Annotated in this window: 50 protein-coding genes and 1 rRNA gene; 39 read left to right on the top strand and 12 right to left on the bottom strand. The window is 56.9% G+C overall.

From position 1 onward, the window contains the following. Window positions 1-41: 41 nt before the first annotated feature. Complete coding sequence (locus C7H09_RS12780) at window positions 42-410, top strand: PilZ domain-containing protein (protein ID WP_165794825.1); 369 nt, start codon at window positions 42-44, stop codon at window positions 408-410. 176 nt (window positions 411-586) lie between these two features. On the opposite strand, the gene radA is transcribed toward C7H09_RS12780, so the two are convergent. Both radA and ettA read right to left on the bottom strand, forming a co-directional pair. After that, window positions 587-1,963: a DNA repair protein RadA gene (gene radA / locus C7H09_RS12785; protein ID WP_106763266.1), complete on the bottom strand. Its 1,377-nt coding sequence runs from the start codon at window positions 1,961-1,963 to the stop codon at window positions 587-589. Window positions 1,964-2,175: 212 nt separating this feature from the next. Then, window positions 2,176-3,837 (bottom strand): energy-dependent translational throttle protein EttA, encoded by a 1,662-nt coding sequence (gene ettA / locus C7H09_RS12790; RefSeq protein ID WP_106763357.1) that lies wholly within the window; start codon window positions 3,835-3,837, stop codon window positions 2,176-2,178. Between the two features lie 375 nt (window positions 3,838-4,212). Between ettA and glyA the strand changes: the two genes are divergently transcribed. From glyA to C7H09_RS12830, 8 genes are all read left to right on the top strand, one after another. After that, window positions 4,213-5,466, top strand: coding sequence for a serine hydroxymethyltransferase (glyA, locus tag C7H09_RS12795; RefSeq protein WP_106763268.1), 1,254 nt, complete (start codon window positions 4,213-4,215; stop codon window positions 5,464-5,466). Window positions 5,467-5,536: 70 nt separating this feature from the next. Then, a complete protein-coding gene (nrdR, locus tag C7H09_RS12800) occupies window positions 5,537-6,055 on the top strand; it encodes a transcriptional regulator NrdR (protein ID WP_106763269.1) in 519 nt (172 codons plus the stop codon). Then, window positions 6,052-7,167: a bifunctional diaminohydroxyphosphoribosylaminopyrimidine deaminase/5-amino-6-(5-phosphoribosylamino)uracil reductase RibD gene (ribD, locus tag C7H09_RS12805; RefSeq protein WP_106763271.1), complete on the top strand. Its 1,116-nt coding sequence runs from the start codon at window positions 6,052-6,054 to the stop codon at window positions 7,165-7,167. Before nrdR ends, ribD begins: the two co-directional genes overlap by 4 nt. A 61-nt stretch (window positions 7,168-7,228) precedes the next feature. Beyond that, window positions 7,229-8,344, top strand: a complete 1,116-nt coding sequence (gene ribBA / locus C7H09_RS12810) for a bifunctional 3,4-dihydroxy-2-butanone-4-phosphate synthase/GTP cyclohydrolase II (protein WP_106763273.1) — start codon at window positions 7,229-7,231, stop codon at window positions 8,342-8,344. Window positions 8,345-8,392: 48 nt separating this feature from the next. Beyond that, window positions 8,393-8,869: a 6,7-dimethyl-8-ribityllumazine synthase gene (ribH, locus tag C7H09_RS12815; protein WP_106763275.1), complete on the top strand. Its 477-nt coding sequence runs from the start codon at window positions 8,393-8,395 to the stop codon at window positions 8,867-8,869. Continuing rightward, a complete protein-coding gene (gene nusB, locus C7H09_RS12820; protein WP_106763277.1) occupies window positions 8,869-9,345 on the top strand; it encodes a transcription antitermination factor NusB in 477 nt (158 codons plus the stop codon). The genes ribH and nusB overlap by 1 nt, the downstream gene beginning before the upstream one ends. A 3-nt stretch (window positions 9,346-9,348) precedes the next feature. Beyond that, a complete protein-coding gene (thiL, locus tag C7H09_RS12825) occupies window positions 9,349-10,296 on the top strand; it encodes a thiamine-phosphate kinase (RefSeq protein WP_106763278.1) in 948 nt (315 codons plus the stop codon). Next, on the top strand, window positions 10,293-10,820 hold the full coding sequence (locus tag C7H09_RS12830) for a phosphatidylglycerophosphatase A family protein (protein WP_106763280.1): 528 nt from the start codon (window positions 10,293-10,295) through the stop codon (window positions 10,818-10,820). The genes thiL and C7H09_RS12830 overlap by 4 nt, the downstream gene beginning before the upstream one ends. A 20-nt stretch (window positions 10,821-10,840) precedes the next feature. On the opposite strand, the gene C7H09_RS12835 is transcribed toward C7H09_RS12830, so the two are convergent. Beyond that, window positions 10,841-11,044, bottom strand: coding sequence for a DUF6316 family protein (locus C7H09_RS12835; protein WP_106763282.1), 204 nt, complete (start codon window positions 11,042-11,044; stop codon window positions 10,841-10,843). A gap of 262 nt (window positions 11,045-11,306) precedes the next feature. On the opposite strand from C7H09_RS12835, the gene C7H09_RS12840 reads away from it, so the two are divergent. After that, entirely contained in the window at window positions 11,307-11,957 is a 651-nt protein-coding gene (locus C7H09_RS12840) for a DUF2057 family protein (RefSeq protein ID WP_106763284.1), read from the top strand. On the opposite strand, the gene C7H09_RS12845 is transcribed toward C7H09_RS12840, so the two are convergent. Beyond that, window positions 11,937-13,463 carry a wax ester/triacylglycerol synthase family O-acyltransferase gene (locus C7H09_RS12845; protein ID WP_106763286.1) on the bottom strand — a complete coding sequence of 509 codons (1,527 nt, stop codon included), beginning with the start codon at window positions 13,461-13,463 and terminating at the stop codon, window positions 11,937-11,939. The genes C7H09_RS12840 and C7H09_RS12845 overlap by 21 nt on opposite strands. Before the next feature lie 84 nt (window positions 13,464-13,547). Next, complete coding sequence (locus C7H09_RS12850; protein WP_106763288.1) at window positions 13,548-14,468, bottom strand: LysR substrate-binding domain-containing protein; 921 nt, start codon at window positions 14,466-14,468, stop codon at window positions 13,548-13,550. Window positions 14,469-14,581: 113 nt separating this feature from the next. Between C7H09_RS12850 and C7H09_RS12855 the strand changes: the two genes are divergently transcribed. Then, window positions 14,582-15,568 carry a glutathione S-transferase family protein gene (locus C7H09_RS12855; protein WP_106763290.1) on the top strand — a complete coding sequence of 329 codons (987 nt, stop codon included), beginning with the start codon at window positions 14,582-14,584 and terminating at the stop codon, window positions 15,566-15,568. Here the strand turns inward: C7H09_RS12855 and ispB are convergent. Continuing rightward, window positions 15,561-16,529 (bottom strand): octaprenyl diphosphate synthase, encoded by a 969-nt coding sequence (gene ispB / locus C7H09_RS12860; RefSeq protein WP_106763292.1) that lies wholly within the window; start codon window positions 16,527-16,529, stop codon window positions 15,561-15,563. The two genes, C7H09_RS12855 and ispB, sit on opposite strands and share 8 nt — an antisense overlap. Window positions 16,530-16,770: 241 nt before the next feature. On the opposite strand from ispB, the gene rplU reads away from it, so the two are divergent. From rplU to proB, 4 genes are all read left to right on the top strand, one after another. Continuing rightward, window positions 16,771-17,082: a 50S ribosomal protein L21 gene (gene rplU / locus C7H09_RS12865; protein ID WP_106763295.1), complete on the top strand. Its 312-nt coding sequence runs from the start codon at window positions 16,771-16,773 to the stop codon at window positions 17,080-17,082. Between the two features lie 35 nt (window positions 17,083-17,117). After that, window positions 17,118-17,378 carry a 50S ribosomal protein L27 gene (gene rpmA / locus C7H09_RS12870; protein WP_011784374.1) on the top strand — a complete coding sequence of 87 codons (261 nt, stop codon included), beginning with the start codon at window positions 17,118-17,120 and terminating at the stop codon, window positions 17,376-17,378. A gap of 137 nt (window positions 17,379-17,515) precedes the next feature. Further along, window positions 17,516-18,706 (top strand): Obg family GTPase CgtA, encoded by a 1,191-nt coding sequence (cgtA, locus tag C7H09_RS12875; RefSeq protein ID WP_106763297.1) that lies wholly within the window; start codon window positions 17,516-17,518, stop codon window positions 18,704-18,706. Window positions 18,707-18,735: 29 nt separating this feature from the next. Next, window positions 18,736-19,860 carry a glutamate 5-kinase gene (gene proB / locus C7H09_RS12880; protein ID WP_106763299.1) on the top strand — a complete coding sequence of 375 codons (1,125 nt, stop codon included), beginning with the start codon at window positions 18,736-18,738 and terminating at the stop codon, window positions 19,858-19,860. Window positions 19,861-19,927: 67 nt separating this feature from the next. Here proB and rpsT read toward each other — a convergent pair whose 3' ends face one another. After that, the gene (rpsT, locus tag C7H09_RS12885) at window positions 19,928-20,197 is read right to left on the bottom strand and encodes a 30S ribosomal protein S20 (protein ID WP_106763300.1); all 270 of its coding nucleotides are present in this window, start codon (window positions 20,195-20,197) and stop codon (window positions 19,928-19,930) included. Window positions 20,198-20,459: 262 nt separating this feature from the next. Between rpsT and murJ the strand changes: the two genes are divergently transcribed. From murJ to C7H09_RS12950, 13 genes are all read left to right on the top strand, one after another. Further along, complete coding sequence (gene murJ / locus C7H09_RS12890; RefSeq protein ID WP_106763302.1) at window positions 20,460-22,049, top strand: murein biosynthesis integral membrane protein MurJ; 1,590 nt, start codon at window positions 20,460-20,462, stop codon at window positions 22,047-22,049. Window positions 22,050-22,163: 114 nt separating this feature from the next. Further along, window positions 22,164-23,132, top strand: coding sequence for a bifunctional riboflavin kinase/FAD synthetase (ribF, locus tag C7H09_RS12895; protein WP_106763304.1), 969 nt, complete (start codon window positions 22,164-22,166; stop codon window positions 23,130-23,132). 33 nt (window positions 23,133-23,165) lie between these two features. Beyond that, window positions 23,166-25,985, top strand: coding sequence for an isoleucine--tRNA ligase (gene ileS / locus C7H09_RS12900; protein WP_106763305.1), 2,820 nt, complete (start codon window positions 23,166-23,168; stop codon window positions 25,983-25,985). Continuing rightward, window positions 25,985-26,509, top strand: coding sequence for a signal peptidase II (lspA, locus tag C7H09_RS12905; RefSeq protein WP_106763307.1), 525 nt, complete (start codon window positions 25,985-25,987; stop codon window positions 26,507-26,509). Before ileS ends, lspA begins: the two co-directional genes overlap by 1 nt. A gap of 5 nt (window positions 26,510-26,514) precedes the next feature. Further along, a complete protein-coding gene (gene fkpB / locus C7H09_RS12910; protein WP_106763309.1) occupies window positions 26,515-26,967 on the top strand; it encodes an FKBP-type peptidyl-prolyl cis-trans isomerase in 453 nt (150 codons plus the stop codon). Window positions 26,968-27,198: 231 nt separating this feature from the next. Further along, window positions 27,199-28,149 (top strand): 4-hydroxy-3-methylbut-2-enyl diphosphate reductase, encoded by a 951-nt coding sequence (ispH, locus tag C7H09_RS12915; protein ID WP_106763311.1) that lies wholly within the window; start codon window positions 27,199-27,201, stop codon window positions 28,147-28,149. Window positions 28,150-28,277: 128 nt separating this feature from the next. Next, complete coding sequence (locus tag C7H09_RS12920; RefSeq protein WP_165794826.1) at window positions 28,278-28,862, top strand: GspH/FimT family pseudopilin; 585 nt, start codon at window positions 28,278-28,280, stop codon at window positions 28,860-28,862. Then, a complete protein-coding gene (pilV, locus tag C7H09_RS12925; RefSeq protein ID WP_206074329.1) occupies window positions 28,819-29,418 on the top strand; it encodes a type IV pilus modification protein PilV in 600 nt (199 codons plus the stop codon). Before C7H09_RS12920 ends, pilV begins: the two co-directional genes overlap by 44 nt. Next, window positions 29,415-30,704: a PilW family protein gene (locus C7H09_RS12930; protein WP_106763316.1), complete on the top strand. Its 1,290-nt coding sequence runs from the start codon at window positions 29,415-29,417 to the stop codon at window positions 30,702-30,704. Before pilV ends, C7H09_RS12930 begins: the two co-directional genes overlap by 4 nt. After that, on the top strand, window positions 30,695-31,228 hold the full coding sequence (locus C7H09_RS12935) for a pilus assembly PilX family protein (protein WP_011784387.1): 534 nt from the start codon (window positions 30,695-30,697) through the stop codon (window positions 31,226-31,228). The genes C7H09_RS12930 and C7H09_RS12935 overlap by 10 nt, the downstream gene beginning before the upstream one ends. A gap of 28 nt (window positions 31,229-31,256) precedes the next feature. Then, window positions 31,257-31,631, top strand: coding sequence for a hypothetical protein (locus tag C7H09_RS12940; protein WP_106763318.1), 375 nt, complete (start codon window positions 31,257-31,259; stop codon window positions 31,629-31,631). Then, window positions 31,628-34,789: a pilus assembly protein gene (locus C7H09_RS12945; protein WP_106763320.1), complete on the top strand. Its 3,162-nt coding sequence runs from the start codon at window positions 31,628-31,630 to the stop codon at window positions 34,787-34,789. Before C7H09_RS12940 ends, C7H09_RS12945 begins: the two co-directional genes overlap by 4 nt. Beyond that, on the top strand, window positions 34,786-35,244 hold the full coding sequence (locus C7H09_RS12950) for a type IV pilin protein (RefSeq protein WP_011784390.1): 459 nt from the start codon (window positions 34,786-34,788) through the stop codon (window positions 35,242-35,244). Before C7H09_RS12945 ends, C7H09_RS12950 begins: the two co-directional genes overlap by 4 nt. 12 nt (window positions 35,245-35,256) lie before the next feature. Here C7H09_RS12950 and C7H09_RS12955 read toward each other — a convergent pair whose 3' ends face one another. Genes C7H09_RS12955 through C7H09_RS12965 form a run of 3 tightly spaced genes read right to left on the bottom strand, consistent with a single transcriptional unit; the run spans window position 35,257 to window position 38,959 of the window. Next, complete coding sequence (locus C7H09_RS12955) at window positions 35,257-35,811, bottom strand: GspH/FimT family pseudopilin (protein WP_106763323.1); 555 nt, start codon at window positions 35,809-35,811, stop codon at window positions 35,257-35,259. A gap of 54 nt (window positions 35,812-35,865) precedes the next feature. Further along, window positions 35,866-37,260, bottom strand: coding sequence for a sigma-54-dependent transcriptional regulator (locus tag C7H09_RS12960; protein WP_106763325.1), 1,395 nt, complete (start codon window positions 37,258-37,260; stop codon window positions 35,866-35,868). Between the two features lie 52 nt (window positions 37,261-37,312). Beyond that, complete coding sequence (locus C7H09_RS12965; protein WP_106763327.1) at window positions 37,313-38,959, bottom strand: two-component system sensor histidine kinase NtrB; 1,647 nt, start codon at window positions 38,957-38,959, stop codon at window positions 37,313-37,315. A gap of 90 nt (window positions 38,960-39,049) precedes the next feature. Between C7H09_RS12965 and C7H09_RS12970 the strand changes: the two genes are divergently transcribed. Beyond that, window positions 39,050-40,714, top strand: a complete 1,665-nt coding sequence (locus C7H09_RS12970) for an NAD+ synthase (protein ID WP_106763329.1) — start codon at window positions 39,050-39,052, stop codon at window positions 40,712-40,714. Window positions 40,715-40,723: 9 nt separating this feature from the next. Here C7H09_RS12970 and C7H09_RS12975 read toward each other — a convergent pair whose 3' ends face one another. Beyond that, window positions 40,724-41,557 (bottom strand): outer membrane protein assembly factor BamD, encoded by an 834-nt coding sequence (locus C7H09_RS12975; RefSeq protein WP_106763332.1) that lies wholly within the window; start codon window positions 41,555-41,557, stop codon window positions 40,724-40,726. Window positions 41,558-41,727: 170 nt separating this feature from the next. Here C7H09_RS12975 and rluD point away from each other — a divergent pair, with 170 nt between their 5' ends. The 3 genes from rluD to clpB all read left to right on the top strand — a co-directional run bounded on the left by rluD (window position 41,728) and on the right by clpB (window position 46,218). Next, complete coding sequence (gene rluD, locus C7H09_RS12980) at window positions 41,728-42,705, top strand: 23S rRNA pseudouridine(1911/1915/1917) synthase RluD (protein WP_106763334.1); 978 nt, start codon at window positions 41,728-41,730, stop codon at window positions 42,703-42,705. After that, entirely contained in the window at window positions 42,695-43,453 is a 759-nt protein-coding gene (pgeF, locus tag C7H09_RS12985; protein ID WP_106763362.1) for a peptidoglycan editing factor PgeF, read from the top strand. The genes rluD and pgeF overlap by 11 nt, the downstream gene beginning before the upstream one ends. A 188-nt stretch (window positions 43,454-43,641) precedes the next feature. Beyond that, the gene (gene clpB / locus C7H09_RS12990; protein ID WP_106763336.1) at window positions 43,642-46,218 is read left to right on the top strand and encodes an ATP-dependent chaperone ClpB; all 2,577 of its coding nucleotides are present in this window, start codon (window positions 43,642-43,644) and stop codon (window positions 46,216-46,218) included. Window positions 46,219-46,309: 91 nt separating this feature from the next. On the opposite strand, the gene C7H09_RS12995 is transcribed toward clpB, so the two are convergent. Next, window positions 46,310-46,768 carry a DUF4124 domain-containing protein gene (locus tag C7H09_RS12995; RefSeq protein ID WP_106763339.1) on the bottom strand — a complete coding sequence of 153 codons (459 nt, stop codon included), beginning with the start codon at window positions 46,766-46,768 and terminating at the stop codon, window positions 46,310-46,312. A 470-nt stretch (window positions 46,769-47,238) separates the two neighbouring features. Between C7H09_RS12995 and C7H09_RS13000 the strand changes: the two genes are divergently transcribed. The 7 genes from C7H09_RS13000 (at window position 47,239) to C7H09_RS13030 (ending at window position 55,096) form a co-directional block, all read left to right on the top strand. After that, window positions 47,239-48,957 (top strand): acetolactate synthase 3 large subunit, encoded by a 1,719-nt coding sequence (locus C7H09_RS13000; RefSeq protein WP_106763341.1) that lies wholly within the window; start codon window positions 47,239-47,241, stop codon window positions 48,955-48,957. A gap of 2 nt (window positions 48,958-48,959) precedes the next feature. Continuing rightward, complete coding sequence (gene ilvN / locus C7H09_RS13005; protein WP_008170692.1) at window positions 48,960-49,451, top strand: acetolactate synthase small subunit; 492 nt, start codon at window positions 48,960-48,962, stop codon at window positions 49,449-49,451. Window positions 49,452-49,515: 64 nt separating this feature from the next. Beyond that, window positions 49,516-50,532, top strand: a complete 1,017-nt coding sequence (gene ilvC, locus C7H09_RS13010) for a ketol-acid reductoisomerase (RefSeq protein ID WP_106763343.1) — start codon at window positions 49,516-49,518, stop codon at window positions 50,530-50,532. Window positions 50,533-50,622: 90 nt separating this feature from the next. Next, a complete protein-coding gene (pssA, locus tag C7H09_RS13015; protein ID WP_106763345.1) occupies window positions 50,623-51,438 on the top strand; it encodes a CDP-diacylglycerol--serine O-phosphatidyltransferase in 816 nt (271 codons plus the stop codon). A gap of 85 nt (window positions 51,439-51,523) precedes the next feature. Next, the gene (gene msrP, locus C7H09_RS13020; RefSeq protein ID WP_106763347.1) at window positions 51,524-52,498 is read left to right on the top strand and encodes a protein-methionine-sulfoxide reductase catalytic subunit MsrP; all 975 of its coding nucleotides are present in this window, start codon (window positions 51,524-51,526) and stop codon (window positions 52,496-52,498) included. Further along, window positions 52,498-53,121: a protein-methionine-sulfoxide reductase heme-binding subunit MsrQ gene (locus C7H09_RS13025; RefSeq protein ID WP_240616587.1), complete on the top strand. Its 624-nt coding sequence runs from the start codon at window positions 52,498-52,500 to the stop codon at window positions 53,119-53,121. The genes msrP and C7H09_RS13025 overlap by 1 nt, the downstream gene beginning before the upstream one ends. 434 nt (window positions 53,122-53,555) lie before the next feature. Continuing rightward, window positions 53,556-55,096: ribosomal RNA gene (locus C7H09_RS13030) — 16S ribosomal RNA — on the top strand. Window positions 55,097-55,168: the final 72 nt, after the last annotated feature.

Below are 55,168 nucleotides of genomic sequence, written 5' to 3' on the forward strand. Positions count from 1 at the left end.
TATATTGATGGAAAGCGATGTCTTCGCCTTGGAGTGGCCCCGTGACGATAAAAAAAGCCGATAAACGCCGTTTCCACAGAATCGACTTCGATGCACCTTGCGAGTTGCATTGTCAGGATCAGGTGTGGCCCACGGAGGTGCTGGATATTTCGCTGAAAGGCGTTCTGGTTCAAAAGCCCGAGGGATGGAAAGCGTCACTCAACGAGCCCTGCGAGGTGGTTGTCCACCTGAATGAGCGTGAAGCCGGGATTGTGATGGCGGTGGAGTTGAAGCACGTTGAAGATCATCGGCTGGGCTTTCGTTGTCAGTACATCGATCTGGAAAGCGCGACGCACCTGAAGCGGTTGGTTGAGCTGAATTTGGGCGATCAGGCGTTGTTGGAGCGGGAGTTTGCTCACCTGATTGAATAGAGAGCTGTTTTGGCGGATTGCTCCCAGCGTTTACGGCTCGTGGCAGGGTTCACCCTCAAAAAATGTCGGAGGCCATGGATGGCCGGAGAGAAGCGCACATGGATGTGCTCGTAGCGGTTTTTTGAGGGTGAACCCTGCCATGTGCCCCGCACCAACCAGAGCAGGCCAGGGCTCGGTTAAAGCTCCTCCAGCGCCGAAAGCGCATCAGAAAGCTTGGTCACCGGAATCACCTTCATCCCGTCTAACGATTTACGTGGCACATTGGCCTTGGGCACCAGTGCCCGGGTAAAGCCGTGCTTTGCCGCCTCGTAAATCCGCTCCTGACCATTGGGCACCGGCCGAATTTCCCCCGACAACCCCACCTCTCCAAAGATCACCAGATCCTGAGGTAACGCCCGATTCCGGAACGACGAAACCACCGCCGCCAGCAACGCCAGGTCGGCACTGGTCTCATTCACCTTGACCCCCGCCACCACGTTCACAAACACATCCTGATCCGCCACATGCATACCACCGTGGCGATGCAACACCGCCAACAGCATCGCCAGACGGTTCTGGTCAGCCCCCACCGCCACCCGCCTCGGGTAGCTGCCCTGGGCCATATCCACCAGTGCCTGAATTTCCACCAGCATAGGCCGGGTGCCTTCCCAGACCACCATCACCACACTGCCCGGAGCGGCTTCTTCGCCCCGGTTCAGAAAAATCGCACTGGGATTCTTTACTTCCTTCAAGCCCTGTTCCAGCATCGCGAACACGCCCAGTTCATTGACCGCACCAAAACGGTTCTTGATACCGCGCAGAGTTCGGTAGCGGCTGTCGCTGGAGCCTTCCAGCAAAATCGAACAGTCGATCATGTGCTCCAGCACCTTCGGGCCCGCCAGACTGCCATCTTTGGTCACGTGACCCACCAGCAACAGAATGGTACCGGTTTGCTTGGCAAAACGGGTCAGGAACGCGGCGCTCTCGCGGACTTGCGACACCGAACCCGGGGCAGATTCAATGTCCGCCACATGCATCACCTGAATACTGTCGATCACCAGAATGCGCGGCTTTTCGATTTCCGCCACCTGAATCAACCGCTCCACGGAGGTTTCCGACAGCATTTTCAGGTCTTTCGTGGGCAAGCCAAGACGCTTGGCGCGCATAGCCACCTGTTGCAGGGACTCCTCGCCGGTGACGTAGAGCGCGGAATGCTGGGCGGCCAACTGACAGACGGCCTGCAGCAGCAAGGTACTTTTGCCCGCGCCGGGGTGCCCCCCCATCAGAACCGCAGAGCCTTCCACCAGGCCGCCGCCCAGCACCCGGTCGAATTCCTGCATGCCCGTGCTGATCCGGGCCTGTTCGGCGAGACTGACTTCATCCAGGCTTTTCACTTCCGACAAACTGCCCGCGTAACCCTCAAAACGGGCGCTGCGGGCGCCTTTGCCCGGGCCAGATACGCCGCGGACTTCGCTGACCGTATTCCATGCCTGGCAGGCAGTACACTGGCCCTGCCATTTGGAGTAGTCGGCGCCACATTCAGTGCAAACAAACGCTGTTTTGAGTTTGGCCATGGGTGATCTGTGATCCGTGATGGTGAGAGTGTGGTGCCAGCCCCCCCTCTCCCCAACCCCTCTCCCGCGAGGGGAGAGGGGCTAGGTTGGCGCCAGCCTGGAGGCTATACCCCACGCCTCCTGTGAGGGAGAGGGCTGGCTGGATCTGACCCCGACGGGTTAGCTCCCCTCTCCCTTTACGGGAGAGGGGCCGGGGGAGAGGTTGAAACGCTTTACGCCAATTTCTTGTACTTCATGCGCTTGGGCTGCATGGCGGAATCGCCTTTGCGCTTTTTGAAGTCCGCATCGTACTCGGTAAAGTTGCCTTCGAAGTACACCACCTCACCATCATCCTCAAATGCCAGAATGTGAGTGGCCACGCGATCCAGGAACCAGCGGTCGTGGGAGATCACCAGCGCTGAACCCGGGAAGTTCAGCAGCGCTTCTTCCAGCGCGCGCAGGGTTTCCACGTCCAGGTCGTTGGTGGGTTCGTCCAGCATCAGTACGTTGCCGCCCTGTTTCAGCAATTTAGCCAGATGCAGGCGGTTGCGCTCACCCCCCGACAAATCGCCCACGCGCTTTTGTTGATCGCTGCCTTTGAAGTTGAAGCGGCCAACATAAGCCCGGGACGGTGTCTCGTAGTTGCCGACTTTGATGATGTCCTGACCGTCGGACAGCTCTTCCCAGACGGTTTTGCTGCCGTCCAGGTCACGCATCTGGTCCACGTAGGCCAGTTCAACGGTTTCGCCCACCGTAATGCTGCCGGAACTTGGCTGATCCATACCGGCGATCATCTTGAACAGCGTCGATTTGCCTGCGCCGTTACCACCGATGATGCCAACAATGGCACCGGCTGGTACCGTGAAGGAAACGTCCTCATACAACAGGCGGTCGCCAAAGGCCTTGCTGATGCCCTCTACTTCGATCACCTTGTTGCCCAGGCGTGGTCCGGGCGGGATGTAGAGCTCGTTGGTTTCGTTGCGCTTCTGGAATTCCTGGGAACTCATTTCCTCAAAGCGGGCCAGTCGGGCCTTGCTCTTGGACTGGCGGCCCTTGGCATTGGAGCGTACCCACTCCAGCTCCTGTTTAACGGCCTTCTGGTGGGAGGCTTCCTGCTTGGACTCCATCTCCAGGCGCTTCTCTTTGTTCTCGAGCCACTGGCTGTAGTTGCCCTCAAACGGAATGCCCTGGCCCCGGTCCAGCTCCAGAATCCAGCCGGCAACGTTGTCGAGGAAATAGCGGTCGTGGGTGATAGCAACCACGGTGCCTTCGTAGTCGTGCAGGAAGCGCTCCAGCCAGGCCACGGATTCGGCGTCCAGATGGTTGGTGGGCTCGTCCAGCAGCAGCATGTCCGGGCCTGACAGCAGCAGTCGGCACAGGGCCACCCGGCGGCGCTCACCACCAGACAGGACTTTTACTTTCTGATCCCAGGCTGGCAGGCGCAGTGCGTCGGCGGCGACTTCCATCTTGCGTTCAATGTCGTGGCCGTCGGTGGCCTGAATGATCGCCTCCAGTTCGCCTTGTTTTTTGGCGAGCTCATCAAAGTCGGCATCAGGTTCCGCGTAGGCGGCGTAAACTTTGTCCAGTTCCGCCAGGGCGTTGTGCACGTGGGCCACCGACTCGTCGACGATTTCCTTGACGGTCTTCTCTTCGTCCAGCTCCGGCTCCTGGGGCAGGTAACCGACGTTAATGCCTGGTTGTGGGCGGGCTTCGCCGATGTAATCCTGATCAACCCCCGCCATAATACGCAGCAGGGTAGATTTACCGGCACCGTTCAGGCCCAGTACACCGATCTTGGCGCCGGGGAAAAAGCTCAGAGAGATGTCTTTCAGAATTTCCCGCTTGGGTGGAACGACCTTGCCCACGCGGTTCATGGTGTATACGTATTGGGCCATATTGGCGGAAACCTCTTTACAAACCGGTTCATGGATTCGGATGGCGGTGGCGCGGGCGGCGGGGCAGGTCTTCAGGGATACGCTGTGAATACATCCCTGTACGCTCGACAAAATCATCCCTGATTTTGACGATCCCTGAAGACCTGCCCCGCCGCCCTCGAGCAGACCGCGTGCATGTGATCCGGTAAGGTATCTAAAGCTTTCTATGATAGCAATTGAGCAGAAACCGCGGTTGCCGGTATGCCGGTATCCGCGGACGGCATAAAGGATGATTTTTAACCCGCTTTCAAGATAGAATAGCGGCCCAATTTTTCAGGGGTTCCGGCGCAGGCGAAAGCACGCCGGGCCAGCCATACAGACAGGGGCAGCAGATCCATGTTTACTCGTGATATGAAAATCGCCGGTTTCGATGACGAACTCTGGAACGCCATGCAGGCGGAAGAGAAACGCCAGGAAGCGCACATCGAACTGATCGCGTCGGAAAACTACACCAGCCCGCGGGTAATGGAAGCCCAGGGCAGTGTGCTCACCAACAAGTACGCCGAAGGCTATCCCGGTAAGCGTTACTACGGTGGTTGCGAGTTTGTCGATATTGCCGAAGACCTGGCCATTAATCGCGCTAAGGAGCTGTTCGGTGCCGCTTACGCCAACGTACAACCGCATTCCGGCTCTCAGGCAAACTCTGCGGTATTCATGGCGCTGCTGAACCCGGGCGATACCGTTCTGGGCATGAGCCTGGCACACGGTGGCCACCTAACCCACGGTGCCAGCGTGAACTTCTCCGGCAAGATCTACCATGCGGTTCAGTATGGCATTGACAACGACACTGGTCTGATCAACTACGACGAGGTTGAGGCCCTGGCCGTTGAACACAAGCCCAAGATGATCATTGCTGGCTTCTCTGCCTACTCTCAGCAACTGGACTTTGCCCGCTTCCGTGCCATCGCTGACAAAGTGGGCGCTTACCTGTTTGTGGACATGGCCCACGTAGCTGGCCTGGTGGCTGCAGGCGTTTATCCGGATCCTATGCCTCATGCTCACGTTGTGACCACCACCACACACAAAACCCTGCGCGGCCCCCGTGGCGGCCTGATCCTCGCCTGTGACGACGAAGCACTGCACAAGAAGCTGAACTCCGCCGTGTTCCCGGGTGGCCAGGGTGGCCCGCTGATGCACGTGATTGCGGCCAAGGCCATCTGCTTCAAAGAAGCCATGAGCGATGAGTTCAAAATCTACCAGCAGCAGGTGATCAAGAACGCAGCTGCCATGGCTGAAGTGTTTGTCGAGCGCGGCTTCGACGTGGTTTCCGGCGACACCAAGAACCACCTGTTCCTGGTCAGCCTGATCAAACAGGACATCACCGGTAAAGACGCCGATGCGGCTTTGGGCAAGGCCCACATTACCGTGAACAAGAACGCGGTGCCGAACGATCCGCGCTCGCCGTTTGTAACTTCTGGCCTGCGTGTGGGTACCCCGGCGGTAACCACCCGTGGCTTCAAGGAAGCCGAGTGTCGTGATCTGGCTGGCTGGATGTGTGACATTCTGGATGATCTGGAAGACGAATCCGTCATCAGCCGTGTGCGTGAGCAGGTAGAAGCGGTCTGTGCCCGCTTCCCGGTTTACAGCTGATTGCCTTGAAGTCTGACAACCCGGGCGTTGACTAACGGCCCGGGTTCCTTGTTTTCGGGAGCATTGAATTATGCATTGTCCTTTCTGTGGTGAAGCGGATACCAAAGTGATCGATTCACGCTTGGTTGCAGAGGGCGACCAGGTGCGCCGCCGCAGGGAGTGCTTGTCTTGTCGGGAACGTTTCACCACCTTTGAAACCGCGGAGCTGGTGATGCCCCGTGTGGTGAAGCAGGATGGCGTGCGCCAGCCGTTCGATGAAGACAAGCTGCGGGCAGGCATTATGAAAGCCTTGGAGAAGCGCCCGGTCAGTATCGAGGAAATTGATGCCGCTCTGAATCGCATCAAGTATCGGTTGCGTTCGACCGGTGAACGCGAGGTTCAGTCAATGAAGCTGGGTGAGGAAGTGATGACCGAGCTGCGCCAGCTCGACAAAGTCGCCTACGTGCGGTTTGCGTCGGTTTATCGCAGCTTCCAGGACATCAACGAATTCAAGGAAGAGATTGAGCGTCTGTCGCACGGCAATGGCGAAACGGCCGCAGACGTGGCCCGGGCCCTGGCAGGCGATGAGGCGGGCAAAGGCAAGGTATGATTTCAGACCGTGACCGGGCGATGATGGCCCGGGCTATCCAGCTGGCCTGGCGCGGTCGGTATTCAACCCATCCGAACCCTCGGGTGGGTTGTGTGATTGCCAAGGCGGGTCGCATCGTTGGCGAGGGCTGGCATGAACGTGCCGGTGAAGCGCACGCCGAGGTGCGGGCGTTGAGTCGCCCCGGTCAGGATGCCAGAGGCGCAACAGCGTACGTTACGCTGGAGCCGTGTAGCCATTACGGTCGCACGCCGCCTTGTGCCAGGGCACTGATTGAGGCAGGCGTGGCGCATGTATTTGCGGCCACCAAAGACCCTAATCCGTCGGTATCCGGGCGGGGGCTGGACATGCTGCGGGATGCCGGGATAGCGGTTACAGAAGGGCTGATGGCCGAAGAGGCCGCCCGTCTGAACCCGGGCTTTATGAAGCGCATGCGCACCGGGCGGCCCTGGGTGCGACTGAAAATGGCCGCAAGCCTGGATGGCCGAACCGCCATGGCCAGCGGTGAAAGCCAGTGGATTACCGGCCCTGAAGCCCGGCGGGATGTGCAGCGGCTGCGGGCCATGAGTGACGCTATCCTTACCGGTGTGGGTACTGTGCTGGCGGATGACCCCTCCCTGACCGTGCGCCGGGATGAAATGGGCGATATTGGCGATGCAACAGACCCATCAAGGCAGCCGCTGCGGGTTATTGCCGACAGAGATGCCCGCACGCCCGCCAGTGCACGCATCCTTCGGGGTGGAAATGTTCGGGTTTTCTGTGCCAGTTCCGCACTGGCGACATCGTCGGCACAGGATCTGGCTGCGCTGGGAATCAGCCTGAACGGTGTTGCCTGGAAAGACAACGGCGTGGATGTTGCCGAGTTACTCGATGCCCTGGGAGAGCTGGGGATCAACGAATTGCTGGTAGAGGCGGGCCCCACGCTGGCGGGCACCTTTATCCGGGAAAATCTGGTAGATGAGTTGTGGTTATACCAGGCGCCGGTGTTTCTGGGCAGCTCTGGCCGGCCGACAGCCCATTTACCTCTGGATACCATGGCCGACAAGGTGCAATGGAAGGTTCGGGATCGTCGCCAGGTAGGCGAGGATCAGCGCCTGATTCTTGTCCGCCACTAAACAATCAATACACTGCCCGGATTGGCGATCAGCCAAACGGTGCGACAGGGTGCAGAATCGTATGGCACTGAACAGCATTGAAGAAATCATCGAAGACATTCGCCAGGGTAAGATGGTTATCCTGATGGATGACGAAGACCGCGAGAACGAGGGCGACCTGGTTATGGCAGCGGAGCATTGCACTCCCGAAGCCATCAATTTCATGGCGAAATTTGGTCGCGGCCTTATCTGTATGCCGATGACGCGACAACGTTGCGAACAGCTGGGGCTGCCTCTGATGGTGCAACAGAACGCTTCGGGGTTCGGCACCAAGTTCACCTTGTCTATTGAAGCCCGCGAGGGTGTGACAACCGGTATCTCGGCGGCCGACCGTGCGCGAACCGTGCAGGCGGCCGTTGCCCGCAACGCCAGGGCCACAGATCTGGTGCAGCCGGGTCATATTTTTCCGTTGATGTCGGATCCCGGCGGCGTACTCAGCCGGGCTGGCCATACCGAAGCGTCTTGCGATCTGGCCGCTCTGGCCGGGTGTGAGCCTGCCGGTGTGATCTGCGAAATCATGAACGACGACGGCTCTATGGCCCGTCGGCCGGATCTGGAGCAGTTTGCCGAGGATCATGGCCTCAAAATCGGCACCATCGCGGATCTGATTCATTACCGCACCATGAATGAGCGCACCGTAGAGTGCGTGGAGCAGAATGAACTGGATACCGAATACGGCGTGTTCAAACTGCATACCTATCGCGACAATATTCAGGGAGCAACTCACCTGGCGATGGTTATGGGCGACATCAACCCGGATCAGCCGGTGGTGGTGCGGGTACATATTACTGATACTCTCCGTGACCTGCTGGGTGCTCGCCGCAAGGACTCCCGCAGCTGGCCGTTGCATCATGCGCTTGAGCGGATTGCCCGCGAAGGGCAGGGCGTGGTGGTGCTGTTGAACAGTGCAGAAGACAGTTACAACCTGGAAGACCGGATCCAGGAATTTTTCGATAAGGGGCAGGGTTCGTCTGGTAAAGGTAGCTCCGGCGTCTACTTTACGGTGGGTACCGGTTCCCAGATTCTGAGGGATCTGGGCGTGGGCAAAATGCGACTCTTGAGCCCGCCGGTCAAATTCTCTGCCATCTCCGGTTTCGATCTGGAAGTGGTGGAGTATGTTCCCTACGCCCCCGAATGATAAACCCGGCTGCTGCGAATGTTGCGGTGGCCCGTCAAGGAGCCCGAGATGGCAGATATCAAAGTAATTGAAGGTGATTTCACCCGGTGCAGCGGCCGTTACGCATTGGTCGTTGGTCGGTTTAACGGTTTCGTTGTAGAAAGCCTGGTTGAAGGTGCCGTAGATACGCTGCGCCGCCACGGTATTTCTGATGACGACATTGCCATTATTCGTGTGCCTGGTGCCTACGAGATGCCGCTTGCCGTAAAGCGGGTTGCGGAAACGTCTGACTATGATGCCATCATTGCCCTGGGAGCGGTTATCCGCGGTGGGACACCGCACTTTGAGTATGTTGCGGGTGAAGCCTCCAGTGGATTGGGCGCCGTCAGCCTGGAAACCGATGTACCGGTTACCTTTGGTGTGTTGACGGTGGATTCTATCGAGCAGGCCATCGAGCGTTCCGGCACCAAAGCCGGAAACAAAGGCGCCGAAGCTGCGATTACTGCCCTGGAAATGGTCAGTTTGTTCAAGAAATTGGGTGAGTAATGAGCGAAGCAGGTGATAGCTCTCCCCAACCGGGGAAAACCGGTCAGCCCAAGGCAGGCGATCGTCGCCGGGCCCGGGCACTGGCCATGCAGGGCCTGTACCAGAGGCATTTCAGTAAAACACCGATTTCGGATATTGAAGCCGAGTTCATGGTCGATAATGACATGAGCAAAGTGGATCTGATGTACTTCCGGGACCTGCTCAGAGGTGTGCACCGTCAGCAGGCAGAGCTGGATCAGCTGGTGGAGCCTTTCCTTGACCGGCCTCTTGCTGAAGTAGACCCTGTGGAGCTGGCGATTGTCCGGTTGGGTGCTTATGAACTGAAATACCGCATCGATGTTCCCTACAAGGTGGTGATCAACGAGGGCATCGAAATGGCCAAGCGTTTTGGCGGTACCGAGGGCCACAAGTTCGTCAACAGCATTCTCGACAAGCTCAGCCGGCGATTGCGTCTGGCAGAGACGCGCCCTCGCTGAGGTATGGGTGAGTTCGAGCTGATCCGGCAGTATTTCCAGCCGCTGGCCGAAAGCACCCGGCACAATCAGCTGATTCTCGGGCCCGGTGATGACTGTGCAATACAGCGTATTGAGCCGGGCCAGGATCTTGTATTTTCGGTGGATACCCTCGTTGAGGGCGTCCACTTTCCCCGCGACTACTCCCCGGAGCATCTGGGTTGGCGTTCGCTGGCAGTTGCTGCCAGTGATCTTGCCGCAATGGGAGCCAGCCCTGCCTGTTTCACTCTCGCGCTCACATTGCCTTCGGTAGACAGCCACTGGCTTGAAGGCTTCGCTGCCAGCCTGGCCAAAGCAGCCGGTGCATTCGGCCTGGCGCTGGCCGGTGGTGATACCACCCGGGGGCCAATGGCATTGTCGATTCAGGTGCACGGCACGGTTAGCCGGGGCAAGGCGCTTTGCCGTTCCGGTGCCCGGCCAGGAGACCTCGTCTGTGTCAGTGGTACCCTCGGTGCCGCCGGTGCCGCACTGGACTTTCTGGATACCGCCGCCCCTGATGCTCTGCAGCAGGCGATCCTGGCACGCTATCACCATCCGCAACCGAAGCTGGCGCTAGGGCAGGCGTTGGCTTGTCATGCGTCAGCAGCGATTGATATATCTGATGGGTTGTTGGCAGATTTGGGGCATATTCTGCAGGCGTCTGGGGTGGGCGCCAGCGTTGAGCCCGCATCTCTGCCAATAATGGATGAGCTGGTGGCGCTGAAAGGCGCCCAAGCCACGGATCTTGCGCTGACTGCAGGTGACGATTACGAGTTGTGCGTTACTCTGGCTCCTGGGGCATTTGAGCAGCTGCCACCGGGCACTCGGCAGCAGCTTACGGTGATCGGTTTGATTACCGAAGAGCCTGGTATTGAACTGACCGGCCGTCACCTGCCGATAGGGGCGGGTTTCGATCACTTCAGGAGATCACAATGAGCGACGACGACCTGATGCAGGAGCCGGATTCGGTTCGCATAGTGCTGCCGCCGGGCTTTCTCCGGAACCCCGTACACTTTCTGGCGTTCGGGTGTGGCAGCGGAGCGGCACCAAAGGCGCCCGGCACCTGGGGTAGTCTTGCCGCGATACCGGTATGGTACCTGTTCGCCTGGGTGCCCCCGATCGGGTATTGGTTGATTGTGTTGGCGGCATTCTTTGTGGGTATCTGGCTGTGTGGAAAAACCGCCGAAGATCTGAAAGTCCATGATCACGGAGGCATTGTCTGGGACGAGTTTGTTGGAATGTGGATCGCCCTCGGTTTAATGCCGGATCAGATCTATGGCGTGATGATGGCGTTTATGCTTTTTCGTTTGTTTGATGTCTGGAAACCCTGGCCAATCAACTGGCTTGATGAGCGCTTGCCGGGTGGCCTGGGCATTATGGTTGATGATGTGGTTGCAGGAGCAATGGCTTTGGCGAGCCTGTGGGCTATTGATACCTGGGTGATGCCTTATCTGGTGTGATAACGAAGTCGACCTCTGGGTCAGTGTACGGATTGCTCTTCCGGTAACAGGCGAACCACGTGCAGAAACCGGCGTAAACCGATTTCGGCCCGTTCCCGGGAGGCGAACGGCCCGCTGTCGAACCCTTCCCGGGTGGTGAAATACCATTTGCTCCCGACACAGAAAAAGCGGCTGCTGCGGAACGGAACAGGGCCCTGTTCGCCGGTTCGGCATTGAGTGTCCATGGTATCTCCTGAGCCCACTTGTTCTTTTCTTCTCGGGCGACGTATTGTATTGGCCGATTTGTTTAAAATTAAACCAATTCCTGGCGAATTCAACTTTTTTTTACATTCTGTCTTAGCGCCGGTGGTCGGAATACTTCGATAACCGGTTCAATCCGGCCCTTAAGCCTTGTCTGATGCGGCGGGCCTCTGCAGAATACGTGCGATTGCTTCCCCATGGGTATGTTCAGAGTGCCCTCACTGACCGAACAGGAGCTAATAGTTTATGTATCAGGTATTTCGGGGTTTCAGGTGGCTGGTGATTGTTTCGCTGGCCGCACTGGCTGGCTGTGCATCATCGGTAACACAGGTCGATACCTGGGAAGGTGACGCGGGAACAGCCACGCCGGCTGTGCTCAAAGCGCCGGGCGCTATAGAAGTGATTCAGGTGAACGGGCGGCAAATGAGCAATTTTTTGCTGGATGACCTGGCGCTGGACTATGGCTTGCTGCCTGGTCAAAACCAGGTGGTATTCAACTACAAGACCATCTGGGCGAAGAACAGTGTGGTCAAGAACGGAGAACCGAAGGTACACATCGTTGAAAGTGGCCCCCGCGCTGTGCAGTTCGAGGCAGTTTCTGGTGAGGTTTACCGTTTCGAGTTTGAAGAACCGGGCAGCCGCCGACAGGCCGAGGCGATGAAAGAGAGCTTCCATGCTGCCATTGTTGCCAGTGACGGCAAGGAAGTCGCCCGCTCCCGGCACTGGAAAGAGGGTGAGCAACCGGCAGAGGCACGGGTACCTGCCTTGAGTTCCGGCATCTCTGCTGAAGCACAAGATACCGAAGAACCCACCGCACCATTGGCCCGCCTGAAGGCAATCTGGGCGCAAGCCTCAGAAGACGAGAAAAAAGCGTTCTTAAGGTGGGCCTTTGAATAATCTGAACTTCAGTAATTTCTCAAGATAATTTAGCAGGTCGCCCGTCAGGCTCGGTGGCTCTGGCGGCCCGTCCATATCGGCGGAGCCGGATTCCAGATTCCTGGCAGCTAGTTCTATGGCTGCCAGGCTATTTAACACCAGCTCCGGAAGACAGTGGCTGTCAGGCACCACGTCCGGACACAGGGTAAAGTTTAACGTGAGTTGTCCCTGGTAGCTGACCGCAACAATCACCATACCCAAGCTGTCGAAAAGTGGTGCGCTGTTGAACTGCTGTATCAGTCTGGTCCCCTGCAGGTACAGAGGTACCTGTGGACCGGGGACATTGGTGATGGGCAGATTGAACAATGGCTGATAGCGCTGGGCGACCTGGAATTCCGAATACAGCCGAGCCGACAGGGCCAGCAAGGTGGACGGCACCAGTTCGGTGAGCCGGTCTGCGGCAATCGCTTCGCGGTAGGGCTCCGAAGACACGGCGTTCTGGTGAATCTTCCGTATCCGGCGTGCCGGATCCGGTTCGATGGTGGCCAGATCCAGCAGCATGGCGGACATTTGGTTGCCTGTTGCCCGTCGCAAACTGCTTGAGCGCACCGAAATCGGGGTCATGGCGACCAGGGAGCGGTCGACGGCCACGTTTGCCCGGGTCAGGTAGACCCGTAGAGTCTCGGCACATAACCCGAGCACCACATCGTTGAGTGTCACCCCGCCCAACGCACTCTTTATGGCTTTCAGCCTGGCCAGCTCAATGCTGGCAGAGACGATGCGCCGGTTTGCCGTAATTTGCCGGTTAAACGGGCTATGGGGCGCGGTGAATACCGGCAGTGACAGCGGTATCTTGTGCAGTTGCCGCTGAATCAGGCCACGGGTTGTTGCACCAGCTGCGCTGTAGGCCAGAGACGCCAACTGCAGCGGCGTTTTCAGCACGTTGGCGCTTGCCTGAAGGGCAATGCGTTCTTCCGAGGGAGGTTCTCCGGGGTGCCAGGGCTGGGGTGGCGGTATGGGCCTGGGTGTGGGTGAATATTCCAGCAGCTTTGCCATAATTTCTTCGCCGCTGAAAGCGTCGATGGCGGCGTGGTGTAACTTCACGATCAGGGCAAAGCCCGCTTTTTCTCCCTCCGGTGTCTCGATACTGAATCCGTCGACAAACGTTATGTGCCAGAGCGGGCGATCCTGCCTCAGGCGTTCCTCCAGGATCTTTGATGCCAGCGTCATCAGCCCCTGTTGGGTTCCCCGTGCGCCAAGGCTTACATGGGCCAGGTGGCGTTCAACACTGAAGTCTGCATCGTCTATCCAGTAGGGCCGGCCGAGTTTGAAAGGGATTTTTCGGAGCTTCTGGCGAAACAGCGGTGACACATGCAGGCGGCTGCGTAGATAGGCTACGAAAGTGCTGAATGCCAACGGGCTGGCCAGGCCGCTGGCATCGAACAGATAAATGCCGCCGATGTGCATCGGCGTGGTGTCTGATTCCAGGTACAGAAACGAGGCGTCCAGTTCCGATAGCTGGCGCATACCGCGCGCTCCTTGGTGGTTGGCGAATTCGTCAGGGGTGCCAGTATACCCCTCGGGCGATGCCCCGGGGTTGACCCTCGTGCCTCACACGGGGGAGGGTTGCAGCCACTTTGTGAGGCCTTCGTCACTGGTCAGTCTATCCCAGAACCACATCAGTGCCTTGCCTTGGTCGGTCTCGTGGCGCGCCAGGTAAACCGCCACGCTCGACCTGGGGTTCTCCACTTCTCTGGCCACCAGGCGGCCAGCTGCGAGTGCCTCCGCCACGCGGGGGGTTGGTAGCCAGCCAACGCCCAACCCGGCTTCCTGAGCGGCAATTTTCTGGTCGATATTGGTTACCGTCAGGGTGTGCTGGCGCTGGAAGATCCCGGCATGCCCGGGAGGTAGAGTGCGGGAGGTGTCCGCTGCGGCGACCGAGGTATAGCGGGCGATTTCGTTGTCCGAAAGCGGGGCGCTTGTGCTGGCCAGGGGATGCCGGGGGGCGACCGCGAACACAAACGGAATCTCTCCCAGTTTGCGGGTAGCGAAGCTCCCTGCGGGTTTGCTGAGCTGGTCGGCACCGACCACCAGATCCACGCGCCGGCTTTGCAGCGCGTCCCAGGCACCGGCAAAGACTTCCTCGATGATCTGCACTTCAACCGGCACACCCAGTTGCAGAAAATCCTGAATGGCTGGAAACAGGCATTCAGCGGGCAGCAGTGCATTGAAGCCGATTCGTAGCCGGGTCTCCCAACCCTGGGCCACCTGCCGGGTGGTATGGGCCAGATTTTCCGCTGCGGCCAGCAGGGAGCGCCCTTCATCCAGCAGATAGCGCCCGGCCGGGGTCAGTACGGCTTTGTGCCCGGAACGATCAAAGATGCTGACGTTCAGGTCTTCCTCGAGCTTCTGTACGGTATAGCTGATGGCCGAAGGCACCCGGAAAAGCGCCGCCGCCGCCCCGGCAAAACTGCCTTTGCGGTCGATGGCGTCCAGTACCTTCAAAGCGTCGATGGTGATCGCGGTATGCATGTTCGAATTATCTGAAAGTGTTTGCCAGAAATGCTTGCTATCAGCCTAGCAGGACAACCGATAGCCTGTCTCTATGAAAAACAAGGTGGGGTCTGACCCCAAGGGGGATAGTTGTGGGACTTTTGATTGAGGGGCAGTGGCACGATCAGTGGTACGACACCGACAAGACCGGTGGCAAGTTCGAGCGCGAGGCAGCACGGTTTCGCAACTGGGTGACGGCCGATGGAGTGGCGGGGCCATCCGGTGACGGAGGTTTTCCGGCCGAAAGCGGCCGTTATCATCTGTATGTGTCCATGGCCTGCCCCTGGGCGCATCGCACGCTGATTTTCCGCAAGCTCAAAGGGCTGGAAAGCCACATCTCGGTGTCGGTGGTGCACCCGGATATGCTGGAGAACGGTTGGGAGTTCCGGCCCGGGCAAGAGGCTCATCGCGACCATCGCTACGGCGCGCAGTATCTGCATCAGATATACACCCGTGCCGCCGGTGACTATACCGGACGGGTAACGGTGCCTGTGCTCTGGGACAAGGAGCGCCAGACCATTGTCAGCAATGAGTCGGCGGATATTATCCGGATGTTCAATTCAGCCTTTGATGGTCTGCCGGGGGTGGTGGCGGAGCAGGATTTCTATCCGCAAACGATGAGAGCCGGGGTTGATGAAATCAACGAGCGGGTCTACCACACGGTCAATAACGGTGTATACAAAGCCGGGTTTGCCACCGCCCAGGACAAGTACGAGAGTGCATTCAAGGCCCTGTTCGAATCCCTGGATTGGTTGGAGCAGCGGTTGGCGGATACTCGCTATCTGGCGGGCGGTGTCATCACCGAAGCGGACTGGCGCCTGTTCACCACTTTAATCCGTTTTGATGCCGTCTATTACAGTCACTTCAAGTGCAATCTGAAGCAGATTCGTGACTATCCAAACCTGTCAGGGTACCTGCGGGAGTTGTATCAGGTGCCAGGGGTGGCGGAGACCGTGGATATCGAGCAGATCAAGCGACATTACTACGTCAGCCAGCGAACCGTGAACCCCACCGGAATTGTGCCGGTGGGACCACAGTTGGATTTTAGTGCCCCCCATGGGCGAGGCCATCTCAGCTAACCCGGGCAACCGCGACTTCGGTCAGCAGTTTGAGGGCTGTGCGGTGTTCGGAGTCCGGCAGGCGGGCAAGCAAATCAAGCGCCTGTTTCGCCTGTTCCCGGGCCTTGGTCAGGGTGTACTCAATAGCGCCGGAGGTTCGGACAATGTCCAGTACTCGGGGCAGGTCGTCCAGACCGCCCTTGCGGATGGCCTGACGAATCAGTTGGCGATCTTCTTCGCTGCCGGTTGCCATGGCATAAATCAGGGGTAGGGTGGTTTTGCCTTCCGCCAGATCGTCGCCTACGTTTTTGCCCATGGCCTCGGCATCGCCCTGGTAGTCGAGCACGTCGTCAACCAGTTGGAAGGCGAGGCCCAGATGCTTGCCGTAGTCCTGCAGCGCGGTTTCCTGCTCCGGATTGGCACCCGCCAGCAACGCGCCGGTGTGGGAAGCGGCTTCGAATAACATGGCCGTTTTGTTGTGAATAACCTCCATGTACTGCCCTTCGGTCAGGTCTGGGTTTTTCACGTTCATCAACTGCATCACCTCGCCCTCGGCAATCACGGCCGTGGCATGGGACAGCACCTTCATTATCGGCAGGCTTTCGAGCTCCACCATCATTTCAAAGGCCCGGGCGTAAAGGAAGTCGCCCACCAGAACACTGGGGGCATTGCCCCATTTGGCATTAGCGGTGCTGCGGCCGCGGCGCATATCGGAGGTGTCGACAACGTCGTCATGAAGCAGGGTGGCGGTATGCAGGAATTCGATCACTGCGGCCAGTTTCAGGTGATCGTCATGCCGATACCCGGCCGCCTGGCTGGACAGCAATACCAGCAGGGGGCGCAGTCGTTTGCCGCCGCTTTCAATGATGTACTGGGCAATCTTTTCCACCAATGGAACATCGGAAGCGAGCCGCCTGATGATGAGATCGTTCACGCGGTTGAAATCATCCGCTACGGTGTCGTAGATGCGTTGGGCTGTCATGGGGCCAAGTAGTCCCTTGCTGGTGGTTCTGTTGAGTTTTCGGGCAGGTCGCGGCAATGCTAGGTATTGCTGCTTACAGTGTCAACTTGAGCAATAATGCGGGTTGTATTGAACGGCGGCTTTTCGTACAATCACGCGCCCAACTCATCCCAACCTGCGCTCCCTGCAATAGGGTCGCCAAAGCGCTTCCCTTAGAACCAGGTGGATAAGAGCAGGGATGGGTCAATCGCGGAGACTATGAATGTACGCAGTTATTGTAAGCGGTGGTAAGCAGCACCGTGTTAAAGAAGGCGAAACTCTGAAGCTGGAAAAGCTGGAAGTTGAAACCGGCGGTTCCGTTGAGTTCGATCGCGTTTTGCTGGTAGCCGATGGCGACAACGTAAAAGTTGGCGCTCCGGTGGTAGACGGTGCCAAGGTGACTGCGGAAGTGGTTAGCCATGGTCGTCACGACAAGGTTCAGATCATCAAGTTCCGTCGTCGTAAGCATTCCATGAAGCGTCAGGGCCACCGTCAGTGGTTTACTGAAGTCAAGATCACGGGTATCCAGGGCTAAGTCCCGGGGCGACCCCTTAAAGAAGGAGGCTGGTAATGGCTCATAAAAAGGCAGCAGGTAGTACCCGTAACGGTCGCGATTCCGAGTCGAAACGACTTGGTGTCAAGCGCTACGGCGGCGAAAGCGTATCTGCAGGCAGCATCATCGTTCGTCAGCGCGGTACTCGTTTCCACGCTGGCAGTAACGTAGGTATTGGTAAGGACCACACCCTGTTCGCGAAAGCGGAAGGTCAGGTGAAGTTCGAGACCAAAGGCCCGCAGAACCGCAAGTTCGTTAGCATCGTTCCGGCTGCGTAAGCAGCGGCGATCCGGTTCTGTTGAACCTTGGGTTTGTCTGATAGGCTGATTTAGTCAGTTCTCAGGCGAGCCCGGAGCCCCGCAAAGCTTCCTTGAGGCTGCGGGGCTTTTTAGTTTTTGCAAAGGCATTTTGGCGTATGAAATTTGTAGACGAAGCCACCATCATTGTTGAAGCCGGTAAAGGCGGGCATGGTTGCCTGAGTTTCCGGCGTGAAAAGTACGTTCCCAAGGGCGGCCCCGATGGCGGCGACGGCGGGGATGGCGGCTCCGTTTACCTTGAGGCGGACAGCGCGCTCAATACGCTGATTGACTACCGGTTCCAGCGTAAGCACAAGGCGCGCAATGGCGAGCCGGGTGCCGGGCGCAACTGTACCGGCATCAAAGGCGATGACCTGGTGTTGCCGGTACCGGTTGGTACCACGGTGGTCGATATGGATACCCATGAAGTGCTTGGGGATCTCACCAAAGAGGGGCAGCGCCTGAAAGTGGCCCAGGGCGGTTTTCATGGTCTGGGTAACACCCGTTTCAAATCTTCGGTGAACCGCGCGCCCCGTCAGACCACCAAGGGCTCGGAAGGTGAAGTGAGAAACCTTCGCCTGGAGCTGAAAGTGCTGGCGGACGTGGGGCTGCTGGGGTTGCCGAATGCCGGAAAGTCTACTTTTATCCGATCGGTGTCTGCGGCCCGGCCGAAAGTGGCGGACTATCCGTTTACCACTCTGGTACCAAACCTGGGTGTGGTGAGTGTCCAGGCGCATCAGAGTTTTGTGATCGCCGACATTCCCGGGCTCATCGAAGGCGCTGCGGAGGGCGCGGGCCTTGGGATTCGCTTCCTGAAGCACCTGGTGCGCACCCGTTTGTTGTTGCACCTGGTGGATGTGGCGCCTTATGACGGTTCCTCGCCAACTGCCGCGGTTAAAGCGATCGCGGGTGAACTGGAGAAATTCAGTGAGACGCTGGCGAATCGTCCTCGCTGGCTGGTGTTGAACAAGGTCGACATGGTGGCCGAAGAAGAGCGCGAGGCTCATTGTCAGGCGATTGTCGACGAGCTGGGCTGGGAAGGCCCGGTGTTCCGCATTTCCGCACTCAGCGGCGAAGGCACCAAGCCGCTGGTTCAGGCGGTGATGCGCTGGATTGAAGAGCAGGCCGAACAGGAAGCGGATAACCCTGAGTTTGCCGAGCAGGAGGCTGAGCGCCGCCGGCAGATGGATGAAGAGGCCCGCCGCAAGATTGAGTCGGACCGTCAGGCGCGTCGAGCCGCCCGGGAAGACGATGATGACGACTTCGACGACGATGATTACGACGTTGAAGTGGTGTACGCCCCCGAATAAACCAGAGACCAGCGAGATCTACCCGTACCATGAGTGAACGCCTCCCGTTAAAACAGGCTCGCCGCCTGGTGGTGAAGATTGGCAGTGCCCTGTTAACCGACGATGGCAAAGGCCTGGATGTCGCGGCGCTGGGTTTGTGGGTGGATCAGATTGCGGGATTGATTGCCTCGGGTGTTGAAGTGGTGGTGGTGTCGTCCGGTTCCGTAGCTGAGGGTATGAGTCGTCTCGGTTGGGCGGTGCGGCCGCAGCACTTGCATGAGTTGCAGGCCGCAGCGGCCGTGGGGCAAATGGGCCTGGTGCAAACCTGGGAGGCCCAGTTCAAGCGCCACGATATTCACACCGCCCAGATCCTGCTGACCCACGATGATTTATCGGATCGCAAACGTTACCTGAATGGCCGAAGCACGCTGCGCACTCTGCTGGATTACGGGGTGGTGCCGATTGTGAATGAAAACGATACGGTGGTCACCGATGAAATCCGTTTCGGTGACAACGATACCCTGGGGGCATTGGTGGCCAACCTGATCGAGGCCGATGGCCTGATCATTCTGACCGATCAGCTGGGTTTGTTTGATAAAGACCCGCGCAAGCACGCCGACGCGGTACTGGTGACTCAGCGTCGGGCCGAAGATCGTGAGCTGGATGCCATGGCTGGAGGCAGTGCCGGTGCCTTGGGCCGGGGTGGTATGCAAACGAAGTTGAGGGCGGCCCGCTTGGCGGCCCGTTCCGGCGCCTTCACGGTCATTGTGGGCGGGCGTATTGAACAGGCGATTACCCGGTTGCGCCAGGGTGAGCTGATCGGAACCTTGCTGTTGCCGGATCAGGGGCGGATGGCGGCCCGCAAGCAGTGGATTGCCAGTCATTTGCAGACCCGGGGTACGTTGACTCTGGACGATGGCGCAGTGAACGTGTTGCGCCTGGGTGGTCGAAGCTTGTTGCCGGTAGGCGTGAAGGCGGTGGCAGGGCAGTTTCGCCGGGGCGAGATGGTGTCCTGTGTCGACCCGCAGGGCAGGGAAGTTGCGCGCGGTCTGGTGAATTACGACGCCGATGAGGCGCGTGCCATCGCAGGGCGATCCAGCGATCGGATTGTGGAAGTCTTGGGTTATGTCTCCGATGAGGAAATCGTGCATCGGGATAATTTGGTGGTGGTCTAACCTTTTCCGCTTTTTTTCAGGCACAAAAAAACCGGCCCGCAAGCCGGTTTTTTTATGAGCGCAAGATTCAGGCAGCTTTCAGAGCTTTGATCTTGGCGTTCATGCGGCTCTTGTGGCGAGCAATCTTGTTCTTGGTGAAGATGCCTTTGTTGACCATGCTGTCCATGATCGGCTGAGCCACTTTCAGGGCTTCCTGGGCTTCTTCGTAGTTGCCAGCCTTGATCTTGGCGTCAACTTTTTTCATGTAGGTACGTGCCATGGAACGCAGGCTGGCGTTGTGCTTGCGGTTGTTCTCGTTCTGACGAGCGCGCTTTTTGGCTTGCGGGGTATTTGCCACCGTAAAACTCCTGAAATTCGTTGCTATAAAGAAACTGTTACATCGCAGGCGCGCCAAAACCCAGCGCGTCGGAATAAATGACGCGGAACTATGCCGCTGAATGCCTCAAATGTCAAGGTTGGCGTGTGGTTTATCCCTTGCTTTGCAAGCCCTGTGATACACTCCGCGATCGTTGTTCAAGGCCTTGTGCCTGTGACTCTCGGCACCCTGTGGATTACCGAGACAGCCTGGCTTTTTTACCTTATATCACCGGATCTGCATCATGCCCAACAAGCCTGCGCCCTCAGCAACAACGTCACCTGTAAATCCGCCCCCCAAGGCGCCAGGGTTGTTGCGGTCGTCCGGGGTTGTGGGGCTGATGACTATGTTGTCCCGTGTGCTGGGCCTGGTACGGGACATGGTGATCGCTCGCTACTTCGGCGCTGGTGCCGGAGCCGATGCGTTTTTTGTTGCCTTCAAAATCCCGAACTTTTTGCGCCGACTGTTTGCAGAGGGAGCGTTCTCCCAGGCCTTTGTGCCGGTGTTGTCGTCTTACCGGCAAGGGCAGGATGCGTCCGAGGTGAAGCGCCTGGTGGATGCGGTGGCCGGGTCACTGGGGCTGGTGTTGCTGGCGGTCACGCTGGTGGCCATGCTGGGCTCGCCGGTGCTGACGGCGGTATTCGCGCCGGGATTTCTGGACGACGACACCAAGTTTGCGCTCACCAGTGAGATGCTGCGAATTACCTTTCCTTACCTGCTCCTGATTTCGCTGACCGCCTTCGCGGGTGGCATCCTGAACAGTTACGACCGCTTCGCGGTACCCGCGTTTACGCCGGTGCTGCTAAACCTGGCGATGATCGGTGCCGCCGTATTCGTTGCCCCATTGATGGCAGAGCCGGTAATGGCGCTGGCCTGGGGGGTGTTTATTGCCGGAGCTTTGCAGCTGTTTTTCCAGTTGCCCTTTTTGATGCGGCTCGGCTTGTTGCCCCGGCCCCGGGTGGATTATCGCCATGAAGGTGTGCGCCGGATTCTGAAACTGATGGCGCCAGCGCTGTTCGGGGTGTCGGTCAGTCAAATCAACCTGCTGCTCGATACCGTGCTGGCGTCCTTTCTGCAGACCGGTAGCGTGTCCTGGTTGTATTACTCGGATCGTTTGTCAGAGTTACCGTTGGGCGTGTTCGGCATTGCCATTGCCACGGTAATTTTGCCCAGTCTTTCGCGCAAGCATGCGGCGTCTTCCGCGGATCAGTTTGCCGCCACCCTGGACTGGGCGGTGCGGGCCGTGCTTCTGATCGGCGTACCCGCTGCCCTTGCCCTGGCGTTGTTGGCTGAGCCGCTGATTGCCACTTTATTTCATTACGGCGAAGTGACCGACCGGGATGTGCTGATGTCGGCGCAAAGCCTGCGGGCCTATTCCGCGGGCTTGCTGGCATTTATGCTGATCAAGGTGCTGGCACCGGGCTTTTTCGCCCGGGAAGACACCCGAACCCCGGTGAAGATTGGCGTTATCGCCATGGTGGCGAACATGGCATTTAACCTGGCGTTGATTGTGCCACTGGCTCATGCCGGTCTGGCACTTGCCACTTCCCTGTCTGCCTGGTTGAACGGCTATTTGCTGTGGCGGGGCTTGCGTAAAGAGGGCGCCTGGCAAAGTCAGCCGGGCTGGCCGAAATTCCTGATGCAGCTGGCGGCCGCAAACGGTGCGCTGGCAGCTGTCGTACTTTGGCTGAACGCGCCGGTTGCCGAGTGGTTGCTGCTGGGCGGACTTGCCCGGGCGACCGAAATGGCGATTCTGGTGATTGCCGGTGTGGCTGCGTACTTTCTCACCCTGGGCCTGACGGGTGTGCGGTTGCGCCAATTCCGCCAGAAGTAGGCTCGGCGATTTCTACCACACCGGCTCCTGAGGTATAATCGCGCGTTTTCTCACCAGCGTGTTGGCAATTTGCCCGCGCGCCCAAAGCCAGCGGCAGTTTAGGGTTCGCAGTTTATGCGTCTGATCAGAGGCCTGACCAATCTCAAGCGCATCGCCGGGCGGGCAGATTCGCCGCTTGCCAGTGGTTGCGTGGCGACCATCGGCAACTTCGATGGTGTGCACCGTGGCCACACAACGATTATCTCGCAGGTCAAGGAAAAGTCCCGGGCACTGGGATTGCCTTCAGTGGTGATCATTTTCGAGCCTCAGCCCCAGGAATTTTTCCGTGGTGACCAGGCGCCGCCGCGGTTGATGCCATTCCGGCAGAAGTTCGAGGCGTTGCTCGCGGAAGGTGTCGACATGGTGTTGTGCATCCGGTTTGATCAGACTTTCCGCAGTTATTCGGCCATGGGTTTTATTGACGATGTGCTCATCGGTGGACTAGGTGTGCGCCATCTGGTGGTCGGGGATGATTTTCGTTTTGGCTGTGATCGCGCCGGTGATTTCCGCCTGCTGAATCAAGTCGGGCAAGAGCGGGGCTTTTCTGTCGAGAACACCCGCACCGTGACGGTGGATGGCGAGCGGGTGAGCAGCACCCGGGTGCGCAATGCGCTGACGGTGAATGGGCTGGAAGAAGCCGAGCGCTTGCTTGGGCATCCCTATCGGATTCATGGCCGGGTGGTGTATGGCCGGCAACTGGGGCGCCAACTGGGCGCGCCAACCGCCAACATTTTGCTGCACAAGATGGCGGCTTTGCGGGGCGTTTATGTGGTGCGGGCCAGGCTGGACTCCGGCCAGTGGCAGGACGGCATTGCCAACATCGGCCTGCGCCCGACAGTGGATGGTAAGCGGCCGTCGCTGGAAGTGCACCTGTTTGACTTTGCTGGCACACTCTATGGCCAGCATCTGGATGTGGTGTTCCGCCATGGTTTGCGGGACGAAGTGAAATTTGATTCTGTTGACGAGTTGCGACAACAGATTGTCCGGGATTTCGAGACTGCCCGGGCCTGGCTGGCAGCAAATCCTGCCACGCCGGACACCTGATACAACTGACCAACCGAGAGTACGCACAACGACATGAGCGACTACAAGCATACCCTGAATCTGCCGGAAACCGCCTTTCCGATGCGCGGTAACCTGGCCAAGCGTGAGCCCGACATGCTCAAGCGCTGGCGGGATCTGAATGTCTACGGCAACCTGCGCAAGCAGCGTGAAGGCCGGGATAAGTTCATCCTGCACGATGGCCCTCCTTACGCCAACGGCAGCATTCACATTGGGCATGCGGTCAACAAAATTCTGAAAGACATGATCGTCAAGTCCCGCAGCTTCATGGGCTTTGATGCCCCTTATGTGCCGGGCTGGGATTGCCACGGTCTGCCCATCGAGCACAAGGTTGAGCAGGAGATCGGTAAAGCGGGCGTGAAGGTGGATTACAAAACCTTTCGCCAGGCTTGCCGGGATTACGCCACCAAACAGATTGAAGGTCAGAAATCCGACTTTATCCGCCTGGGCGTAATGGGAGAGTGGGACAAGCCCTACCTGACCATGGACCCGAAGGTGGAAGCGGGCATTGTCCGGGCGCTGGGCAAGATTGTCGAAAAAGGGCACCTGGTGCGTGGCTACAAGCCGGTTTACTGGAGTGTGGTGGGTCAGTCCGCACTGGCAGAAGCCGAGATTGAGTATCAGGACAAGACCTCCACCCAGATCGATGTGCGTTTTTCGGTGGCAGATCGGGCAGCCATTCTTGCGGTGTTCGGTGTGGACGACGGCCCGGGCGATGTGTCGCTGGTGATCTGGACAACGACGCCCTGGACTATTCCCGCCAACCAGGCGGTTTCCGTGGGCGCGGATCTGGAATATGCACTGGTTCAGCTGGATGCAGGCCAGGGTTCGGAGCGGATGATCCTGGCTACCGATATGGTGGCGGGCATCATGGAGCGCTGGGGTGTGGAAGACTACACCGTACTGGCCAACGTTGCCGGTGCCGCTCTTGAAAAGCAGATGCTTCGGCATCCGGTTTACAACCGGCAAGTGCCGGTAATCCTGGGTGATCATGTGTCTCTGGACGCCGGTACCGGTGCCGTCCATACCGCGCCCGATCACGGTATGGAAGATTTTGAGGTAGGCAAAGCCTACGGTATCGATACGGTGAACCTGGTGAAAGCCGATGGCACCTACACCGAAGCCGCTGGCGAATTCGCCGGAGTGCATGTGTACAAGGCAGACGAACCTGTCTGCGCCGCACTGGAGCGCGAGGGGAAACTCGTGCGCGCGGAGAAGTTCCGCCACAGCTATCCCCATTGCTGGCGTACCAAAACGCCGCTGATCTACCGGGCCACGCCGCAGTGGTTTATCAGCATGGACAAACTCAACCTGCGCGCCGACGCCCTGGAGGCCATCAAAGGTGTGCGCTGGGTGCCAGGCTGGGGCCAGAATCGCATTGAAGCCATGTTCGAGCAAAGCCCGGATTGGTGTATCTCCCGGCAACGTACCTGGGGTGTGCCGATTACCTTGTTTATCCACAAGGAAACCCAGGAACTGCATCCGAACACCCAGGCGCTGTTTGAACAAGTGGCGCAGGCGGTGGAAACCGGCGGTATCGACGCCTGGTATGAGCTGGATCAGAACGAACTGCTGGGTGCCGACGCTGACCAGTACGAGAAAGTCCTGGATACGCTGGATGTCTGGTTTGATTCCGGCGTTACTCACGACTCGGTGCTGCGGGTACGGGAAGAGTTGGGGCAGTTCCCGGCGGATATGTACCTGGAAGGCTCTGATCAGCACCGGGGCTGGTTCCAGTCGTCCCTGAAAACCTCCATCGCCATCAATGGCGTGGCGCCGTATAAACAGGTGCTGACCCACGGCTTCACGGTAGACGCCAAGGGCTACAAGATGTCCAAGTCTATGGGCAACGTGATCGCACCCCAGGAAGTGATGAACGAACTGGGTGCCGATATCCTGCGCCTGTGGGTTTCTGCCACCGACTACAGCGGTGAGATGAGCGTTTCCAAAGACATCCTGCGCCAGACTGCCGACGGCTATCGCCGGATTCGTAACACCGCTCGCTTCCTGCTCAGCAACTTGAGCGGTTTCGAGCCGGCGCAGCACATGGTGGCGCCGGACGACATGCTGGCCCTCGACCGCTGGATGGTAGACCGAGCTCTGCAACTGCAGAACGAACTGCATGAAGACTACGGCAACTATGCGTTCCTGCGCATTTACCAGAAAGTGTACAACTTCTGTGAATCGACGCTGGGTGGGTTCTATCTGGACATCATCAAGGATCGCCAGTACACCACCCAGGCCGACAGTCTGGCGCGGCGCTCCTGCCAGACTGCCCTGTACCATGTCGCCGAGGCCCTGGTACGCTGGATTGCGCCGATTCTGAGCTTCACCGCCGACGAAATCTGGCAGCACCTGCCGGGCGAGCGCGGCGAGACCGTGTTCTACGAAACCTGGTATGAAGGCCTGACCGCGCTGCCGAAAGACGTCGACCTGGGCCGGGATTACTGGCGTGAGATCTACGGGGTCAAGGAAGCTGTTAACAAGTGCCTGGAAGACGCCCGTGCCCGCGGCGAGATCAAAGGTTCTCTGACCGCCGAAGTCACCCTGTTCTGTGAGGGTGAGTTGGCCAAGCGCTTGCAACACCTGGGCGAAGAATTGCGCTTTGTGCTGATCACCTCCGAAGCGACGGTCAAACCGGTGAGTGAGGCAGAGGGCGCAGAGCAGACCAGCCTTGAAGGTTTGCTGGTGAAGGTTACCCCATCCGCACACGCCAAGTGCGAGCGCTGCTGGCACCACCGTGAAGACGTTGGCCAGAACGAGCAGTACAGTGACCTGTGTGGCCGCTGCGTTACCAACGTGGAAGGCCCGGGTGAAGCCCGCGCCTACGCCTGATGGATGCGGTTATGACAGACAGCAAAGCAGGTGGCCAGCTGAAATGGTTATGGCTGGCCGCACTGGTGGTCGCCATCGACCTGGGCACCAAGGCCATGGCCACCGCCATGCTGGTGTATGGCAATCCGGTGCCTGTTGTGCCCAGCTTCAACTTCACACTGCTGCACAACACAGGCGCCGCTTTCAGCTTTCTGGCCGATGCCGCAGGCTGGCAACGCTGGTTTTTTGTGACTCTGGCCCTGGTGGTCAGTGTGGTACTGATTGGCTGGCTGAGAAAACTCAAAGCCAATGAAACCTGGGCCGCCATAGCCATCGTACTCATCCTCGGCGGCGCCATTGGCAACGTATACGACCGGGTGGTACACGGATACGTGGTGGATTTCCTGCATTTTTACTGGCAGGACTGGCATTTCCCCGCCTTCAACCTGGCAGACACCGCCATCACAATCGGTGCTGCCATGATGATACTGGACGTTTTCCGCAAACCCGCCGAGACCGGCGGGGATGCGAACAGGAGCAACTGATCGCCATGAACGAACTCCCCATTGATAAAGGCACCCGGGTGACTCTGCATTTCGCCCTGAAATTCGAAAGTGGCGAAACAGTTGATACCACCTTCGACAAAGAACCCGCGACACTGGAAATCGGCGATGAAAACCTGCCGGAGAATTTCGAGGCCTACCTGATGGGCCTGAAAGCTGGTGACCGTGAAACCTTCGAAGTGCCCCCGGAAAAAGCCTTTGGCCAGCGCAACCCGAACAACGTGCAGACCTTCAAGCGCCATGAATTCAGCGCTGATATGGTGTTGGAGCCGGGCGTTGTGGTCTCCTTCGCCGACGCACGCCAGCAGGAATTACCGGGCGTGATCCAGCGGGTAGAGGGTGACGTGGTGGATGTGGACTTTAACCATCCGCTGGCCGGGCATACACTGGTATTCGAAGTGCAGATTATCGATGTGGAGCCGGTTGGCCCAACCCATTGATGATCAGGGGTTTGTCCTGAACCGCTAACTTGAACAGAGCGTGATGCGGGGCAGAGCTTGCAGGGACTGTCTGCAGCAGGGATGCTGCAGTCAAGCGTACAGGGATGTATTCATAGCGTGTCCCTGCAAGCTCTGCCCCGCAGCACGCGGGCGATCAGCTCTACATCACGCGTGTGACAGGCACCCTGGTAGGGCCTCTCTCATTTCAGGTAAATATTTATAGGCACAATCATGCAAATCCGACTCGCTAATCCCCGTGGCTTCTGTGCCGGTGTCGACCGCGCCATAGAAATTGTAAACCGCGCGCTGGACGTGTTCGGAGCGCCGATTTATGTACGCCACGAAGTCGTCCACAACAAATTTGTGGTCAACAATCTCCGAAACCGCGGCGCCATCTTCGTGGACGAACTGCACGAAGTGCCAGACGACACCCTGGTTATCTTCAGCGCCCACGGCGTCTCCCAGGCTGTCAAAAACGAAGCCGAACGCCGCAACCTGAAAGTCTTCGACGCCACCTGCCCGCTGGTAACCAAAGTCCACATGGAAGTTATGCGTTACAGCCGCGATGGCCGCGAGTGCATCCTGATTGGGCATCATGGCCATCCGGAAGTTGAAGGCACCATGGGCCAGTACGATCACCGTAACGGCGGCGACATCTACCTGGTGGAAGACGAAGAAGACGTGGCCAACCTGAACGTGAAAGCCCCTTCAAGGCTCTCGTTCGTCACCCAGACCACGCTCTCCATGGACGATACCGCAAAAGTCATCGACGCCCTGCGCGCCCGATTCCCCGAAATCGAAGGCCCCCGCAAGGATGATATCTGCTACGCCACCCAGAACCGCCAGGACGCGGTAAAACAACTGGCAGGCGACTGCGACCTGATGCTGGTAGTGGGCTCGCCGAACAGCTCCAACTCCAACCGCCTGCGGGAACTGGCCGAACGCATGGGCACCCCGGCCTATCTGATCGATGAAGCCGCCCAGATAGACCCCGCATGGCTGTACGGTAAAAAGGCAATCGGCGTAACGGCCGGAGCGTCTGCCCCTGAGGTGCTGGTCGCCGATGTGATCAAGCGCCTGAAAGCCTTGGGGGGCGAAGAGCCGGTGGAAGTGTCGGGCTGTGAAGAAAACATCGTCTTTTCCATGCCCAAAGAACTTCGCATCGACGCGGTGGAATTGTGATCTACATCATATTTTAATGGGCCAACGTCCATTCATCGGTGATAAACCGCCACTTGTCGACGACATCTGGCGGTTTTTTTATGGGGTTGTAATCTATGAACATGAAAAAATCTTTAGGGAGCTGGCTTATGCGCAGTATCCAGGCGCAGCGCGGATTTACGTTGATTGAGCTGATGGTGACTCTTGCTGTTGTGGCGATTGTTGCGACAATCGCGATTCCGGCGATGGGAGATATGATTACTAGAAACCGGACAACCGCGGCCTTCAATGAGCTTCAAGGCCTGATCGGCTTTGCTCGAAGTGAGTCCGCAAAGCGGCCCGCAGAACCGGTATTGCTGTGCGCTTCCAACGACTCGGCAAAATGTACCGGCGAAACAGACTGGAGCGTTGGATGGATCATTGCCCGGGATGCCAACGGCAACGGAAGTGTGGATGCGGGCGAAACCATATTGAAGGTAATCGGGCCATTGCCCAGCGGCATTAAGCTGGAGGTAAAAACCGGCACTAATGCCAGCTTTAATTCTTCCAGCCTGGCTCTCGTTCGCACTGGAGCGCCTGCTGGCGGCAACCAGGTAACGTTCAAGATGTGTGATTCTTTCGGAGCGAGCGAAGCTCGGGGTGTGGTGCTGTCGGTGTCAGGGCAGACACGGTCTGCAGCAAGAGATAGCAGTGGAAACCGCGAAGACCACAACAACATTGATTTCAAGTGTTGACCAAGAAGCGGAGCGGCAACAGATGAACGGGTTCAATACGATGAATAACGGAGCAAATGCCCAGCGGGGGATGACCTTGATTGAAATACTGGTCACCGTGTTGGTTTTGGCTGTAGGCCTGCTTGGAATGGCAAGTCTGACTGTGGGAAGTCTCAAGAATAACCAGGGTGCGTTTTTGCGCACGCAGGGCACGGTTCTGGCGTACGACATGGCAGATCGCATGCGTGCGAATGTTGCCGAGGCTCTGAACGACAGCTACAACGGCACATATGATAAGAGTTCAAGTATCACAGATCCTGCATGTGAAGCGTCTGGTTGCAAAGGCAGCGAGCGAGTCAATGCAGATCTGTTTGCCTGGAAAAGGCAGATGGAGGGTGCCGACGGGAAAATGGCCCTGTTACCCGACTGGAAATTGACCATTGCAGGCGGTGGCGGCCCCAAAACCGCTGGCAACGTCTACACCATTACCGTTACCTGGAAAGAAGACCAGTGGAGTGAGGCAAAAGGTTCCATGTCTACTGAAGATCAGCAAACTGTTATCGAGTTTACTCTATGACTAATCCCAGCAAGCAACTTTTGAGTGTTGAGAGTGCGGTACGGGTGCGGCAGGCAGGCCTTTCGCTGGTCGAGCTGATGATAGCTCTCGCACTTAGTGGAGCGATTATTCTCGGCATTTTTACTGTGTACATGGACTCCAATCAGACCACTCGGCTGGGGGATTCTCTGGCTCGTATTCAGGAATCAGGCCGCATAGGGCTGGAGTTGATGTCCCGAGAGGTGCGGATGGCTGGATACCAGGGGTGTTCAGACGGATATTCTGTGCCCCTGCGCGTGGTTGCGAGTAATCCTCCGCCGTCGATAACACCGGCAGCAGGCGAGGACAGTGTTTACTTGTACAACACCGGTGTTCAGGGCTGGCAGGTTACCGCAGCCACGCAGACAACCTGGGATGCCGGTACAGACTTTGAGGATTTGAGCATTATTGAGGACGATGCCCTGCCAGGCAGCGATGTGCTGATGGTTCAGCGCGCACGGCCGTTGACTGCGATCATCAGTAACGGTGCTACGCCACCGGAAGGCATGGCAGCGCGTGATTCTCACATTCCCATTGTCGATCCGGATGGCCTGTTTGGGGCGGGAGCAGAGTTCAGCTCCGGCGCACTTCTCATGATTGCCAACTGCGAGTTTGCCGATGTCTTCCGGATGACCAATGATCCGTCGGGGGCGTCAAAAGTGATTAAGCACGAGGTGGCAGCCAATACCAACGGCAACTTGTCAGTGGCTTATGCCGCGGACTCTGATGCTGCACTGTTTGCCTTTGAAAGCACCGTGTTTTTTGTGGCCGATACCGGCCGGGTGGATGACCAGGGCAACAACATACAGGCACTCTACCGAGCCACCAATAACCTGCCCAACTCTGCCACACCGGACTTTCAACGCGAAGAACTGGTTGAAGGTGTCGAAGCCATGAAAGTTCAGTACGGCCTGCGCACCGACCCAGACAACAACACCATCAGTTTCGTTGATGCTTCGGGCGTTACCGCCAGCGATTGGAAAGACGTTGTGGTCATTCGCGTAGGCTTGCTAGTCAGTGCGTCCGGGAACGTGCTGCAGCAGGATGACAGCCAATCCTATGAATTGCCGGGAACAGTGTTTGTTGCCGGTACACCCGGCACTGGTGAGCAGGCGCACGCAGCCGACAGGCGGTTGAGGAAAGCTTTTGTGACAACGCTGGATCTTCGGAATCGTAGATGTGGTGAGTTCAAGCAACTTGTAGGTACCGATTTGTGGGAATGGGAAGATGCAGACAACAACGGGGGGGATGGCGACCCATGCAATTAAGTAACGGTTTACTGTTTATTGCCGAAAAGAATGGCTCGGTGTCGCCCCCTCAGCTGCCAGCCAGTCAGCGAGGGGCGGCTCTGATTATCAGCCTGGTGATTCTTCTGGTGATTACTATGATTGGCCTCGCCAGTATGAACTCATCGATTCTGCAAGAACGTATGTCGGCCAATGCTCAGAATGCCAGGCAGGCTTTTTTCTCTGCGGAGTCCGCCGGACAGGATCTGTTTAAACGTCTGGAGCCTATGAACGTGAACTCGACCGAGTGGAAACGTGCCTTGAATGCCCTGGACGCGGGTATTGGAGTCTCAACAACACCCGTTAACTACTCAGGAGCCGGTACGGGAAAGAAAGCGACGTCGGAAATTCGCTACCTGGGAGAGGCCAACCTGATAGAAGGCCATTCTTTCGGTGAAGATATTGAGACGTTCCGGCACAGATTCGAAATTATTGGTGATGCTGAAATCACGGGCTCCGGAGCAACCGGGCGGGTTGTTCGTGGTGTCAGTGTGGTTTTCTTTTAATGGCAAGTGAACACTGAGGGTCGAACCTATGAACTACGTGAAGTTTGGAATCACGTGTATTTTCGCAGTTATGGCACAGCTAGTTTGGGCTCAGCAGGAGCTTCCGTATGCAAATACCGCAATGACCTCAAGTGAGATTGCTGTTGAATCTCCATCTGTCATGCTGGCTTACTCCCGGTCCTCTGGCGTGGTTGAGATACGTTTCAAAGAATGTGACGGGTGTGAGTTCCGAGCCTTGCTACCTGCTGAGAATTTGAGGTTTTCGGCTGCCGGCGTTTCTATATCAGCCGGGGATGCTTTTAGGGAGTTGCAGGGAAGTGCTGGGACTGTATTCATCGATAGTGAGACTTCGAAAGTAAAAAGGGTTCAGTATTTTGATGCCAGCAATGGAGGTGGAAAATGAAAACTCAGATGAACCGACTGGCTGCTTTTAGTCTTGGATTTTTGTTGGCATCTGGTACGACAAGTGCCTTGGCAGATGATACTGAGATCTTCTTTAATACACAGGACAGTACGAGTATTCGCCCCAATCTTCTTTTTATACTTGATAACTCGGGCAGCATGGACGCAATGGTTGATGTGAAAGTGTCGTCTGACCCGGTTTATGATCCGGATAAATCGTATTCCGGGGATTTTAATTCAAACTATGTTTACTATAAGCAAGATGGTGACTGGTATACCATCAGAAGGTCTGTGATTGAGTGCTCTGACCTGAATGGACGCATTGACACAGTAGGTGAGTTGAAGCAATACAGAATGGCGTACTTCTATAAAAGGAAGTGGCGGAGTTTTGATGAAGTCGATGTGAACAACAGTACGACTGACTGTGAGGCTGACAATGATCGGAGTGTTAATTGGAATAATTTTAGTAGACGCACATACTTTTCGCCAAATTATCTGAACTGGCAAAGTGCGAAATCCGGAACGATAAAGATGACCCGGCTGGATGTCATGAAAGGTGTTGCCAAGCACCTAGCTGACACCACGACGGGTGTCAATATCGGACTAATGGCCTTCAATACTGTCAACAACACTGAAGGCGGGCATCTTATGAACCCGATTGGTGATGTGTCCACTAATAGGGGGAATTTCAAGGCGGCTGTTGATACACTTGATCATGAAACCTGGACGCCGCTTTCAGAAACTTTATTTGAAGCCATGAGATATTATCAGGGTGAAAATCAGTTCCTCGATCGCAACCCAATAAAAAGCCAAGAGGATGGCTATATATCTCCTATCGAGTATGAGTGTCAGTCGAATAATATCATTCTAATGACTGATGGTGCTCCGACAAAGGATGGTAATCATGTTTCTACTATGGAAACAGAAATCGGAGCATCTTGTTCCGGCAACTGCCTTGATGAAATAGCGGGCTACATTCGAACAAATGATATGACGGAGGCGCACGACGGTGATCAAACGATAACTACCTACACGGTGGGTTTCGAGATCAATGATCCCTTGTTGGCGAAGACGGCGACTGCCGGAGGTGGAAAGTACTATTTGGCGAATGATGCCGAAGAGCTGGCGAACGCTTTCAATGACATCGTAAGGGCCGTACTTGATACCAGCAGTACCTTTGTCGCCCCTGGCGTTGCGGTAAACTCGTTCAATCGCTTAAGTCATTTTGACGCTCTCTATTACTCTGTTTTCGAACCGGACACCCGGCCTTTGTGGCAAGGTAACCTGAAGCGCTACAAAATCTCCGCTGGCGGTAAGATCGTCGATGTCAACGGCAAAGTAGCAATTGATTCCGCCACGGGGTTCTTTAAGGATGACACGCAAAGCTGGTGGTCGGCATCTGCTGATGGTAAAGAGGTGAAGGCAGGCGGCGCACGTAGCCAGCTGCCCAATGTGCCGAGCAATCGCAAAGTGTACACATGGCTCAAAGGCAAGGCCCTGAGCGCCAGTGATAACCTGGTATCTACGTCGAACAAGGCCAACCTGACGAAAAGTGTGCTGGGAGACTCCAGCATGAGCGACACCGAGCACACCAACCTGATTCGCTGGATTCGGGGAGAAGATGTTAAAGACGAAAATGAAAACGGGTCCACGAGCGATGCCAGAAAGTTTATTGCCGATCCTTTGCACTCTGAACCGAAACTGATTGTTTATGGCGGTACCGAGGCTTCTCCGGACACTACGATTTATTTCGGTGACAACCAGGGCTATTTGCATGCCATTGATGGTGAAACAGGCGAGTCCTACTTTGCCTTTATGCCGGAGGAAATGCTGAACAAGCAGAAAACCTTGATGGAGAACAAAGAAACGGAGTCTGGTCGCATCTATGGAATGGACGGTTCTGTGGTCAGCTGGGTTAAAAATCCCAGCGGCGGAATCAAGGCGGCGGATGGTGATCATGTGTACCTTTACACAGGTATGCGTCGCGGCGGGCGTAGCTACTATGCTTTGGATGCAACCGACAGGGATGCTCCAAAGGCGTTGTGGAAAATCAATGGTGGATCCGGTGATTTTTCAGAGCTCGGCCAAACCTGGTCCACGCCGGTCAAAACCAAGCTGAATATCGGCGGTACCGAGACAGATGTCCTGTTTTTCGCCGGTGGCTATGATGAAGACCAGGACGATGTGGCGACGATTACCGAAGATGACATGGGCCGGGCGTTGTATGTGGTTGATGCGAAAACGGGCAGCCGCTTGTGGTGGGCCGGTCCAAAAGGCTCCGGTGCGAATCTCGAACTTTCTCAGATGAAGTACAGCATGCCTGCATCGCCGAAGGTTCTGGATATCGATGGTGATGGGTTGGCAGATCAGGCTTATATCGGTGATATGGGTGGTCAGATCTGGCGCTTCGATTTCAACAATGGTAACTCTGCCGGTACACTCGGATTTGGTGGTCGCATCGCCAACCTTTCCGGAGGCGACCATGCGTCGGCGCGGCGCTTCTATCATACACCGGACCTTTCCGTGAGCACCTTCTGGGGGAAACGCTACCTTAACCTGGTTATTGGTTCCGGTTTTCACGCCCATCCCCTGAACAAGGTTATCGAGGATCGCGCCTATATGATTCGCATTCCGGAGCTGTTTAGTGCGCCTGTCGATACTTCGACTGGATACGTAACCTATACCACTCTCACAGAAAGTGACCTTCTTGATATCACGGATAACAAGATTGGAGAGGGTACGGATAGCGAAAAACTGGCTGCCGAGAAAGCCTTGCAGAGCGCAAATGGCTGGATGCTCAAGCTTGAGAATAAAGGTGAAAAGGTATTGTCCCAGAGCCTGGTGGTGGATGGTGTGGTTACCTTCACAACCTATCAGCCAGCGCCGGCACTTTCTGCATGTGCGCCGTCGACAGGTCGCTCACGACTCTACTCAATCGCGTTGCGTGATGGTCAGCCTGTTCGCAATTATGACGGCATTGGTGATCCGGATGAGCTGACCAAGCCAGATCGGGTGAAAGATATTCCGGTTCCAGGGATTCCACCTGCACCGAAACTTCTCAGAACGGAAAAAGACGGTTTCATTTGTGTTGGTACAAACTGTGAGAAGGTTGAAGATAGCAACACCTTTACTCAAACGTTCTGGAGGGAAGTGGAGTGATCCGGGGCAAGACCGCGAGTAACAAGGGCTTTACGTTAATTGAAGTCATGATTGTGGTAGCTATCGTCGGCATTCTTGCCGCGGTAGCCTATCCGTCGTATCAGGATCATGTTCGGAAATCCCGAAGAGCAGAGGCTCAGTCTGCTTTGATGGGGCTGGCGGCGGCAATGGAGCGACATTTCACGGCCACCAACAGCTACACCGGGGCAGGCGCAGGGGGCGGTGATACCGGCGCCCCCGGAATTTACTATGACAAGGTGCCCAAGGATGGAGGCACAGCCTACTACAATCTCACCATCGACAGTGCATCGGCCTCAGCGTTTGTAGTAAGGGCCACCCCGGTCAATGGGCAGGTGGGTGATGGTTTTCTGGATTTGAACAACCAGGGCATCAGGCGCTGGGATCGCGACAACAGTGGCAGTATCGGCACTGGCGAGGATAAATGGACAAATTAGTCGCACAAGGGGTTAACACCTGATGACCCCGCCCCAGGATAGACGAATGATGTTGTCCAGATCATCGTCGTGGATCGCGCGGAAGCGGCCCCCTCGGTTCACAGCCAGATAGCTCATCGGCTGTTTGTTGCCTGCGGTGGGGCAGGCAACAAGAGAGCCGCTGGCGCCAAGCATCAGGCCATTAGGCCCGAAGGCGAAGTAGCCTCGCCGACCCGTTCTGGAGTGTATCCGGTAGTGTTCGGGTGGCTGGATGTAGCGCCAGACGATGTCGTCATCCGGCCTTCGATCCCGGTCGCTGTCGGAAAAAATCGCCACAGGCAAGCCCCAGTTGTCAACGCAATTCAAGCTTGGCGAGAGTGGACAGAGGATAACGGGAGCGCCTGTATGTACCGCCTGCGACCTGGCGTAGGAAAAGGCGCCATGAAAGGTTGCAATGAGTTGCCTTTGGTGGCCGTTGGCGATTTCCTGGTGTAGTGCCGGTATCGCCATCCCTGCAATAATTGCAAACACGGCGATTGTGATAAGAAGCTCCACGAGCGTGAAGCCCCACGGTATTCGTTTTTTCATATTGCCTCCCTGGCACAATGGTTTGGCTTTCTTCCTGAAAGCCAGTCTGATTATCTACTCCATTCCCAACTTCTTCAACCGGTACCGCAATGCCCGAAAGCTGATTCCCAGGCGCTTGGCCGCTGCGGTCTTGTTCCAGCGGGTTGCCTCGAGCGCCTTTTCAATGGCTTGCCGCTCCAGGCCCTCCAGGTAATCTTCCAGATCAATTTCGCCTTCCGGCACAGCGATGGATTGCTGCGCTTCTGATGTCTGATCAGGCAGCGTTGGCTCCGGTGCAGCCCGGGCTGGCAGGCAGGCACCGCCTCCAAGGTGCAGGTCGCTGGCGTCTATCAGGTCTTCGTCGCACAGTGTAAAAGCCCGCTCCAGGATATTCTCCAGTTCCCGCACGTTGCCCGGGAACTCGTAACCCTGCAGGCGCTGGATGGCGGCCGGGGTGAGCTTAGCCGGGTCGCATTCGTATTCCCGGGCAATGCGGTTCAATATGTGCCCGGCCAGTAAGGGTACGTCGTCTGGCCGGTCGCGCAAGGGCGGAACCGAGAGCTCGATCACGTTTATGCGATAAAACAGATCCTGCCGGAAACTGCCTTCCTGCACCAGTTCCGGGAGATTCTTGTGGGTGGCGCTCAGTACCCGGATGTCTACCGGAATCTCTTTGGTGTCTCCCACCGGCCGTACCGCCTTTTCCTGAATGGCGCGCAGCAGCTTAACCTGCATGGCCAGCGGCAAATCCGCTACTTCATCCAGGAACAGGGTGCCGCCATCGGCGGAGCGGAACAGGCCAGCCTTGTTCTCGACTGCGCCGGTAAAACTGCCCTTTTTGTGCCCGAAAAATTCGCTCTCCATCAGTTCGGAGGGAATAGCGCCGCAGTTTACTGCGACAAAGGGCCCGTCACTGCGGGGGCCTTGCAGGTGAATCATGCGGGCGACCAGCTCTTTGCCGCTGCCGGATTCTCCGCTGATAAACACCGGTGCCTGGCTGCGGGCCAGCTTCCGGGTCTGGTTGCGCAGCTTTTTGATCTGGGCGGAATCGCCGAGCAGCAGTTCGGGCTGATCATTACCGGTGGTTTTCGGCGTGCTGTTATCGGAGAGCTTCAGGGCGCTGTTGACCAGTTCCCGTAACCGGGGCAGTTCAACCGGCTTCGAGACGAAGTCAAAGGCTCCAGCTTTGAGTGATTGAATGGCAGCGTCCATACTGCCGTAGGCGGTAATCACGGCTACGGGTGTGTTGGGCGCGTTGTGCTGTATCCATTGCACCAGTTCTATGCCATTGCCATCGGGCAGGTTCATGTCCGTCAGGCATAACTGTGGCTGGTTTTTCTGCAGCAGTTCCCGGGCGGTACTCAGGTCAGGCGCCGTCCAGGTGGTAATGCCCATCCGGCCGAGGGTAATTTCCAGCAGATCCCGGATATCCGGCTCGTCGTCTACGATCAGCGCTGTGTGTCTAGTCATACTTCTTGTGTCGGTTCCTTGTCGAGTTGAAACGCCCGATATGGCTGGTTCGTCAGATCATCCGCCCTGGATGTGCGAAGGTAATTCGGAAGCAGCATCCCGGCAGCGTATCTTCCACCAGCGACAAATGCGCCTGGTTGGCTTCGCAAAGCTCCCTGGCCAGATACAGGCCAAGGCCGGTACCGCTTTTGTCGGTGGTAAAAAAGGGTTCAAATACCGAATGCCGGTTCTCCGGTAAAATACCGGGGCCGAAGTCGCGAACATCTACGTGGGCACGGTTACCGTCTGCGGTTACCCCAGCCCTTAATTGTATCCGGTTTTCGCCGGTTTGCTGCCTGCTGTATCTCAGGCCATTGTCGCACAGATTGACCATCACTTGTTCGATCTGGCTTTTGTCGAAACGTGCCTGCGGCAGTTCGTCGTCAATAATGAGCTCGATCCTGGCAGAACTCGGGTCTTCCAGTGTTTGGCGGAAGTCCTCGCAGAATTCGGTCAGCCACACGCCGATATCAGTAAGTTCCGAGCTTGCAACCCTGCGTCGGGACAAGTCCAGCACATTCTCGATGATGCCGTTCACTCTTCGGGAGTGCCGGTGAATAATATCGAGCATCTTGCGGTCACCCTGGTCGAGGTTTGGTGACTCGTCCATTAGCTGGGCAGCATGGCTGATCGCCCCCAGCGGGTTGCGGATTTCGTGGGCAATACCAGCCGTCAGTCGCCCCAGAGATGCCAGTTTCATTTGCTGCGCCTGCTGGGTGACTTTACTCATGTCTTCCACGAACACCAGAATCTGATCCCCCTGTTGTTGATCCAGAGGCGTAAAACTGGCCTGTAGCAGCGGTGATGTTGGCGATGCCTGGAACGGGGTTGTGCGGTTGTTTGGATTCTCCAGCCAGTTCGCCAGACCATCCAGCAAGGGTTTTGGTAATGGCTGTATTGGCGGCACCGTGTTGTCGTCGCTGGCGGTGGTGCCAAACAGGAGTTCTTCGGCGGCGGCATTGGCAAGCCGGATACTGCCCCGGCGATCGAGCACCAGAATGCCGGTGCGCATTCGTTGAATGATTTGCTGGTTGATCTGCTCGAGTTCCTGCAGGCTTTTTGCCCGGCTGCTGGCCAGTGCCTCGCTGCGTATCATGCGCCGGGAGATGCCCTGCAGAATGAATGCTGCGGCAAAATACACAATGCCAAGAGAGCCAGCCCGGACAATGTCATCCGCATTTTCGTTGAACGCAAGAACGGCCCAGCCGGTGATGCCCAAAGAGCAGAGCCCGGCAAGTGCGGCGTAGAAGGTGCCCATACGGCTCGGAGTCAGAATGTTGCCTGCAGCCACCGCTACAATGACCAGATTGGCCAGACCACCGGTAATGCCGGAGCCCGCCAGGAGCAGGCCATGCATGATCAGGATATCGAACACAATGGAAAGCACAAGGTGACGCCTGCGCAGCAGGAACCCGGTAGCCAGGCTGATCGCGACCAGGACGTTGATGGTCAGATACGAGGCCACACCCGCCTGGTAGTATTCGAGCCACCGTGTTTTGGTATCGGTGGTAATGGGCTCCAGAAACAAAAGGCCCACCAGCATCAGGCTGATGACCACGCGGTAGTAATTGTAAATGCGGAACAGGCGGGCTTGTTGCTGGGTTACCCCGGAGCCGAACAGCGAGCGTGATGGTGATTCGTGGGTCAGTAGTGGCGGCATAGCGCTTCGGGTGTCTCTGTTCGGAGGAAATGTCAGTTTATCACGGGTTATAATAGCCTTTTCACGGCAACAAGTTACAGGAGCCATTCCATGTCGGTCAGCCACCGGGTATCTGCAGACAACCAACAAAACGGGCAGCTTCGGGTTGTCATGGCGCAGCTGAATTTCCTGGTAGGGGATATTCCCGGCAACACTGAGCGTATTCTGCAGGCCACGCGTGATGCCTGTGAGCAGCACCAGGCAGACATTGTGGTATTCCCTGAGCTTTGCCTGACAGGTTATCCCCCGGAAGACCTGTTGTTGCGCCCGAGTCTTGAGCTCCGGGTGAGCGAAGCGCTGCAAAAGCTGCAGGATGCCCGACTGCCAGCGGCGATGGTTATTGGTGCGCCGGTGCACTCTGGCGGCCTTCTGTTCAATGCCGCACTGGTTATTGCCGAGGGTGAGATTTTGGCTCGCTATTTCAAGCGTTGCCCGCCCAATTATCAGGTCTTCGATGAAAAGCGCTATTTTAACGAAGGGCATGCGCCAACCGTCTTCGAGTTCCAGGGGCAACAAATCGGGCTCACGGTTTGTGAGGATTTGTGGAGCGATGGCCCGCTTGAAGAAGCAGCAACTGCCGGTGCGAGTTTGATACTGAACCTGAACGCTTCACCATTCGATACCGACAAGCAGGCTCGGCGCAAAGCGTTGCTGGAGCGTAAGGCCCGGGAAAACCGCGTCAGTGTGGTTTACGTTAATCTGTTGGGTGGCCAGGACGAGCTGGTTTTTGATGGTGGTTCCATGGTGTTCGACCACTCCGGTCGCCTTGCCGTAGAGGCACCTCGTTTTGAAGAGGGGCTCTATGTTGTCGATTTCTTATGCGAGCATCGCTGTCAGCCGGTCTCTCAGGCCTTGCCTGCAGAAACCTCGCTCGAAGCCGACGTTTACAATGCTCTGGTTATGGGTGTTCGGGATTACGTTAACAAGAACGGCTTCAAGTCGGTCGTGCTGGGGTTGTCGGGAGGTATCGATTCTGCGCTGGCCGTTGCGGTTGCTGCCGACGCGTTGGGTAAGGAGCGGGTTCGTGCTGTGATGATGCCGTTTCGCTATACCTCCGGTATGAGCCTGGAAGATGCCGAAGCGGAGGCTGTGGCTCTGGGGGTGCAGTACGATGTGTTTTCCATCGAGCCCATGTACGAGAGCGTTATGGCAACACTGGCAGAACCGTTTGCCGGAACGGCGCCGGATACAACCGAAGAAAATCTTCAGGCCCGGTTGCGCGCGGTTCTGCTGATGTCCTTGTCAAACAAGTTTGGTTCACTGGTGCTGACCACGGGCAACAAGAGTGAGCTGGCCGTTGGCTATTCCACGTTATACGGTGATATGGCCGGTGGTTTTGATGTTTTGAAAGACGTGCCCAAAACCCTGGTGTTTCGCCTGGCCCGGTACCGGAATACGCTATCGCCGGTGATTCCCGAGCGGGTAATTACCCGGCCGCCTTCAGCGGAGCTGGCGCCGGATCAGAAGGATGAAGATAGCCTGCCGGGTTACGACGTGCTGGATCAGATCCTGAATCTCTATGTGGAGCGGGATTACAGCGCCGACGCCATCGTTGCTGAAGGGTTCGAACGCACCGATGTAGACCGTGTGGTGCGACTGGTGGATATCAACGAGTACAAGCGACGTCAGGCGCCTATTGGTGTCCGGATTACCGAGCGGGGGTTCGGCAAAGACCGGCGCTATCCGATCACCAATGGCTGGAAAAGCGGGCGCTAAACCGGGGAATCACTCGTCGCCGATCAGGCCAAAGGTGATCACATTGGCGAGAGAGCGGTTCTGGCGGCGCAGCAAGTCTGACTCGTATGCGCCGTCTTCATTGAACGCCTCGCTGTTCGGAAAGTTTTTCCGGAGCGTGGCGATGGCATCGCTGGCCCCTTTCTTCAGCTCCAGAAAACGGAAGGTGTCTGCCAGAATCATCAGGGCCTCTTCAACCGAAGGCGATGAAGGATAGTTTTCAACTACGTAGCGGGCGCGGTTGTTGGCGGCAACGTAGGCTTCCCGCTTGATGTAATAGCGGGCTGCGTGCAGCTCTAGTTCAGCCATCCGGTTACGCACGGCAATCATACGCTGGCGCGCGTCCGGTGCGTAGGCGCTCTCGGGGAAGCGGGTCAGTAGTTGGGAGAAATCCCGGAACGCCTGCAGCTGCTCTCCCGGGTTGCGGGCGGCTACATCGATTGGAAAGTAGCGGGCAGCCAGGCCAATATCAAGGTTGTAAGAGGCCAGCCCCCGCATATACAGGGCGTAATCCAGATGATCGCTTTGCGGGTTCAGCCGGATAAAGCGGTCGGCCGCCGCCCGGGAGCCTTCGAGATCAAGGTTCTGGTAGCGGGCATAGATCAGGTCAAGCTGTGCCTGTTCGGCATAGCGGCCAAACGGGTAATAGGTTTCAAGCGAGTCCAGATTCTGCTCCGCCTCATTGAAGTTGCCAGAGTTCATGGCTTTGCGGGCATTCTGATAGTAAGTTTCTTCCGGCAATACTTCCGCTTCTTTACGGGAGGCACAGCCAGTTGCCAGCGAAACAGCCAAAAAAAGAAGAAGTAATTGAACAACTGATCTCATGCCGGAATCCCGTATAATGGCCAGAACTTGTGGTTTGGTTGCGCCATTGTAACGGGGAAGTCCGCTCCTGTGCAGTGCCTCCCCGTGTTGTGTTTGCAATCTGACCGAAACGTAACCCCCAAATGTACCGGCCCCGGCCTTTTCGGGGGAGCCGGTGACGACGAGGTTCAATGGCTTCTGATACCCGAATTACCGGCCAGTTCACCATACCGCCGGAACTCAGTGATAAACGGCTGGATCAGGCCGCGGCCGAACTCATGCCTGAACATTCCCGCTCCCGGCTGCAGTCCTGGATAAAAAGTGGCGCCCTGACGGTAAACGGCAAGACCCGGAAACCCCGTGACAAGGTGATGATGGATGATGTCCTTGACCTGGATGCCGAGCCCGAGGTGCAGGTGTCCTGGCAGGCGGAGCCCATCACTCTGGATGTCGTTTATGAAGATGAGCACCTGCTGGTGATCAACAAGCCAGCAGGTTTGGTGGTGCATCCGGCTGCGGGCCATGCCGATGGCACTCTGGTAAATGCCTTGCTGAACTATGCGCCTGAGGTTGAGAACCTGCCCCGGGCAGGTATTGTGCACAGGCTCGACAAGGACACCTCGGGCATCATGGTGGTGGCCCGCAGCCTGATTGCGCATACCTCTCTGGTGGATCAGTTGCAAAGTCGCACCATGGGTCGTGAATATGAGGCCGTGGTGGTGGGCTCGTTGACCGGAGGCGCCACAGTGGACGCACCTATTGGTCGCCATCCGCAGGATCGCAAGCGCATGGCAGTTGTGCCATCGGGTAAGCCTGCGGTCACCCACTATCGCCTGGTGGAGCGCTTCGCGGCCCACACGCTGGTTCGTTGCAAGCTCGAAAGCGGCCGAACACATCAGATTCGCGTGCACATGACCCATGTCCGGCACCCGTTGGTGGGCGACCCTGTTTATGGTGGTCGTTTGCGCCTGCCCAAAGGTACCACCGAAGCACTGAGAGAGGCGCTGGCGGCGTTTACCAGGCAGGCTCTGCATGCGAAAAAACTCACGCTTGAACATCCGGAAACCGGCGAAATTGTCAGCTGGGAAGTGCCTTTGCCAGAGGATATGCTTCAATTGATTGAAGCGCTGCGCAAACACGCCCGGGAACTGGAACATGGTGATTACTGACAACAACGTTTTGCGGCCAAGCTGGCGTGCGCCTGAGGGTGTTCAGGCGCTGTGCACCACCCGACGAGGGGGCATTAGCAAGCCGCCTTATGACTACCTGAATCTTGGCAGTCACGTTGGTGATGCCCCGGCTGCAGTAAAGGAAAATCGTCAGCGCCTGGCCGCCTTTGCAGGGCTTGAGCCTGGCCGGATTGGTTGGTTGAACCAGGTTCACGGTACCGGTGTGGTTGAGTTGCGGCCGGACAACGTCCAGCTGGTGCCGGATGCGGACGCCAGTTTCACCCGCCATCCGGGCATTGCCTGCGCCATCCTCACCGCAGATTGTCTCCCGGTGATTCTTGCAGACGCCGACGGCAGCGTTGTAGGCGCCGCCCATGCCGGTTGGCGCGGCCTGGCGGCGGGCGTGCTGGAAAGCCTCGTCGCAGCGATGGGTGTGGCGCCATGCCGGTTGTTCGCCTGGCTTGGGCCTGCCATCGGCCCGGACAGCTTTGAAGTCGGGCCGGAAGTACGCGCAGCGTTCGTTCAGGAAACGGCAGATGCTGCGAAGGCGTTTCGTACAGAGGGTGCCCGCAAAGGTCATTATATGGCTGATATCTATGCGCTGGCGCGGCTTCGCCTGGAGAAGATCGGTGTTGCTGCGGTGGCCGGTGGTAGTTTTTGTACTCTGCAGGATCAGCATTGGTTCTATTCCTATCGGCGCGATGGTCAAACGGGCCGTATGGCAACGCTGGTCTGGCTAAAACCCTGAGCCGGAACAAAAGCCCGGCGGTGGTGTGCGCTCTGGTGTCTGCAGGCTGATTTCCGTCAATTTTCTGACGATTTTGTTTCCACTCCGCTTGAACTCCCTCCAGTTGCCCCTACATTAGATCTCAAAGCTAACCGAACAGCGTTTCTGCACTGGAGCGCAGGTGTTCGCCTGGAGATTGGGGAAGCCCTATGAGAATTGACAAGCTAACGAGTAAATTGCAATCCGCATTGGCGGATGCGCAGTCCATTGCCGTCGGCAAAGACCACAATTTTATTGAGCCTGTACACCTGATGCAGGCGTTGCTGGATCAGCAGGGAAGCTCGATAAAGCCCTTGCTGAAACAGACCGGCGTGGAGCCGGGGCGCGTGCGCCAGGCCGTGGCCAAAGAGATCGAGCATCTGCCGGAAGTGCAGGGCAACGCTGGCGATGTGTCCATGTCTAACGATATGGGGCGATTGTTCAACATTGCCGATAAGCTGGCCCAGCAGCGCAGCGACCAGTTTGTCTCCAGTGAACTTGTGTTGCTGGCCGCGGTGGAAGATAGGGGTTCTCTGGGGCGCATCCTGCGGGAGCAGGGCGTTGACAAAGCAGCGCTTGAAAAAGCGATCGATGAAGTGCGTGGCGGCGAATCGGTAAACGACGCCGGTGCTGAGGAGAATCGTCAGGCGCTGTCGAAATACACCATCGATCTGACCGAGCGGGCCGAGGCCGGCAAGCTGGATCCGGTGATTGGTCGTGATGACGAGATTCGGCGCACCATTCAGGTGCTTCAACGCCGCCGCAAGAATAATCCGGTACTCATTGGTGAGCCCGGTGTAGGGAAAACGGCCATTGTTGAGGGGCTTGCCCAGCGTATCGTGAATGGTGAAGTGCCGGATGGCCTGAAGGATAAAAAGGTGCTGTCTCTGGATATGGGGTCCCTGATTGCCGGTGCCAAGTTCCGGGGCGAATTTGAGGAGCGCCTGAAAGCGGTGCTGAACGAACTCGCCAAGCAGGAAGGCCAGATCATTCTGTTTATCGACGAAATTCACACCATGGTGGGCGCGGGTAAAGCCGAGGGCTCTATGGATGCGGGCAATATGCTGAAACCCGCCCTGGCTCGGGGTGAGTTGCACTGTGTGGGCGCCACCACGCTTGATGAGTATCGTGAAAACATTGAGAAAGACGCCGCACTGGAACGACGTTTTCAGAAGGTGCTGGTGACCGAGCCCAATGAGGAAGACACCATCGCTATTTTGCGTGGCCTGAAAGAGCGTTACGAGGTGCACCACGGGGTGGAGGTCACGGACGGTGCCATCATTGCCGCTGCCAAACTGTCTCACCGTTACATCACCGACCGCCAGTTGCCCGACAAGGCAATAGACCTTGTGGATGAGGCTGCCAGCCAGATTCGCATGGAAATGGACTCCAAACCCGAGGCTCTGGATCGCCTTGAGCGGCGCTTGATTCAGCTCAAGATCGAGCGGGAGGCGCTCAAAAAAGAGACCGATGCCGCGTCGAAAAAGCGACTTGAAGAGTTGTCGTCGGTCATCGGCAATGTCGAGCGCGAGTATGCCGACCTGGAAGAGGTGTGGAATACGGAGAAAGCTGCGCTGCACGGCTCTCAGAAGATCAAGAGCCAGCTGGAGCAGGCCCGCATCGATCTGGAGAATGCCCGCCGCGCGTCAGATCTTGGCAAGATGTCTGAGCTGCAGTACGGCAAGATTCCTGAACTGGAACGCCAGCTGGACATGGCCAGTCAGGCCGAAATGATGGAAATGAAATTGCTTCGGAACCGGGTAACCGATGAAGAAATTGCCGAGGTAGTGTCCAAATGGACGGGTATTCCGGTATCCAGGATGCTGGAAGGCGAGCGCGACAAGCTGATGCGCATGGAAGAGGCCCTGCATACCCGGGTGATCGGGCAGAGCGAGGCGGTTGAAGCGGTTTCCAACGCGGTTCGACGTTCCCGTGCGGGTCTGTCAGACCCCAACCGTCCAAATGGCTCTTTTTTGTTCCTGGGGCCGACCGGTGTGGGCAAAACCGAACTCTGCAAGGCGCTGGCATCGTTCCTGTTTGATACCGAAGATGCCATGGTGCGGATCGATATGTCCGAGTTTATGGAGAAGCATTCGGTCGCGCGCCTGATCGGAGCGCCTCCCGGCTATGTAGGTTATGAAGAAGGCGGTTATCTGACCGAAGCGGTACGCCGCCGTCCTTACTCAGTGTTGTTGCTGGACGAAGTGGAGAAAGCGCATCCGGATGTGTTCAATATCCTGTTGCAGGTGCTGGATGACGGCCGCCTGACGGACGGCCAGGGCCGCACCGTTGACTTCCGCAATACCGTGGTAGTGATGACCTCCAATCTCGGCTCTCATATCATTCAGGAGAAGGCAGGTGAGGACAACTACGAGGACATGAAGTCGGCTGTTCTTGAAGTGGTCGGCGGCCATTTCCGGCCGGAGTTTATCAACCGGGTCGATGAAGTGGTGGTGTTCCATCCGCTGGCGGAAAGCCAGATTCAGGGCATTGCTCGAATTCAGATTGGCAACCTGGCGAAGCGTCTGGCTGACCAGGACATGAGCCTGAACATGGGTGACGACGTGATGCATCTGCTTGCCGAGGTCGGTTACGACCCTGTCTACGGTGCCCGTCCGCTGAAGCGGGCCATCCAGAGAATGATCGAGAATCCTCTGGCGCAGAAGCTGCTGCAGGGTGAGTTCGTGCCCGGCGACACGATTCGCGCAAAGGTTCAGGAGGGTAAGCTGGCTTTCGACAAGGCGTAAGCGCTGGCCCATATCAAGTAGCAATAACGCGCGGTGGTTTGTGCCTCCGCGCGTTATTGTTTACGGGATAGCCTGAACGGGGGCGCTGAGCCTACTCTTCCGCGCCGCAGTTTTCGTCGGCAATTCTCTGGAACTGCTGGCGTTGTTGTTCGATTTCTTCCGGGCTCAGATAGCGGCTTTCGCCGTTTTCTTCAACCCGTATGCGGGCGTTACTTTCAATAATACCCAGATTTGCACGGGCGGTTGAGCAGTTGGCTTCGCGTTGCTTGCGCCGGGCTTCTTCCACGGCCGATTCTTTCTGCCGCTGTTGCTGCGCGGCTTGCTCGCTTTCAAGGGCTTCCAGTTGTTCCTGGGCACTCTGGCGCTGGGCAGGCGGATTGCGACTGGTGCCAGCGCGAACATTAACTTGCTCGGCGCTCTGGCCGGTAGGCTGGCGATCCCCGAAGTGGGTCACGCCATTGGCGTCAGTCCATTTGTAAACAGACGCGCCGGAGCCAATGGCAGGAGCGGCTGCCAGCACGATCGTCAGCAATAGTGTTTTTCGGTTCATGTCTCTGCTCGTCACTCGGTTACTCGCTGAGGCTATCATGCCATTGGTTGGCTGTATTTTCCCGTCTCCGGTTCAAAAACTTGCCATGCGGTGTGCTGAGTATGGCAGATACTCGCCCGCTCGCGGATGAATTAAGCCACAGCGCCTATTGACAGTGAGTTTCCCGCTGTCAGAATTACCGATTGCCTGAAGACTGGGGTAAATACGGCAGGCAATCCCGTGCAAGTATCCCCCGTTAATCACCACACTGAGTTCGCCAGATGCTGGCGGGCACTGGTTGTTGCTTACGTGCAACCCGTTGTTTAGCTGTTCTCCGCAACCCTCAGGAGGGCGGCTGGCCAGGAGACAACCTCTTAAGTTTTGGTGTGGAGGAGTACGCCGGTTCCGCTTTCACAAGAAGCTGGAAGACCGAGAATCCAGGCAACCGGGGTGTTCCCGGCTCATTCACTCGTAGAAGAGGGTAGAAAATCGTGGAGTTATTGTCTGGCGCCGATATGCTGATCCGCTCCCTGGAAGATGAGGGTATCGAATACATATACGGCTATCCGGGTGGTGCAGCCCTTCATATATATGACGCGCTGTTCAGGCAGGACAAAGTCAAACATATTCTGGTTCGGCACGAACAGGCGGCGGTTCACATGGCCGACGGCTACGCCCGTGCTACCGGAAAACCAGGTACCGTACTGGTGACCTCGGGTCCTGGAGCCACCAACACGATCACCGGCATTGCCACTGCATTCATGGACTCCATTCCTATGGTGGTTCTGTGCGGGCAGGTTGCGTCCACCCTGATTGGTGAAGACGCGTTCCAGGAAACCGATATGATCGGTGTGTCCCGGCCCGTGGTGAAGCATAACCTCAGTGTTCGGCACCCGTCGGAAATTCCTGAAGTTATTCGCAAGGCGTACTACATTGCCGCAACGGGGCGTCCCGGCCCGGTTGTGGTGGACATTCCCAAGGATATGACCACGCCGAACGAGCGCTACGAATACGCTTATCCTAAAAAGGTAAAACTGCGCTCGTACAACCCGGCGGTTCGTGGCCATGCCGGGCAAATCAAGAAAGCGGTTGATATGCTGATGGCGGCACGTCGCCCGGTTATCTACGCCGGTGGTGGCGTGGTTCTCGGGAGGGCCAGCCAGCAGCTGACAGAGCTAACCCGTTTGCTGGGCTTTCCTATCACCAATACCCTGATGGGCATTGGCTGTTACCCGGCGTCGGACAAGCAGCATCTCGGCTGGCTGGGTATGCATGGCACCTACGAAGCCAACATGGTCATGCATCATTCTGATCTTATTCTTGCCGTCGGTGCGCGGTTTGATGACCGGGTCACTAACGCAACGGAAAAGTTCTGCCCGGGTGCGCGGATCATTCATATCGATATCGACCCCGCCTCGATCTCCAAGACGATCGACGCCGACGTGCCTATTGTTGGCCCGGTCGACGCCGTACTGAAAGAGATGCTGTCGCTGGTCAAAGAGGCCAAAGCCAAGCCCGATGCCGATGCGCTGGCGGCCTGGTGGAAGCAGATCGAGGAATGGCGCGCCTTCCACGGTATGCGCTATGAAACCAGCCCGGAGGTGATCAAACCCCAGGAAGTCATCGAGATGCTGTGCAAGCTCACCAACGGTGAAGCTTTTGTGACTTCAGACGTTGGTCAGCATCAGATGTTCGCGGCGCAGTATTACAAGTTCGACAAGCCCAATCGCTGGATTAACTCCGGCGGGCTCGGAACCATGGGCTTCGGGCTTCCGGCAGCTATGGGCGTAAAGCTGACGCATCCGGACGACGAGGTTCTGTGCATTACCGGCGAAGGCAGTATCCAGATGAATATCCAGGAATTGTCGACCTGTAACCAGTACAACCTGCCGGTGAAGATCATCAACCTGAACAACCAGGCGCTGGGTATGGTTAAACAGTGGCAGGACATGAACTACGAGTCCCGCCATTCCCAGTCTTACATGCAGTCTCTTCCGGACTTCATCAAGCTGGCGGAGGCTTATGGCCACGTTGGTATCAAGATTGAACGCAAGGAAGATCTTGAGCCCAAGCTCAGGGAAGTTCTGGCGATGAAAGACAAGCTGGTCTTTGTGGATATTTACGTAGACCGCTTCGAGCACGTGTATCCGATGCAGGTAGCCCGCGGCTCCATGAAGGATATGTGGCTCAGCAAGACGGAGAGGGTGTGATTATGCGTCGAATCATTTCTGTTTTGCTGGAAAACGAGCCGGGTGCTCTGTCCCGGGTTGTGGGTCTTTTCTCGCAGCGTAACTACAACATCGAAACCCTGACGGTGGCGCCCACCGAAGACGAAACCCTGTCTCGTCTGACGGTGACCACCACCGGGTCTGATAAGGTGATCGAACAGATCACTAAGCAGCTGAACAAGCTGATTGAAGTGGTCAAACTGGTGGACCTTACCGAAGGCGCGCACATAGAGCGGGAGCTGATGCTGGTCAAGCTGAAAGCAACCGGTTCCCAGCGTGCCGAGATCAAGCGCACTGTGGATATTTTCCGGGGCCAGATCGTAGACGTCACCAGTTCCGTGTATACCGTGCAGCTGGCCGGTGACAGCGAAAAACTGGACGGCTTTATTCAGGCTGTCGGTACCTCCGGTGTGCTGGAGGTGGTTCGGTCCGGTGTGTCCGGCATTGCACGTGGCGAAAAAGTGTTGAGCCTGTAAGGGCTGCCAAGACGAATCGAAAATCCTGGCCCACCAGGGCCAATACTTATAATAGAGGTTTCTCATGCAGGTTTATTACGACAAAGATTGTGATCTTTCCATCATCCAGGGCAAGAAGGTTGCCATTCTGGGTTTCGGTTCCCAGGGCCACGCTCACGCGTGCAACCTGAAGGACTCCGGTGTTGATGTTGTGGTTGGACTGCGTGCCGGTTCTTCCTCCATTGCCAAGGCCGAGGCCTATGGCCTGAAGACCAGCGATGTGGCTGCTGCGGTTGCTTCTGCCGATGTGGTTATGGTTCTGACCCCGGATGAGTTCCAGTCGCAACTGTACCGCGATGAGATCGAGCCGAACCTGAAGCAGGGTGCGACCCTGGCATTCGCTCACGGTTTCGCCATCCATTACAACCAGATCGTGCCCCGCAAGGATCTGGACGTGATCATGGTTGCCCCGAAGGCGCCTGGCCACACAGTTCGTTCCGAGTTTGTGAAAGGTGGTGGTATTCCCGATCTGATCGCGATCTTCCAGGACGCGTCCGGCAACGCCAAGAACGTTGCGCTGTCATACGCCAGCGGTGTTGGCGGTGGCCGTACTGGTATCATTGAAACCACCTTCAAAGACGAAACTGAAACGGATCTGTTCGGCGAGCAGGCGGTTCTGTGTGGTGGCGCTGTTGAGCTGGTAAAAGCGGGCTTCGAAACCCTGACCGAAGCGGGCTATGCTCCGGAAATGGCGTACTTCGAGTGTCTGCACGAGCTCAAGCTGATTGTTGACCTGATGTATGAAGGCGGTATCGCCAACATGAACTACTCCATCTCCAACAATGCTGAGTACGGTGAGTACGTAACCGGCCCCGAGGTGATCAACGATGAGTCTCGCGCGGCCATGCGCAACGCGCTTAAGCGTATCCAGAGTGGTGAGTACGCCAAGATGTTCATCTCCGAGGGTGCGCTGAACTACCCGTCCATGACGGCTCGTCGTCGCGAAAATGCCGCACACGAGATTGAAGTGGTTGGTGAGAAACTGCGCTCCATGATGCCGTGGATTTCGGCAAACAAGATCGTGGACAAAGAGAAAAACTGATCCGGAGTTTCCGGTGAGGTAATAAAGCGCGGCCCTTGTGGCCGCGTTTTTCGTATATACTCCGCCCAAATACTTTCCGGAGTTTATGGAATGAATGACGAAAAACACGTTGCTGAAACTGCCGATGCCAAGAAGCCTGCAGAGCAGGAGATAGAGGCGGGTGAAGTAGTAGAGGAAGAAGTTGTTGAGGGGGCTCGCGTTCGTCGCAAGGGAATATATCTGTTGCCGAATGCGCTGACGACAGCGTCTTTGTTCTCCGGGTTCTACGCCATTGTGTCTGCGGCCAACGGCGTTTTCGATAATGCAGCCATAGCTATTTTCGTGTCGATGATTCTGGACGGGTTGGATGGTCGTGTTGCCAGAATGACCAATACCCAGAGCAAGTTCGGTGAAGAATATGACAGCCTGGCTGACATGGTTGCCTTCGGTGTAGCACCGGGGTTGGTGGCGTTCTTCTGGTCTCTGAATGGTCTGGGCAAGGTAGGCTGGGCGGTCACATTTATTTACGTTGCTGGCACGGCATTGCGATTGGCTCGTTTCAATACTCAGATCGGCTCTGTAGACAAGAAGTTCTTTGTTGGCCTGGCCAGCCCTTCAGCGGCGGCTTGTGTTGCCGGGCTCGTGTGGTGCTTTCACAGTTACGAAACCTCTGCCTGGTTGACGGCGCTAACGCTGTTCGTGGTCGGTGGCACGGGTGTGTTGATGGTCAGCAATATTCTTTACCGGAGCTTCAAGGATCTTGATCTGAGGGGGCGGGTGCCTTTTGCGGCGATCCTGCTCGTTGTTTTGGTGTTTGTAGTGATCGCGCTGGATCCAGCCACCGTACTGTTCACCGGTTTCCTGGCCTACGCGCTTTCGGGGCCGGTGCGCGCTTTATTCCGGCGTAAATCCGGCCGTACTGGATAAACGTGGTGCCCGGCGGCATCGGTCGCCGGGAATTTTTCCGGGAGCCTCCTGTCAGTTAACCCCAATTGACGATGCGGAGATTCCAATGCTTATCAAATCCCGCCCATCCTGGGCGCTCCCTGAATCTGAAGTTACGCCAGAGTCTGCTTACCTGAGCCGTCGCACTTTCATGGCCGGAGCTTTAGCTTCGGCGGCTGCGCTGACCATGCCCGGGTTGGCACGTGCAGAGAAGGGCGATGTTCCTGGCGCGCCCCTCGATTATCAGTTGGCACCGGAATTCTCCACAAACGAGAAAAAGGCGCCCTATCAGGCCATTACCACATACAACAACTTCTACGAGTTCGGCACCAACAAAGGCGACCCGGCCAGATACGCCGGTGGTATGTCTGTGGAGCCCTGGACGATTGAAGTCGACGGCGAGTGCGGTAAGCCGGGCACCTACTCTGTAGAAGACCTGCTGCGGCCCAGTCAGTATGAAGAGCGAATCTACCGACTGCGCTGCGTTGAAGCCTGGTCGATGGTCATACCCTGGGTGGGGGTGCCGCTGGCGGAAATCCTCAAGCGGCTGGAGCCTAACTCAAAGGCGAAGTATGTCTACTTCGAGACTCTGAAGGATCCAGAGCAGATGCCTGGGCAGCGTTCGTTCTTCAGCGTTATTGACTGGCCCTATCGTGAGGGGCTGAGGATGGATGAAGCCATGAATGAGCTGAGCTTCCTGGCTGTGGGGCTTTATGGCAAAACGCTGCCGAATCAGAACGGCGCGCCGATTCGCCTTGTTGTGCCGTGGAAGTACGGCTTCAAAAGCATTAAGTCTATTGTTCGCATCCGCTTTATGGAGCAGCAGCCGAAAACCAGCTGGGAGATGATTGCACCGGAAGAGTATGGCTTTTACTCCAATGTGAACCCGGAGGTCGACCATCCCAGATGGAGCCAAAAGCGTGAGCGCCGGTTGCCATCTGGCGTGTTGCAGCCTAACTGGATTGATACCGTAAAATTCAACGGCTATGCCGACCAGGTTGCCCATCTCTATAAAGGCATGGATCTGCAAAGGTATTTTTGATGTTCGACCGTATTCATCGTTTGCAGCCAATGACCGGGTTGAAGGTGTTGGTGTTTGTGTTGGCACTTTTGCCGCTTGGATTGCTGTTCCTGGATATAAAAAACGGTGCCCTGGGGCCGGATCCGGGCCAAGCTATTACTGAATCGCTGGGATTGGCTGCCTTTCAGCTGCTGCTCATAACGTTGCTGATTTCGCCGCTCAAGAAACTCACCGGTTGGGCGGGATGGGTTCGGCTGCGCCGTATGCTGGGTCTCTTCTCGTTCTTCTACGCGAGTCTCCATGTTCTGGTGTTTCTGCAGTTGATTCTGGGTTGGGGTGACCTTTGGGCCACCTTTACCAAGCGGCCGTATATCATTGTCGGTGCTCTGGCATTTCTGATGCTGATCCCGCTGGCGGTGACATCGTTCCGCAGCGCCATGAAAAAGGTGGGTCGCTGGTGGAAGCCTTTGCACCGGCTTATTTACCCGGCAGGGGTGCTGGTATGGCTGCACTTTCTCTGGCAGGCGAGAGCGGATATCGGTGAAATGGTTGCTTATGGCCTGGTGCTTCTAGTGTTGTTGGGCCTAAGAGGTCACTGGAACGGGTGGGGTGATCTGATCCCCTTGCGCAAAACTGCAAGGTAGCCAGAAAATCGGCATTATCCGGTTGCATTTTGCTCAAAGTGGATGCATTCTGATCGGCCGCGTAGGTGGAAACCGAAGTTCCGGAAAATAAGTCGAGAATGTCGTTGACAGTTTTCCTGAGGGCTGTAGAATGCGCACCACTTCTGAGGGACAAGGCCGGTAAGGCCGGGTTCTGACGGTTTTAGCCGCTTGATAAGTTTCGAAAATTTGGGTTTTAAAAGTTTCGAAACAAAGTGGTTGACAAGGTGGCGGATCGATGTAGAATGCGCGGCCTTGATTGAGCAGCGGCTCAAACGCTCTTTAAAAAGTTAACCAAGTAATTCGTGTGGGCGCTGGCCGAGGTGTTTCGGATACGAAATATCAGGACAGTGACTCGTCGAAATTGAGTTTTGTCTTGAGCAAGAATTAAGAACTTTCGAGTTCTTGTATGATTTAAACTGAAGAGTTTGATCATGGCTCAGATTGAACGCTGGCGGCAGGCTTAACACATGCAAGTCGAGCGGTAACAGGGGGTGCTTGCACTCCGCTGACGAGCGGCGGACGGGTGAGTAATGCTTAGGAATCTGCCCAGTAGCGGGGGATAGCCCGGGGAAACCCGGATTAATACCGCATACGCCCTACGGGGGAAAGCAGGGGATCTTCGGACCTTGCGCTATTGGATGAGCCTAAGTCGGATTAGCTAGTTGGTGGGGTAATGGCCTACCAAGGCAGCGATCCGTAGCTGGTCTGAGAGGATGATCAGCCACATCGGGACTGAGACACGGCCCGAACTCCTACGGGAGGCAGCAGTGGGGAATATTGGACAATGGGGGCAACCCTGATCCAGCCATGCCGCGTGTGTGAAGAAGGCTTTCGGGTTGTAAAGCACTTTCAGCAAGGAGGAAGGCCTTGAAGTTAATACCTTCAAGGATTGACGTTACTTGCAGAAGAAGCACCGGCTAACTCCGTGCCAGCAGCCGCGGTAATACGGAGGGTGCAAGCGTTAATCGGAATTACTGGGCGTAAAGCGCGCGTAGGTGGTTCGATAAGCGAGATGTGAAAGCCCCGGGCTCAACCTGGGAACGGCATTTCGAACTGTCGGGCTAGAGTATGGTAGAGGGTAGTGGAATTTCCTGTGTAGCGGTGAAATGCGTAGATATAGGAAGGAACACCAGTGGCGAAGGCGGCTACCTGGACCAATACTGACACTGAGGTGCGAAAGCGTGGGTAGCAAACAGGATTAGATACCCTGGTAGTCCACGCCGTAAACGATGTCAACTAGCCGTTGGGACTCTTGAAGTCTTAGTGGCGCAGCTAACGCACTAAGTTGACCGCCTGGGGAGTACGGCCGCAAGGTTAAAACTCAAATGAATTGACGGGGGCCCGCACAAGCGGTGGAGCATGTGGTTTAATTCGACGCAACGCGAAGAACCTTACCTGGCCTTGACATCCAGAGAACTTTCCAGAGATGGATTGGTGCCTTCGGGAACTCTGAGACAGGTGCTGCATGGCCGTCGTCAGCTCGTGTCGTGAGATGTTGGGTTAAGTCCCGTAACGAGCGCAACCCCTATCCCTGGTTGCTAGCAGGTAATGCTGAGAACTCCAGGGAGACTGCCGGTGACAAACCGGAGGAAGGTGGGGATGACGTCAGGTCATCATGGCCCTTACGGCCAGGGCTACACACGTGCTACAATGGCGCGTACAGAGGGCTGCCAACTCGCGAGAGTGAGCCAATCCCTTAAAGCGCGTCGTAGTCCGGATCGGAGTCTGCAACTCGACTCCGTGAAGTCGGAATCGCTAGTAATCGCGAATCAGAATGTCGCGGTGAATACGTTCCCGGGCCTTGTACACACCGCCCGTCACACCATGGGAGTGGATTGCACCAGAAGTGGTTAGTCTAACCTTCGGGAGGACGATCACCACGGTGTGGTTCATGACTGGGGTGAAGTCGTAACAAGGTAGCCGTAGGGGAACCTGCGGCTGGATCACCTCCTTAAACGAAGCCGAACGCTTCGGTCAGAGTCCACACGAATTACTTGGTTGGCTTAATAAAGAGAGCAAAGGGTCT

The organism is Marinobacter fuscus, from assembly GCF_003007675.1.
Classification (GTDB): domain Bacteria; phylum Pseudomonadota; class Gammaproteobacteria; order Pseudomonadales; family Oleiphilaceae; genus Marinobacter; species Marinobacter fuscus.

Excerpts from the sequence above, each read along its gene's own strand:
- ribD (WP_106763271.1), top strand. The coding sequence starts at position 6,052 with ATGATTTCAGACCGTGACCGGGCGATGATGGCCCGGGCTATCCAGCTG.
- fkpB (WP_106763309.1), top strand. The coding sequence starts at position 26,515 with ATGAACGAACTCCCCATTGATAAAGGCACCCGGGTGACTCTGCATTTC.
- C7H09_RS12955 (WP_106763323.1), bottom strand. The coding sequence starts at position 35,811 with ATGAAAAAACGAATACCGTGGGGCTTCACGCTCGTGGAGCTTCTTATC.
- C7H09_RS12945 (WP_106763320.1), top strand. The coding sequence starts at position 31,628 with ATGAAAACTCAGATGAACCGACTGGCTGCTTTTAGTCTTGGATTTTTG.
- rplU (WP_106763295.1), top strand. The coding sequence starts at position 16,771 with ATGTACGCAGTTATTGTAAGCGGTGGTAAGCAGCACCGTGTTAAAGAA.
- C7H09_RS13025 (WP_240616587.1), top strand. The coding sequence starts at position 52,498 with ATGTTCGACCGTATTCATCGTTTGCAGCCAATGACCGGGTTGAAGGTG.
- C7H09_RS12960 (WP_106763325.1), bottom strand. The coding sequence starts at position 37,260 with ATGACTAGACACACAGCGCTGATCGTAGACGACGAGCCGGATATCCGG.
- ilvN (WP_008170692.1), top strand. The coding sequence starts at position 48,960 with ATGCGTCGAATCATTTCTGTTTTGCTGGAAAACGAGCCGGGTGCTCTG.
- rluD (WP_106763334.1), top strand. The coding sequence starts at position 41,728 with ATGGCTTCTGATACCCGAATTACCGGCCAGTTCACCATACCGCCGGAA.
- clpB (WP_106763336.1), top strand. The coding sequence starts at position 43,642 with ATGAGAATTGACAAGCTAACGAGTAAATTGCAATCCGCATTGGCGGAT.
- ispB (WP_106763292.1), bottom strand. The coding sequence starts at position 16,529 with ATGACAGCCCAACGCATCTACGACACCGTAGCGGATGATTTCAACCGC.
- C7H09_RS12965 (WP_106763327.1), bottom strand. The coding sequence starts at position 38,959 with ATGCCGCCACTACTGACCCACGAATCACCATCACGCTCGCTGTTCGGC.
- C7H09_RS12845 (WP_106763286.1), bottom strand. The coding sequence starts at position 13,463 with ATGCGCCAGCTATCGGAACTGGACGCCTCGTTTCTGTACCTGGAATCA.
- C7H09_RS12830 (WP_106763280.1), top strand. The coding sequence starts at position 10,293 with ATGAGCGACGACGACCTGATGCAGGAGCCGGATTCGGTTCGCATAGTG.
- rpmA (WP_011784374.1), top strand. The coding sequence starts at position 17,118 with ATGGCTCATAAAAAGGCAGCAGGTAGTACCCGTAACGGTCGCGATTCC.
- C7H09_RS12835 (WP_106763282.1), bottom strand. The coding sequence starts at position 11,044 with ATGGACACTCAATGCCGAACCGGCGAACAGGGCCCTGTTCCGTTCCGC.
- ileS (WP_106763305.1), top strand. The coding sequence starts at position 23,166 with ATGAGCGACTACAAGCATACCCTGAATCTGCCGGAAACCGCCTTTCCG.
- glyA (WP_106763268.1), top strand. The coding sequence starts at position 4,213 with ATGTTTACTCGTGATATGAAAATCGCCGGTTTCGATGACGAACTCTGG.
- proB (WP_106763299.1), top strand. The coding sequence starts at position 18,736 with ATGAGTGAACGCCTCCCGTTAAAACAGGCTCGCCGCCTGGTGGTGAAG.
- C7H09_RS12920 (WP_165794826.1), top strand. The coding sequence starts at position 28,278 with ATGCGCAGTATCCAGGCGCAGCGCGGATTTACGTTGATTGAGCTGATG.
- C7H09_RS12940 (WP_106763318.1), top strand. The coding sequence starts at position 31,257 with ATGAACTACGTGAAGTTTGGAATCACGTGTATTTTCGCAGTTATGGCA.
- nusB (WP_106763277.1), top strand. The coding sequence starts at position 8,869 with ATGAGCGAAGCAGGTGATAGCTCTCCCCAACCGGGGAAAACCGGTCAG.
- C7H09_RS12970 (WP_106763329.1), top strand. The coding sequence starts at position 39,050 with ATGTCGGTCAGCCACCGGGTATCTGCAGACAACCAACAAAACGGGCAG.
- thiL (WP_106763278.1), top strand. The coding sequence starts at position 9,349 with ATGGGTGAGTTCGAGCTGATCCGGCAGTATTTCCAGCCGCTGGCCGAA.
- ribF (WP_106763304.1), top strand. The coding sequence starts at position 22,164 with ATGCGTCTGATCAGAGGCCTGACCAATCTCAAGCGCATCGCCGGGCGG.
- C7H09_RS12850 (WP_106763288.1), bottom strand. The coding sequence starts at position 14,468 with ATGCATACCGCGATCACCATCGACGCTTTGAAGGTACTGGACGCCATC.
- C7H09_RS12935 (WP_011784387.1), top strand. The coding sequence starts at position 30,695 with ATGCAATTAAGTAACGGTTTACTGTTTATTGCCGAAAAGAATGGCTCG.
- nrdR (WP_106763269.1), top strand. The coding sequence starts at position 5,537 with ATGCATTGTCCTTTCTGTGGTGAAGCGGATACCAAAGTGATCGATTCA.
- C7H09_RS12995 (WP_106763339.1), bottom strand. The coding sequence starts at position 46,768 with ATGAACCGAAAAACACTATTGCTGACGATCGTGCTGGCAGCCGCTCCT.
- cgtA (WP_106763297.1), top strand. The coding sequence starts at position 17,516 with ATGAAATTTGTAGACGAAGCCACCATCATTGTTGAAGCCGGTAAAGGC.
- ribBA (WP_106763273.1), top strand. The coding sequence starts at position 7,229 with ATGGCACTGAACAGCATTGAAGAAATCATCGAAGACATTCGCCAGGGT.
- ispH (WP_106763311.1), top strand. The coding sequence starts at position 27,199 with ATGCAAATCCGACTCGCTAATCCCCGTGGCTTCTGTGCCGGTGTCGAC.
- pssA (WP_106763345.1), top strand. The coding sequence starts at position 50,623 with ATGAATGACGAAAAACACGTTGCTGAAACTGCCGATGCCAAGAAGCCT.
- lspA (WP_106763307.1), top strand. The coding sequence starts at position 25,985 with ATGGATGCGGTTATGACAGACAGCAAAGCAGGTGGCCAGCTGAAATGG.
- ribH (WP_106763275.1), top strand. The coding sequence starts at position 8,393 with ATGGCAGATATCAAAGTAATTGAAGGTGATTTCACCCGGTGCAGCGGC.
- murJ (WP_106763302.1), top strand. The coding sequence starts at position 20,460 with ATGCCCAACAAGCCTGCGCCCTCAGCAACAACGTCACCTGTAAATCCG.
- C7H09_RS12930 (WP_106763316.1), top strand. The coding sequence starts at position 29,415 with ATGACTAATCCCAGCAAGCAACTTTTGAGTGTTGAGAGTGCGGTACGG.
- ettA (WP_106763357.1), bottom strand. The coding sequence starts at position 3,837 with ATGGCCCAATACGTATACACCATGAACCGCGTGGGCAAGGTCGTTCCA.
- msrP (WP_106763347.1), top strand. The coding sequence starts at position 51,524 with ATGCTTATCAAATCCCGCCCATCCTGGGCGCTCCCTGAATCTGAAGTT.
- C7H09_RS12840 (WP_106763284.1), top strand. The coding sequence starts at position 11,307 with ATGTATCAGGTATTTCGGGGTTTCAGGTGGCTGGTGATTGTTTCGCTG.
- C7H09_RS12975 (WP_106763332.1), bottom strand. The coding sequence starts at position 41,557 with ATGAGATCAGTTGTTCAATTACTTCTTCTTTTTTTGGCTGTTTCGCTG.
- ilvC (WP_106763343.1), top strand. The coding sequence starts at position 49,516 with ATGCAGGTTTATTACGACAAAGATTGTGATCTTTCCATCATCCAGGGC.
- radA (WP_106763266.1), bottom strand. The coding sequence starts at position 1,963 with ATGGCCAAACTCAAAACAGCGTTTGTTTGCACTGAATGTGGCGCCGAC.